Here is a 57,671-nt window from a genome sequence, read left to right on the forward strand (position 1 = left end):
GCCGTCGACGACGCGCCGACGCTGGGCGGGCTCGCCCTCGGCCAGGCGGTGACGGACAAGACGACGGTCCAGCCGTTCACCACGGCCACGATCGGGGACGTCGACAGCGCCAACGTCACGGTGACGGTGACGCTCGACACGGCGGCGAAGGGGAGCTTCACCACGCTCGCCGGGTTCACGAATGCGGGCGGGGGCGTCTACACCTTCACCGGTGCACCGGCGGCGGCACAGATCGCGCTGCGGGGGCTGGTGTTCACGCCCGCCGAGAACCGCGTCGCACCGGGCACGACGGAGACGACGACCTTCACCGTCGCCGTCGACGACGCGTCGACGACGACGCAGGGCACCGCAGGCGTGGTCTCGACCTCTGTCAACGACGCGCTCGCCGCGGGGAACTTCACCGTGCCCGTGCAGGGCGTGCTCGACACCGGCACGGTGACGCCCTTCGCCGACGTGACGATCGCCGATCCGGACACCGGCCAGCCGGTCACCGTGACCGTGACGCTGGATGCCGCCGCGAAGGGGAGCTTCGGCAATCTCGGCGGCTTCGTCCACGCCGGCAACGGCGTCTACACGCTGAATGCCGCGGACGCGGCGGCGGCGCAGGCGGCCTTGCGCGGGCTCGTCTTCGCGCCGACGGCGAACCGGGTGGCGCCGGGCCTCACCGAAACGACGACGTTCACCGTGTCCGTGTCCGACGGCGTCGCCCCGGCGGTGGTGAACGCGACGACGCGGGTGGAGGCGACGTCGGTGAACGACGCACCGACGGTCGTGGGCACCGTTCCCGGCCAGGTCGGCACGCCGAGCGAGCCGTTCGGGTTCAGGCTGCCGGCGGGCCTCTTCGCCGACCCCGACGTCGGGGACGCGGTGACCGTCACGGTGGAGGGCCTGCCCCCCGGGCTCGCCTTCGATCCGGCCACCGGCACGATCGGCGGCACGCCGACGACGCCGGGCGAGACCAGCTTCACGATCGTGGGCACCGACCGGCAGGGCGCGCGCACGACGATCGTCGTGCCGTTCTCCATCGGCACGCCGCCGGTGGTGACGGAGCCTCCGGTCCTCGTGTCCGCGCCGGAGCCGGTCCTGCCGCCGCCGCCGGCCCCGCTCCCGCCGCCGCCGGCGCCGGTTCCGTCGGTGCCGCCGGCCGCGCCGCCGGCGGAGGATTTCGGCGGCGTCGGTGGGGGGCTCCCGCCGGTCGGGCCGCCGACCGAGCCGATCGTGCTGCCGCCGGGCCTGCCCGAGCCGATCACGCCGCGGCCGAGCTTCTTCCTCGCACCGCCGGACGGCGGGCTCGGCTACGCGCCCGGCTTCGCCATCCGCGCCGAGCCGAGCGCCGGATCGTTCGTCGCCCGCTCCGGCGGCGGCGCGATCAGCTTCACGCTGCCGCCCGCGACCTTCGTGGTCGAGAACGCCGGCGTGCAGGTGCTCGTCGGCGCGACGCTGGCGGACGGCTCGCCGCTGCCGGTCTGGGTGGAGTTCGACCCGGCGACCGGCACCTTCACCATTGACGCGCCCCCCGGCTTCACCGGCGAGCTCGACGTGGTGATCACCGCGACGCTGCCCACGGGCGAGGCCGCCTCGACGACCGTCGAGATCGCGGTCGAGGCCGCGGAGGAGGCGCCTCCGGCCGGGCAGGGCCCCTCCGAGGGCGCCGTGCCGCAACAGGACGGAGCGCTCGAGCGCGACCCGGCGTTCCGGACGACAACCGCGGAGGTGCCCGGCGTCCAACCGCTCGTCGGCAAGCCGGGCTTCAGCGAGGTGGTGAAAGCCGCCAGCCGTGGCGCCTGGGCAACACGCGGCGAGCATCTTCTGGACAGCCTGATTGCGATCTTGCCTGCAGGGCAGCCTTCGGGCGACATGGCGGGAGATTCGCGCAACGGCAGGGAGGCAGCCTGAGTCGGCCATCCCGAGCGAATCGCGTAGCGTCCAGCCGGCAGCGTCGAAGTGAGGGGGATCGGCCCGGGTCGGGCCGTCCAGGGGGAAGCGCGTGCACATGGTCACCTCCCGTTCGTCCCGCGCCACGCGGAACCCGCGCCGTACCGGCGTGCTCGGTGCGGTCGGCGCGCTCGCGCTGTTCCTCGGGGGCTGCGCCATCACGCCCAACCCGCTCTCTCTCGAGGAGCAGATCGCGCAGGCCGCGCAGGACCGTGCGGTCATGTACGCGTCACAGGAGCCGATCTCCGGCCCGGTGGCGCTGGAGGAGGCGCTCGCCCGCGCCGTCAAGTACAATCTCGACCACCGCGTCGCGCTGATGCAGCGTGCGCTGGAGGACAAGGCGCTCGACGTCGCCACCGTCGACCTCCTGCCGGAGGTCGTGGGCCGCGCCGGCTACCGCACGCGCGACAACGTCCAGGCCTCGTCCTCGCGCTCGATCATCTCCGGACGCCAGTCGCTCGAGCCGTCGACGAGCACCGAGGAGGTGCTGCGCACGGCGGACCTGCAGGCCTCCTTCAGCACGCTCGACTTCGGCCTGAGCTACTATGGCGCCAAGGCGCAGGCGAACCGCATCCTCGCCGCCGAGCAGCAGCGCAGGCGCATCGTCATCGACATCGCCGACCAGGTCCGCGCCGCCTACTGGGAGGCCGTGACCGCCGAGCAGCTCCAGCCGCGCGTGGCGCAGGCCCTCGCCGAGGCGCGCCAGGCGCTCTCCTTCGCCCGCCAGGCCGAGGACGAGCGGCTGCTCCCGCCGCTCGAGACGCTGCAATTCCAGCGCGCGCTGCTCGAGATCGTCCAGCAGCTCGAGGTGGTGGAGAGCGAGCTCGCCATCGCCAAGGCGCAGCTCGCCGGGCTGATGAACCTGCCGCCGGGCACCCGCTTCACGCTCGCCCCGCCGCGCCGGGCGCTGCCGGCGCGCCTGCCCTACCGGCTCGACGACCTCGAGGCGGTGGCGATGGTCCAGCGCCCCGAGATCCAGGAGGAGCTCTACGTCGCGCGCAACGTCGTGCTCGAGACCCGCTCGGAGATCCTGCAGCTCCTGCCGGGCGCCTCGCTGTTCGGCGGCGTGAACTACGATTCGAACGACTTCCTCGTCAACAATTCCTGGGCCGACGCGGGCGTCTCCGTCACCTGGAACCTGCTGCGGCTCGTTGCCGTGCCCTCGATCCTCGCCGAGGGCGAGGCCCGCCAGGAGCTCGCCGAGACGCGCAGGCTGGCGCTGCGCATGGCGATCCTCACCCAGGTGAACCTCGCCTACCGCCGCTACCAGCGTGCGCAGCGTCTCTACGACCGCTCGGCCTCGATCGAGCGCGTCGAGCAGCGCATCGCCCAGGCGACGCGCGCCGCCGCGGAAGAGGACGCCTCGAACCTGCTCGAGCGCGTGCGTGCCCAGGCCGCATCGGTGCTCGCCACCCGCGCCCGCAACCGGGCCTTCGCCGAGGTTCAGAACGCGCTCGGATCGGTGTATGCTGCCGCCGGCATCGATCCGCTTCCCACGTCGGTGGAGGACGGCGACCTCGACACGCTCGCCGCGGCCATCGCCGCGATGGCGGCTCGGGTCGACGCCGGGCGGATCGAGCTGCCCACCGTGCCGCCGGCGCAGACCGTGCCGGTCGCGGCGAACGCGCCGGCCGCGGTCTACGCGGCCATGCCCCCGGCGCGCCCCGCGGTGGAGTGACCGGGGGAGGCATCGAGGAGGTTCGCATGCGCGTCATCCGCCGGCCGCTCGTGTCGCTCCCGCTCGCGGCGGCGCTCGGCCTCCTCGCCATCGGCTCTCTCGGCGTCCCGGGCTCCCCGGTCGCCGGGCCGGCGGCCGCGCAGGACCTCTATTCCCCGCCTCCCCTCGTCGCGCCGGACGGCTCCGCGGCCGGCGTCGCCGCGGGCGGACGGGGCGGGAGCGGTGTCGAGACCGAGATCCGCGCGCAGATCTCGCCGCGGCGCCACACCGTGCTCTCCACCGAGATCCCCGGCAAGATCGTCACGCTCGGGCTGCGGGAGGGCGAGGCCTTCGCCGAGGGCGACCTCCTCGCCGCCATCGACTGTGCCGCCCACGAGGCCCGGCGCGACCGCGCCGCCGCGCAGGAGGAGGCCGCCCGCAGGCGCCTCGAGACCGCCGGGCGACTCGACCGGCTCTCCTCAATCAGCCGCCTCGAGGTCGACGAGGCCCGCTCCGCGCTGGCCGCCGCGCAGGCCGAGACGGCGCTGGCGCAGGTCTTCGTCGCCCGCTGCGAGATCCGCGCGCCCTTCGACGGCCGCGTGGTCGAGCGGCGCGCACAGGAGCATCAATACGTCGGCGAAGGCGCCGAGCTCCTCGCCATCCTCGACGACGGGGCGCTCGAGGCGGAGATGCTCGTCCCCTCGCGCTGGCTGCGCTGGCTCGCGCCGGGCCAGCGCTTCGTGCTGGCCGTCGACGAGCTCGGCCTGACCATCGACGCCGAGGTCGCCCGGATCGGCGCGCGCGTCGATCCCGTCAGCCAGTCGGTCAAGGTCTTCGGCCGCATCCCCCAGGGTACGCCCGGCCTCGTCGCCGGCATGAGCGGCGTCGCCCGGCTCGCGCCGCCCGACGGATGAACCCGCCGCCCGATCGCCGCCTCGTCGCGCTCTCGGCGCTGCTCGAGGTCGAGAAGCGCGCCCGTGCCGCCACCAGCGCGGAAGCGCTCGGCTTCGTCCTCGTCAACGACACGCATCTCGTCGTGCCCTACCGGCAGGCCGCGCTGCTGCGCGCCGACAGCGGCCGCATCGAGGCGCTGTCGGGCCTCGCCACGCCGGACCCGGACGCCCCCTTCACCCGCCGGCTCGCCGCGCTGATGAAGCGCGTCGCCGCGCGCACCGACGCCGCCGCGGGGCCGCGCGCCGTCGACCTGCCGTCGCTCCCCGAAGAGGCGGGCGAGAAGCCGGACGCCGAGACGAAGACCTTCCTGGCGACGCATCTCCCCGCCCGGCTCGCCCTGGTTCCCCTCGCACGCGGCGGCGAGGTCCGCGCGCTGCTGCTGCTCGCCCGCGAGGAACCCTTCGGGCCGGCGGAGCTCCAGGTGCTCGGCCACCTCGCCGACGCCTATGCGCATGCCTGGGCCGCGCTCGTCGGCGCGCGCGGGCGACGCGGCCGCGTCCGCCGGCGCGGTCTCGCGGCGGCTCTCGCCGCGCTCGCCGCGCTCGCGATCCTGGCGCTGCCGGTGCGCCAGTCGGTCCTGGCGCCGGCGGAGGTCGTCGCCGAGGACGCCGCCCTCGTCACCGCCCCCGTGGACGGCGTGGTCGAGACGGTGCACGTCGACCCGAACGCGGCCGTCGCCGCGGGCGACCTCCTCGTGACGCTCGACGGGCGCGAGCTGTCCGCGCGGCTCGAGATCGCCCGCCAGGCGCTCGCCGTGGCCGAGGCCGAGCTGCGCCAGGCGCGCCAGCAGGCGGTGTTCGACGACCGCTCGCGGGCGCGCATCGCCATCCTGGAGGGGCGCCGCGAGCAGAACGCCGCCGAGGTCGCCTTCGTCGAGGAGACGCTCGCGCGCATCCGCATATCCGCCCCGCGGGACGGCATCGCGGTCTTCGACGACGCCTCCGACTGGGAGGGGCGGCCCGTCGCGCTCGGCGAGCGCATCATGCAGGTGGCGGATCCCGGCAGGCGGGCGCTCGAGATCCACCTCGCGGTCGCCGACGCGATCGTGCTCGAGCCCGGGGCCGAGGTGCGCCTCTTCCTCAACATCGACCCCGCCGACCCGCTCCCCGCCACCCTCCTGCGCGCCGGCTACCGCGCCACGCCGACGCCGGACGGCGTCATGGCCTACCGGCTGCGCGCCGGCTTCGACGCCGACGACCCGCGCCTGCGCATCGGGCTGCGGGGCACGGCGAAGCTCTACGGCGAGCGCACGATCCTCGCCCTCTACCTGCTGCGCCGGCCGATCGCCGCCGCGCGGCTGTGGCTCGGGCTGTGAGCGGGACGCTCGCTCTCGGGGGCGCGCCGCGGCCCGCAGGCGCGGCCACGCCGGCGCTCTCTCCCGCGCTTTCTCCCGCGCCCGCGCTCCCTCCGCTGCGCGAGGAGATCGTGCTGCACGAAGGTCCGCCCGGCCGCGACGGCGCGCCGACCTGGACGCTGGAGGACCCCGCCCGCGCCCGCTACTTCCGCATCGGCTGGGCGGAGGTCGAGATGCTGGCGCGCTGGGACGCGGGCGATCCGGCCGCCGTCGCCGCGTCCGTCTCGCTGGCGACGACGCTCGCCGTCGCACAAGCCGACGTCGAGGGCTTCGCGCGCTTCCTCGCCGGCGCGAACCTCGTCCAGGCGCGCGGGCCCGACGCCAACGCGCGGCTGCTCGAGCAGAAGCGCGCGGGAAAGACGGGCCCGCTGATGGCGGCCCTGAAGAACTATCTCTTCATCCGGATCCCGCTCGTGCGGCCGGACGCCTTCCTCGGCGCGACGCTGCCGCTGGCGCGCCCGTTCTTCGGCGGGGTGTTCCGCTGGCTCACGATCGGCGCGGGCGTTCTCGGCGTGGCGCTCGCGCTGCGCCAGTGGGACGCCTTCGTCACCACCTTCCTCTACCTGTTCTCCTGGCAGGGCGCGCTGGCCATCGGCGTCGCGCTCGTCGCCGCGAAGCTGCTGCACGAGCTCGGCCACGCCTACGCGGCCAAGCGCGCCGGGCTGCCCGTGCCGACCATGGGCGTCGCGCTCATGGTGCTCTACCCCGTCCTCTACACCGACACGACGGCGGGCTGGCGGCTGACGGACCGGCGCGCGCGCCTGCGGATCGGCTATGCCGGCATGGCGATCGAGCTCGCGCTCGCCTCCTGGATGACCCTCGCCTGGAGCTTCCTGCCGGACGGGCCGGTGCGCTCGGCCGCCTTCGTGCTCGCGACGACGACGTGGATCATGACGCTGGCCGTCAACCTCAACCCGTTCATGCGCTTCGACGGGTACTTCCTGCTCTCCGACCTGATCGACGCGCCGAACCTCCAGGACCGCGCCTTCCGCCATGCGCGCTGGCGCCTGCGCGAGGCGCTGTTCGGCTTCGGCGAGCCGCCGCCGGAGCCGCTGTCGCGCCGGCGCGGGCGTCTCTTCGTCGGCTATGCGGTCTGCACCTGGCTGTACCGCTTCTTCCTGTTCCTGGGCATCGCGCTCCTCGTCTACCACCTCTTCTTCAAGCTGCTCGGCATCCTGCTGATGGTCGTCGAGCTCGCCTGGTTCATCGGCCGCCCGATCGCGCTCGAGGTCGCGGAGTGGGCGAAGCGGCGGGAGGCCTACCGCCTCAACCGCCACACGGCGGCGACGGGCCTCGTCGCCGCCGGGCTCGTCGTCCTCGCGATCGTGCCGTGGTCGAGCGCGGTGCACGCGCCGGCGCTGTTCGAGGCCGAGGAGCGCGTGCAGGTCCACGTGCCCGTCGGCGCGCGGCTCGACGTCGCCGCGGTCGCGCACGGCGCGACGGTGGCGCGGGGCGACCCGCTCTTCGCCTTCGTCTCGCCGGAGATGGACTACCGCCTCGCGGAGGTCGAGCGCCGCATCGCGGTGCTGCGCTGGCGCGCGTCGGTCGAGATCGGGGCGGGGGTCGAGGGCGCGAGCCGGGAGGTGATCTTCTCCGAGCTCGAGGGCGCCGTCGCCGAGCGCGCGGCGCTGCGGCGCCTCGCCGAGCGCCTCGCGGTGGTCGCCCCGATCGAGGGGCGCATCGTCGAGCTCGCGGAGGAGGCGCGCCCGGGCACCTGGATGCCGGAGGGCGCCTGGCTGGCGACGATCGCGGCGCCGGGCTCGGGCGAGGTCGCCGCCTACCTCGGCGAGGCCGATCTCGCGCGCGTCGCGACGGGCGCGCAGGCGACCTTCCACGCAGACGCGCCGGGCCGCCCCCCCGTGCCGCTCGTCGTCGCCCGCATCTCCGAGACCGCGACGCGCCGCCTCGACGCCGCGCCCGAGCTCGCCTCCGACCACGGCGGCGGCATCGCCGCGAACCTGCGCGACGGCGCGCTCGTGCCCCACGAGGCGGTCTACCGCGTCGTTCTGCGGCCGGTCGGAGGCGGCGCGCCGGAGCTGGCGCTGCGCGGTACCGTGCGGCTCGACGGCGAGGCGGAGAGCTTCGTCGTGCGCGCCTGGCGCGCCGCGGTGGCGGTGCTGGTGCGCGAGAGCGGGTTCTGAGCCGCGCCGCGTCTCACAGCACGCCGAGCACCAGGAGCAGGACGAGCGTCAGCACGAGCGAGACGGCGATCGAGCCGAGGCAGCCGAGACGGCTCGAGAAGAAGACGAACATGGGCGACCTCCGAGCGGCTCGAACGGTCGCGGCGGCGCCCGCGTTCCCGCGGTTCCGCTCAGCCGAGCGCGTCGAGGGCGGCGAGGTCGACGTTGGCGCCGCACAGGAGCACGCCCACCCGCTCGCCCGGCGCCGCCCGATAGGCGCCCGACATCAGCGCCGCCAGCGCCGCGGCGCCGCCGGGCTCGGTGGCGATGCGGAAGTCGCGCCACAGGAGGCGCTGCGCCGCCACGATCGCCTCGTCGTCGACCAGCGCCACGTGGTCGACGGTGGCGAGCGCGATCTCGGTGACGATGCGGCCGGCGGAGCGCGCGCCGAGGGAATCTGCGGCGATCGAGTTCACCTCGACGTCGACGGGCTCTCCCGCCTCCAGCGCCGCGAACAGCGCACACGACCCGTTCGGCTCGACGCCCACCACCTTCACGCGCCCGCCGAACCAGGCGCCGATGCCGGCGACGAGCCCGCCGCCGCCCACCGCGACGAGGACCGTGTCGAGGCCGCCGGCGGCGTCCTCCTCCCACTCGAGCGCGACCGTGCCCTGGCCGGCGATGGTCGCCTCGGCGTCGTAGGCGTGGATCGAGAGCGCGCCGGTGGCGGCGATGTGCATGCCGCAGGAGAACAGCGCATCGGCGTAGCGCGGCCCGCCGATGCGCACGTCCGCGCCCATCCGGCGCACCACGTCGACCTTGGCGCGGGGCGAGATCTCCGGGACGAAGATCGTGGCCGCGTGGCCGAGCTCGCGGGCGGCATAGGCGACGGCGGCGCCGTGGTTGCCGCCGGACGCCGCCGCGACCCCGGCCTCCGGTACCTCCTCCGTCAGGAGATTGTTGAAGGCGCCGCGCGTCTTGAACGAGCCCGCGTGCTGGAGGAACTCGAGCTTGAGGGAGACCAGCCCCTCGTGCCCGAAGGCGTTCTCCAGCCGCCAGGTCGGCGTGCGGCGCACGTGGGGCGCGATGCGGCGGTGGGCGTCCTGGATGTCTCGGGGCGTGACGGGAAGCGGGCTCGCGGGGGCGGTCATCGGTGTCTCCGTGTCTGCCCCCTTCCTAGTCCGCCCCGGCGCGCCGCGCCAGGACGGGCCCGCCCGACCGGATTGGGCGAAACCGCGAGGCCCGCGCCATCAGGCCCAGATCGCGACGGCGAGCCCGTGCGCGTCGCGCTCCGGCGGATCGGGGAACGGCCGCGCGGTTCCCGCAGAAAGGCGCCGGGCCACGACGAGGCAGGCGAGCGCGTCGATCAGGTCGTCGGGACCCGCGCCGCGCGGGCGCTCGGCCGCGATCAGCGCGGGCGCGACGCCGGCGGCGCGGAGCAGCGCGCGGCGGGCGTCGAGGCCGGGCGGATGCGGGCGGCCGCGCACCTTCTTGGGCGTGTCGAGAGCCTGCTCGCCGTTCATGCGCCAGAAGGCGACCTCCGGATGGCTCTCGAACACGCGCGCCGCGTCCGCCGGCCGGGCGCGCAGGAGGACGTCGATCTCCCGCACCTTCGGGAAGAGCATGAAGCCCTGCTTGGAGACCTTGCGCGGCGGCGTCGAGGTCGCGAGCGCGGCGGCGCAGGCCTCCGCGAAGCCGTCGGCGTGGACCGCCGCGCGTGCGGGCATCGAGAACACGCTCGACTGGCGCGCGCCCAGCAGCGGTCGCACCGCCTGCTCCGCCGCCCGGCCGGGGCCGACGATGCGCTCGGGCAGGCCGATCGGCATGTCGACGGCGACGATCCGCGGCGCCTCGGGCGCGTCGAGGATCGCGGCGAGGTCCGGCGCCCCGCGCAGGCGCGGCGGCTCGGCGTCGTCGATGCGCGCGAAGGCGACGACCCAGCCGCCGCGGCAGCCGTCCGCACCGGCGATCCAGGGGGAGGAGGAGGGCGATGGAGGAGACGTCATGCGAGGACCTCGATCAGCGGCGCCGGCCGCCCGTCGTGGCCACCATAGACCCCTCCGGCCGCAGGCCACAGAAGCGGGGCGTCGTCGCGCCCGACTCCACGGCCATGCTTGGTCGGATCGTCGACAACCGCTAGGATGCCGCCATGACGTCCGAAACGACATCCGATATCCGGCAGGAGCCGCTCGCCGGCTCCGATGCCGCCGCGCCGCCGCTCGCGGAGCTCGCGACGCATGCGGTGACGAACCAGCCGCCGCCCTTCGGGCCGCGCGACCTCTTCGCCTCGGACCCGGCCTTCCGCGACGCGGCCCTGCGGGCGACGGGCGCCTGGGCCGAGCCCGCGCTCGCCGCGCTGGGCCGCGCCGCCGGCTCGGACGCGGTGCGCGAGGCGGGCGTGCTGGCGAACCGCCATCCGCCCGAGCTCGTGACCTTCGATCGCTACGGCCGGCGCCTCGACGAGGTGCGCTTCCATCCGAGCTACCACGCGCTGATGCGCCTCGCGATGGAGCACCGCATCCACGACGTCGCCTGGGCGCGGGCGGCGGCCGGCGAGGGCGGCGGGCACGCGCTGCACGCGGCGCTGCTCGCGCTGTTCACCCAGGCCGAGGCCGGCGTGATGTGCCCGATCTCGATGACCTATGCGAGCGTTCCGGCGCTGCGGCGCCAGCCGGAGGTCGCGCAGGCCTGGCTCGACCGGCTGATCGGCGGGCGCTACGACCCCGTCCTGCGCCCCGCGTCCGAGAAGGCGGGCGTGACGCTGGGCATGGCGATGACGGAGAAGCAGGGCGGCTCGGACGTGCGGGCGAACGCCACGCGGGCCGAGCCCGCGGGTGCGGGCGGGCCCAGCGCGGACTACCGGCTCACGGGGCACAAGTGGTTCTGCTCGGCGCCGATGTCGGACGCCTTCCTGACGCTCGCAGTCGCGCCCGGCGGGCTATCCTGCCTTCTCGTCCCGCGCGTCCTGCCGGACGGCACGCGCAACGCGATCCACGTGATGCGCCTCAAGGACAAGCTCGGGAACCGCTCCAACGCATCCTCCGAGATCGAGTATCACGGCGCGCACGCAGTCCTGATCGGCGCGGAGGGCGAGGGCGTGCGCACCATCATCGAGATGGTGCACGGCACCCGGCTCGACACGGTCTTCGGGTCGCTCGGGATCATGCGCGCGGCGCTGGCGCAGGCGCACCACCACGTCCGTCACCGCCGCGCCTTCCAGCGCACGCTGATCGACCAGCCGGCGATGCGGGGCGTGATCGCCGACCTGCAGCTCGACTACGAGGCCGCCGCCGCCCTCGCCTTCCGCGTCGCGCAGGCCTTCGATGCGAGCGGCGAGAGCGAGCGCGCCTTCGCCCGGCTCGGCGTCGCCCTCGCCAAGTACCAGCTCAACAAGCGGGCACCGGGCTTCGTGGCCGAGTGCCTCGAATGCCTCGGCGGCGGCGGCTACGTCGAGGAGAGCGACCTGCCGCGGCTCTACCGGGAGGCGCCGCTCAACGGCATCTGGGAGGGATCGGGCAACGTCATCGCGCTCGACGTGCTGCGCACCCTGGCCCGCGCACCCGACGCCATGGCGGCGCTGGAGACCGAGCTCGCGGCCGCGACCGGCGCGGACCGGCGCCTCGACGCGGCGATCCGCGCGCTTCCCGGGGAGCTGCGCGCCGCCGCTGACGACGAGGGCGCGGCGCGCCGCACGTGCGAGCGTATCGCCCTGACGCTGCAGGGGGCGCTCCTCGTTCGCCACGCCCCGCCCGCAACCGCGGACGCGTTCTGCGCCGCGCGGCTCGCGGGCGACGGCGGCAGGGCCTACGGCACGCTGCCGGGCGCGACGGACATCGCGGCCGTCGCGGCCCGGGTCACCGACGGCGACGCTTGATCTGACGCATTGACCCGGCCGCCCCCGGCGGGCAGCCTCCGGCGGAGAATTCCACAGGAGGTTCATGCGGATGGAGGCTCACGTCGGCATCCCCTACCTGCGCGAGGTGATCGTCTTCCTCATCGCCGCGGGCGTGATGGTGCCGCTCTTTCACCGCATGCGCGTCTCGCCCGTGCTCGGCTACCTCGTGGTCGGCGGCGTCATCGGGCCGTTCGGGCTGGGCCTCCTCGTGGCGGACTTCCCGGTGCTGCGCTGGGCCGTCATCGACGACCTCGAGGGCGTGCAGGCGCTCGCCGAGCTCGGGGTGATCTTCCTCCTCTTCGTCATCGGCCTGGAATTGTCGCTCGAGCGGCTGTGGGCGATGCGCCGGCTCGTGTTCGGGCTCGGCTCCGCGCAGATCCTGATCACCGGGACGATCATCGGCGTGATCGCCTGGGAGTTCGGCAACTCGATCCCGGCCTCCATCGTGCTCGGCGCCTGCCTGGCGCTGTCCTCGACCGCCATCGTCATGCAACTCCTGATGCAGCGGCGCCGGCTCGGCACGCCGCTCGGGCGCTCGTCCTTCTCGATCCTTCTGATGCAGGACCTCGCGGTCGTCCCGATCCTGTTCGTGGTGGGCGTGCTCGGGGCGAAGGTCGAGGGCAACCTCGGGGTCGATCTGGCGCTGGCGCTCGGCAAGGCGGCGCTGACCATCGGCGGCATCTACGCCGTCGGCCGCCTCGTGCTGCGCCCGGCCCTGCGCATCGCCGCGCAGACCCGCAGTCCCGAGATGTTCATGGCGGCGATCCTGCTCACCGTCATCGGCATCTCCGCCATCACCGGCGCCGCCGGCCTGTCGATGGCGCTCGGCGCCTTCCTCGCCGGGCTGCTGATCGCCGAGACGGAGTTCCGGCACGAGGTCGAGGTCGATATCGAGCCGTTCAAGGGGCTGATGCTGGGGCTGTTCTTCATGTCCGTGGGCATGGGGATCGACTGGCGGGTGATCGTCGAGGCGCCGTTCTGGATCTTCGCCTCCGTGGTGGGGCTCTTCGCGCTGAAGAGCCTCGTCACGGCGGGGCTGTGCGTCGCCTTCGGCCTGGGGCGCGCGACCGCGATCGAGGCGGGGCTCCTGCTCGGCCAGGGCGGCGAGTTCGCCTTCATCGTGGTGGGCCTCGCCATGAGCCTGGGCCTGATCCCGCCCGGCGTCGGGCAGTTCATGCTCATCGTCGCGGGCCTCACCATGCTGGTGACGCCGCTCGTCGCGCACGCCGCCGAGCGGCTCGCCGCGCGCATGGCGGGCGCGGACGGCACGGCCGAGCACGCGCTCGAGAGCATGGCCGAGGTCGAGGGCCACGTCGTGCTCGCCGGCTTCGGCCGCGTCGGGCGTACCCTCGTCGAGACCCTGCAGGCGGAGGCGATCCCCTTCGTCGCCATCGACGCCGACCCGAACGGTGTCGCGGCCGCGCGCAAGGAGGGGCTGCCGGTCTAGTTCGGCGACGCCTCCCGCCTCGATCTCCTCACCCGCGCCCACATCGCCGAGGCGAGCGCCGTCGTGCTCACGATGGACAACCCGAACGCGGCCGAGGCGATCGCCCGCGCCATCCGCCAGGCTTGGCCGATGATCCCGATCTATGCCCGTGCGCGCGACCGCGCGCATGCGCACCGGCTGATCGAGGCGGGCGCGACCGTCGCGGTGCCGGAAGCCTTCGAGGCGAGCCTCCAGCTCGCCGGGCGCGTGCTGGAGGGCTTCGGCGTCGGCGAGGAGGTGGTGCGCCGCCGCCTCGACCATCAGCGGGGGCTGGAGAGCCTGGAGCCGGGACGCTAGATGCCGAGGACGCATGGCATCCGCGCACTGGCCGAGCTGGCCGCCTGAGGCTCAGCGCCGGTCACGCTCCCGGGCGCGGCGGAGCGCCTCGGCGAGGGCGCCCCCTGCCGGCGCGCCGCGCTCGGCGGGAGGCTTCCCGCGCGTGTCGTCGCGCCGCTCCCCGCGCGGCGCCTCGCCCCGTCCGCCCCCGGCCTTCTGGGCCGGGCGCCGCTCCTGGCCGGGCTCGTCGGAGAGGCGCATGGAGAGGCCGATGCGCTTTCGCGGCACGTCGACCTCCATCACCTTGACCTTCACCACGTCCCCGGGCTTCGCCACGGCGCGCGGGTCCTTCACGAAGCTCGTCGACATGGCCGAGACGTGGACGAGCCCGTCCTGGTGGACCCCGATGTCGACGAAGGCGCCGAAGGCGGCGACGTTGGTGACGACGCCCTCCAGCACCATGCCGGGCCGCAGGTCGGAGATCTTCTCGACGCCCTCGGCGAAGCTCGCGGTCTTGAAGGCCGGGCGCGGGTCGCGGCCGGGCTTCTCCAGCTCGGCGATGATGTCGGAGACGGTCGGCACGCCGAAGGTCTCGTCGGTGAAGCGCCGCGGGTCGAGCGCGCGCAGCGTCTTCGTGTCGCCGATGATGCGCACGACGTCGGCCTCGGTGAACTCCAGGATGCGCCGCACGACCGGATAGGCCTCCGGGTGGACACCGGAGCGGTCGAGCGGGTCCGCGCCGTCCTGGATGCGCAGGAAGCCGGCGGCGAGCTGGAAGGTCTTGGGCCCGAGGCCGGGCACCTTCATCAGCTCCTTGCGGGTGCGGAACGGCCCGGCCTCGTCGCGGCGCGCGACGATCGCCTTGGCGACGCCCTCGCCGAGCCCGGAGACCCGCGCGAGCAGCGGCGCGGACGCCGTGTTCACCTCGACGCCGACCGCGTTCACGCAGTCCTCGACCACGGCGTCGAGGGCGCGGGAGAGGGCGTGCTCGGCGAGATCGTGCTGGTATTGTCCGACGCCGATGGACTTCGGGTCGATCTTGACGAGCTCCGCCAGCGGGTCCTGCAGGCGCCGGGCGATCGAGACCGCGCCGCGCAGCGACACGTCGAGATCGGGCAATTCCTTGGAGGCGAAGGCGGAGGCCGAATAGACGGAGGCGCCCGCCTCCGAGACCATCACCTTCGTCGCCTTGCGGTCGGTGAGCCGCGCCACGAGCTCGCCGGCGAGCTTGTCGGTCTCGCGCGAGGCGGTGCCGTTGCCGATGGCGATCAGCTCGACGTCGTGGCGGCGAACCAGCGCTTCCAAGGCGTGGAGCGCCGCGTCCCAGCGCCGCTGCGGCTCGTGCGGGTAGATCGTGTCGGTGGCGACCACCTTGCCGGTGGCATCGACCACCGCGACCTTGACGCCCGTGCGAAAGCCGGGGTCGAGCCCCATCGTCGCCCGCGCGCCGGCGGGCGCGGCGAGCAGCAGGTCGCGCAGGTTCGCCGCGAAGACGCGAATGCTCTCCTCCTCCGCCTTCGCCCAGAGCCGGGCACGGGCGTCGAGCGCGACCGAGAGGGAGATCTTGGTGCGCCAGGCGAAGCCGGCTGCGCGCCCGAGCCAGGCGTCTCCCGGGCGTCCGCGATCGGCGAGACGGAAGTGGGCGCGGATCTTGGCGGGGTAGGCGTCCTTCGCCGTGTCGGGGGCGTTCTCCGGGATCTCGGTGAGGGAGACCGAGAGCACCTCCTCCTTCTCGGCGCGGAAGATCGCCAGGATGCGGTGGGCCGGCAGGTCGGCGATCTTTCCGGAATAGCCGAAGTAGTCCGAGAACTTGGCGCCCGCCTGCTCCTTGCCCTCCCGGACGGTGGCGACGAGGCGCGCCTCGCGCCAGAAATCCTCGCGCAGGCGCCCGATCAGGTCCGCGTCCTCGGCGAACCGCTCGACCAGGATGTGGCGCGCGCCCTCGAGCGCGGCGTCGACATCGGCGACACCTTTCCCGGCGTCGACGAAGGCGCGGGCCTGGTCCTCCGGCGCGCGCTCGGGAGACGCCATCAGCGCCTCGGCCAGCGGGCCGAGCCCAGCCTCGCGGGCGATCTGCGCCTTGGTGCGGCGCTTCGTCTTGTAGGGGAGGTAGAGATCCTCGAGCCGTGCCTTGGTGTCCGCCGCGGCGATGGCGGCGGCGAGCGCGTCGGTGAGCTTGCCCTGCTCGGCGATGGCGGCGCGAATCGCGGCACGCCGATCCTCCAGCTCGCGGAGGTAGCCCAGGCGCTCCTCCAGCGTGCGCAGCTGCGCATCGTCGAGGCCGCCGGTCGCCTCCTTGCGGTAGCGCGCGACGAAGGGAACGGTCGCGCCCTCGTCGAGGAGCGTCACCGCGGCGGCGACCTGCGCGTCCGCCACGCCGAGCTCGGCGGCGATGCCGCGGATGATGGTGCGGGCGGTGTCGCCCGCGTTTGTCTTCGTCATGGCGCCTTCACCGAATCGCGTGATCGGAAAGGCGCAGGTGTAGCGCGCCCGCGGCGGCCGGCAAACCGCGCGCCGGACCGCCGCGGGCGGGCCGCGTCAGCGGCGGCGCCGCCTCAGGAAGCGGAACGCCTCGCGCAGCAGGAACGCGCGTCGGATGAAGCGGAACATGGCTCGGTCTCCCGTCTGGTGTGGTCGCGGGAGAACGCGCGCCGGGGTGCGGGGTTCGCCGGCGCGCACCGCTCACCCCTGCGCCAGCAGCGCGTCGAGCGCCTCGGGCGATCCGACGGCGATCTCGCCGCGCCAGCGGGCGAGGTCGCCGTCCGGCGCCTCGAACCGCTCGAGCGGCACCCATCCCCCGCCGGGCGGGCGATGGCGCACGGCGCCGCCGCCGGCCCGTACCAACGCGATTCCGCCCGCGACGTCCCAGACGTTGGGCGCCGCGAAGCGCGCCGCCGCCAGCAGGCCGGCGGCGACGAAGGCGCACTCGAGCGCGGCCGAGCCGGTCTTGCGCAGGTCGAAGGGCCCCGTGCCCCGCGCGCCGCCCTCGGGCGTGCCGGCGAGCCGGCGGCGCACCGCCGGGTCCGGCGCGGGGTCGAGCGGGGTCTCGTCGAAGGCGAGGGCGCCGCCCTCCCGCGCGTGGTAGACGCCGGCGCGCAGCGCGTGGCTCGTCGAGCACCACAGCGCGCCCGCCACCGGCCGCCCGGCCTCGAGCACGCCGATCGAGGCGCAGAAGAGCGGAAAGCCGTTGACGAAATTCGTCGTCCCGTCCACCGGATCGACCGCCCAGACCACGTCGCTCCCGCGGGCGCGCCGGGGCGTCAGCTCCTCGCCGAGGACCCCGTGATCGGGGAAGCGCTCGGCCAGGATGGCGTGGATCAGCGTCTCGACCCCGTGGTCGACCTCGGAGACCGGATCGAGGAAGGCGCCTTCGGCCTGCGTCTTGTAGCGCACGTCGCGCCGCCCGCCGAGGGCCGAGACGATCTCGGCGCCGGCGAGCCGGGCGAGCACGATGGCGCCGCGCTCGTAGGCGACGTGGGGATCGGTTGCGTCCGTCATGGCGCGTTCTCCGGCGGTGATCGAGGCACGAGAATGCGAACGGAGTCGGTCCGCACGGCGAGCGTCATCGGCGCCGTGCCGGTTTCGCGAACGGCGAACGTGTCGTCGGCGCGCCAGGGCGTGCCCTCCGGCGCCCACACCCGCAGCCGCGCGGCGTGGCGGATCGCGACGGGCGCGGGCCCCTCGGGATCGGCGAGCCAGGCGCGGAAGGCGTCGCGGCGTTCCGGCGCGAGCGCGACGACGGCGAGCGTCTCCCCGCCGGCCGCGCGCGGGCACAGCGTCAGCGCGGGCCCGACGCGGCCGCAGACGAGGGCGGCGAGGAAGAGGACATCGTGCGTCTCCTGCGCGCCGTCGTCGAGGGCGAGGCGGATGCGCACCGGCGGTGCGGTCGCGAGCGTGCGGGCCAGCACCGCGCGCCCGTGCGCGATCTTCGGCGGCCCGTCGAGCCCCGATTCGCCCGCGGCACGCAGTCCCGCGGCCAGCGCGCCGAGGTCGAGCCCCTCGACGAGGGTGCTCTCGACGGGCGGGCTTTCGGCGGGGGCGCTTTCGGCGTCGCCGTCCACGAGGCGTGCCGTGCGCCAGGCGCGGGGGCGTGCGTCGTGGAGCGCCGCCCCGAGCGCGTCCGGCCCGATCGGGAGGCCGAGCGCATGGGCGACGTTGTTGCCGGTGCCGAGGGGGACGATCGCGAGCGGCGGGGCGTCGGGGCCGAGCGCGCGCATCACCCGCGCGACCGTGCCGTCCCCGCCCGCGGCGACGACGAGATCGCCGGGCGCGCCCGAGGCGGGCTCGGCGAGGGCCTCCTCCACGTCGTCCTCCTTGGTCGAGACGACCCGCGTCTCGAACCCGGCGGCGACGAGCGTCGCGGCGAGCCTCGCGGCAGGAACCGGGTCCGCCCCGGCGGTGGGGTTGTAGACGAGCGTGGCGCGCGGCATGGGCGGGCGACGCGCAGGCGCGTATCGGGGTTCCACCGCGCGGATCCGCGGCATTCGTGCGATCGCCGCAACGGGGCGGAAAGAAGGGCCGGCGTAGGCTCGCGTCATGATCTCCGCGCTCGCCATTTCCCGCACCGGCCTCGACGCCGCCTCGCTGCGCCTCGAGGCGAGCGCATCGAACGTCGCGAACCTGCGCACGACGGGGGCGCTGCCCGCCGAGCCCGGCGGCCGCGCGGGGTCCTACACGCCCGTCGACGTGGTGCAGACCTCGCTCGACGGCGCCGGCGTCTCCGCGCGCCTGGCCGAGCGCCGGCCGGCCTTCGTCACCGCCTACGAGCCCGGCTCGCCGGACGCGGACGCGCGGGGCTTCGTCGCGGCGCCCAACGTGGACATCGTGGGCGAGGTGACGAACCAGATCATGGCCGCCGCCGCCTTCGAGGCCAATGCCGCCGCCATGCGCGCGGCGCGCGACATGACCGAGACGCTGTTCGACATCGAGGCGTGACGCGGGGTGCATGGACCCGACCGGTCGGCCCGGGTATCCTGCCGTTCGAAAGCGTGAACGAGCGATGGGGGGCGTCGCCATGGGTCCGGCTCGTGGCTGGGCAGGAAAGGCCGAGGCGCGACCGCGGCGGCGCTTCGACGCGGCACGGCGGGCGGGGCTCGTCGTCGTCGCCTGGCTCGCGCCGTTCCTCGCCTCGCCGGCCAGCGCACAGGGCGCGTCCGCCGCGCTCGAGTCCCGCGAGGTCTGCCCCTACGCGGTGGACGGCGAGTGCGACGAGCCCGGCATCGGCACCGGCGTCTGTCCCGCGGGGAGCGACGCATGGGACTGCCGGCGCCAGGGTCCGCTCGCGGCGAACGCCTGCTACCACGCGCGCGACGGGCAGTGCGACGAGCCGGGCACCGGCACGGGGCTGTGCCCGCCCGGCACCGACACCAAGGACTGCCGCGGGCGCCCGAGCCCGGCCTTCTCCGGCCGGGACGACCGCGTTTTCGTCGACACCCTGCGCGCTCCGTGGAGCAGCATCGGGCGGCTCGAGACCGAGACGGGCCATTGCTCGGGCGTGCTCGTTGCGCCGCACATCGTGCTCACGGCGGCGCATTGCTTCTTCGACGAGGAGAACTCCAACGTGCGCGAGCGCGCGCTCGTCTTCGTCGCCGGTCTCGACGGCCCGCGGGAGGTCGCGCGCAGCGCCGTCGTGCGGGAGATCCTGCCCGACGGGTTCGACAACGCCCGCCACGCCGAGACGAGCGCCATCGACGGGCTCGACTGGGCCTTCGTGGTGCTGGCGGACCCGATCGGCGACATCGCCGGCTTCATGCGCGTCGACCCCGGCTCGGCGCAGGACCTGGCGCGCCGCTTCGACGAGGGCCTGCTCGCGGCCTTGAGCCAGGCCGGCTACAGCGCCGACAGCCAATCCCGCCTCACCGCCCACGAGGGCTGCGCCGTGCTCAGGCTGTTCGAGGACGGTACGTTCTTCCACGATTGCGATGCAATCGACGGCGATTCCGGCTCGCCGCTTTTCGTCCCCGAGGGGGACGGCTTCGTCGTCGTCGGCATCATGTCGGCGAGCTACCCCGACGGGGACGGGCAGAACGAGATGGCGGTGAGCGCCCATCGCTTCTACGACGCGTGGCGAGATCTGCTCAAGGAGGTCCGCTGACCGGCGCCCGATGGCCGCCACCCTGCCGCGCGCGGAGCCGCCGCAGACGCGCATCGTCCCGGCCGCGGGGACGCGCGCCGGCCTGTCTCGCAGTCCCACGCTCTTGCATCCCCAAAGCAATCCCTATATGGGCGGCAGACGTTCCCCGCCCCATCGCGCGTGTCATAACGCGGTCATGGCCTCGCCGGCATACCGGCGCGCCCGGAAGGCGGCTCCCATTCGGAAGAGACCATGCAGCTGCGCAACATCGCGATCATCGCCCACGTCGACCATGGCAAGACCACGCTCGTCGACAAGCTCCTCTCGCAGTCGGGGGCGTTCCGCGAGAACCAGCGCGTCGCCGAGCGCGTGATGGATTCGAACGACCTCGAGAAGGAGCGCGGCATCACCATCCTCGCCAAGGCGACCTCGGTCGTCTGGAAGGACGTGCGCATCAACATCGTCGATACGCCCGGCCACGCCGATTTCGGCGGCGAGGTGGAACGCATCCTCTCCATGGTGGACGGCGCCATCGTGCTCGTCGACGCCGCCGAGGGGCCGATGCCGCAGACGAAGTTCGTGGTCTCGAAGGCGCTGAAGATCGGCTTGAAGCCGATCGTGGCCATCAACAAGATCGACCGGCCGGACGCGCGTCACCAGGAGGTGATCAACGAGGTCTTCGACCTCTTCGCCGCGCTCGACGCCACCGACGAGCAGCTCGACTTCCCGATCCTCTACGGCTCGGGCCGCGACGGCTGGATGGCGGCCGCCCCCGAGGGGCCGAAGGACCAGGGCCTCGCGCCGCTGTTCGACCTCGTGCTCGAGCACGTGCCGCCGGCGGACACCGATCCGGGCCCGTTCCGCATGCTCGGCACCCTGCTCGAGGCCAACCCCTTCCTGGGTCGTATCGTCACGGGGCGCATCGCGTCGGGCGTCGTCAAGCCGAACCAGACGATCAAGGTGCTCGACCGCAAGGGCAACGTCGTCGAGCAGGGCCGCGTCTCGAAGATCCTCGCCTTCCGCGGCATCGAGCGCCAGCCGATCGACCAGGGGGAGGCGGGCGACATCGTCTCCATCGCCGGCCTGTCGAAGGGCTCGGTGGCGGACACGTTCTGCGACCTCTCCGTCGAGGAGCCGATCCAGGCCCAGCCGATCGACCCGCCGACCGTCACCATGTCCTTCATCGTCAACGACTCGCCGCTCGCCGGCACCGAGGGCGACAAGGTCACGAGCCGGATGATCCGCGACCGCCTGATGAAGGAGGCCGAGGGCAACGTCACGCTCAAGATCGAGGAGAGCGCCGACAAGGACTCGTTCTACGTCTCGGGCCGCGGCGAGCTCCAGCTCGCGATCCTGATCGAGACCATGCGCCGCGAGGGCTTCGAGCTCGCCGTGTCGCGCCCGCGGGTCGTCTTCATGAAGGACGAGGCCACCGGCGAGACGCTCGAGCCGGTCGAGGAGGTCGTCATCGACGTCGACGAGGAGCACGCCGGCGTCGTCGTGCAGAAGATGTCCGAGCGCAAGGGCGACATGGTCGAGATGAAGCCGTCGGGCGGCAACCGCCAGCGGCTCGTCTTCCACGCGCCGACCCGCGGCCTGATCGGCTACCAGTCGGAGCTGCTCACCGACACCCGCGGCACGGCGATCATGAACCGCCTGTTCAAGGCCTACGAGCCCTACAAGGGCGAGCTGCCCGGGCGCGTCAACGGCGTGCTCATCTCCAACGAGATGGGCGAGGCGGTGGCCTACGCCATGTGGAACCTGGAGGATCGCGGCCCGATGGTGATCGAGCCCGGCGCCAAGGTCTACCAGGGCATGATCATCGGCATCCACACCCGCGACAACGACCTCGAGGTCAACGTCCTCAAGGGCAAGAAGCTCTCGAACGTGCGCTCGACCGGCAAGGACGAGGCGGTGCGCCTCACCCCGCCGATCCGCATGACGCTCGAGCGCTCGCTGGCCTGGATCCAGGACGACGAGCTCGTCGAGGTGACGCCCAAGAACATCCGCCTGCGCAAGGCGATCCTCGACCCCAACGAGCGCAAGCGCGCGGGCAAGCAGAAGGAAGCGCTCGCGGGGTGAGAGCCCGGCGCGCGACGACGGCCTCGGGCGCGCTCGTTCGAGGCCGCAAGCGCCGCCCGACAGGGCCGCGTCGGCGATCAGCGCATGCCGTCGATGCGGCTCGGCGCAGCCCGTTCGGAGACGCGGCTCTCGAAGACGTCTTCTCCGAGGCGGGGGAAGCTCGTGTCCGCCGTGAACGGGCGAAGGTGCGCGAGCTCCTCCAGGAGACGAGGGCCATCGACGAAGGCGTGGTGCCGTTCCGTTCTCTCGTCCTGCGTGATCGCGGAGACGGTGAACGGAGGTACCCGGTCGGGGAAATGCTTCAGCATGACGTCTGCGAGATTTCGTCCGAACCGGTTCAGGTCGTGATCCCGATAGAGGAGCACGAAGATCGGCGCCTCATCGTACTCCGTGTGAATCTCGCCGACGATTTCCTGCGCATCCTCCGCGCAGGCTCGGCGCGCATCGACGAGAAAGTGTTCGAGCCGTTCGAAGCTTAGCTTCATGATCGCATCCTCGGTCTCGGCCTCGCGGGGGTCGGGTAGGTCGCCCACCTCCAAGCACCCATAGCCGGATCGCATCCGGCTTCCCGGGCCTCGTCGATTTGCTGGCGGAGCCGTGCCTGACGCCCACGGAACTGCCTCTGATGGCCTTGCCAGCTATTGGATCCCGTTGGCCTCGTGCGAAAAAGGTCCAGCTTGTCGGCTCTCAACTCCTCGTGCCGACGTTTCAGCTCGTCGATCGATGATTTGATACGCTCATTGTGTTCTTCGCAAGGGTTGGGTTCCTCGGCCATCGGCGGACCGCCTGCTATGTCGGTGAGCAGACGTTAGTAGCAATCTATGTCTGCTGCAACCGATCGACACGTTCATCCCGCTCGCGGCGGGGGAAACAGCCGTCTCCCGGTCCTTCTTCTCCGGCATTCCAGCCTCGACGCATCAGCCTCCGCTTGCTGCGGCTTCAGTCGGACGGCGTGGTTTGCACCTCGGCCGGCTGTTCCGCGCGTGACGACGTCATCCCATTCTGCTCCTCACCAGCCGTCTCCCCGCCCGGCAGGAACGCGTCGATCGCCGCCATCACCGGCGTGCGGATCGCGTCCACCTCGGTGAGCAGCTCGTGGCGGGCGCCGGGGACGACGATGGCGTTGCCGGTCTTCAGCCGCGCCGCGAAGCGCTCGACGGCCGGGGTCGAGACGAGGCGGTCGGCGCCCGCGGCCAGGACGAGGGTCGGGATGCGGATCTCGAGCGCCGCACGCGGCTCCCGGAGCCGGCGCATCAGGGCGAAGGCGCCCCGCGCCCAGCCGATCGTGGGGTCGCCGATCGCCCCATCCTTGAGGGCTGCGGCTGCGTCGGCGTTGCGGGCGTAGCGCAGCCGGTCGGACGTGAGCAGGTTCCCGGCGAAGGGCTTCGTCGACACCGAGGTCTCGCCTCCGCCGGGCACGAAGGAGCCGCCGAGCCCCATCAGCCAGAACAGCGTCGCCCCCGCCTCGGCGAGGCGCGGACGGCGCACCTGGGCGAGCGCGATCATCGGCGAGAGCGCGACGATGCGCTCCGCCGGCAGCCGCCCGCGCCGCGCGAGGTCGAGCGCGATCGCCGCGCCCATGGAATGGGCGAGCACGGCGTGCGGGCGCGGGCAGTCGCGCGCGAGCACCTGCGCGGCGACGGCCTCGACGTCCCGGGCGTAGAGGCCGAAGCGCCCGACATGGCCCTTGCGCGGGTCCGCCAGCATCCGCTCCGAGCCGCCCTGGCCGCGCCAGTCGAAGGCGACGACGCAGAAGCCGCGGGCGAGCAGGTCCTCGATCGTCTCGAAATACTTCTCGATGAACTCGGCGCGTCCCTGGAAGATCGCGACGGTTCCGCGCGGGCTTTGCGTCCGGGCGGGCCAGCGCGCGACGCGCAAGGGGGCGCCGTCGCGCGCGACGATCCGCCCGACGACGGCGCCGGCGGGCACGGGATTGGCGGCGGTGGGGACGAGCTTCATGGCGCGCGACCCTACGCCATCCCGGCGCGGGAGGGGAGGGGGATCCGGGCCGAGGCCTTCAGCCGGCGAGCAGCGGGAAGGTGACGCCGAGCGCCCAGGCGAAGGCGACCGCGTTGGCCACGCCCGCCGGCACCGGGTGGAGCGTCGCGTGCCAGGCCCAGCGGCTGAGGAGGCCGTAGACGAGGAGGAAGGCCGCGATCACCGGCACGATGATCACGAGGAAGAACAGGCGCTCGAAGTCGAGCCCTACGGCCAGCGCCAGCGAGAGCACGAAGGCGAGCTTCGCCGCCGGGTAGCCGAGGCGTGCGGCGCCGGCTCCGCGGGTCGCCCACTCGTCGGCGAGGAAGAAGGGCAGCGTGCCCGCGAGCATGACCGCGACGAGGGGGAGCCGGTCCGCGCCCGGCCAGAAGCTCGTCACGTAGGTGTCGAGCGGCCAGACGATCGCGACGAAGCCGTAGGCGACCGTGCCCGCGACGGCCAGAGCGAGCCGGCCCCGACGGGCGCAGGGGGACGCCGCGCTCCAGCCGCGCCGGCGTGCGAGGGCGAGGCAGGCGGCCGTGATCAGCCCGTAGACCAGGAAATGCGCGGCGAGGTAGTCCGCGACCAGAACCGGCAGGACGGACGTCGGCAGGTAGCCCTCGGGCACGAGGCGCAGCACGAGCGGCGTCGCGATCGCCGGAACGAGGAGGACGACCCACAGCCGCCGCCACGGCAGGCCGGCGCCGGCGGGCTCGGGAGACACCCGCGGCAGGAGCCGCGAGAGCGGCCGCGCCGCGAGCACCGCGCCGGCGAGCAGGAGCAGGATCAGCGGCCCGCGGCGATCGACGAAGGGCGGCTCGGCGCGCGCGATCCCGAAGCTCGCGTCGAGCCAGGCGACGGTCTCCGCCAGCGTCTCGCGCGCGTAGAGCACGCCGACGTGCTCGACGCCGTCGGCGAAGACCGCCCGCCGCGCCGTGCCGGACGCGGGATCGCCGTAGGTGACGCCCTCCTGCGCGGCGCCGTCTTGCGCGAGCCCGACCGCGCGCAGCGCCTCCTCGCGCAGGCCGGCCTCGAGCCCGCCCACGACGACGAGGAGGTTCTCCGGTGCGTCCGCCGTCACCGCCGGCGAGAACATCGAGACGGCGACCACGGCCGCGACCCCCGGCAGCTCCGCCGCCGCGCGCACGACGATGTCGGAGGCCATGGAATGGCCGAGGAGGGCGAGGCGCCCGTCGCCGAGGATGCGCGCCGCCTCGGCGACCGCCACCGTCTCGGCGACGAGCCTGCGCGTCGCGCCGTCCTCCTCCACGATCGAGCCGGCGAGGGGGCGCGGATTGCGGCCGTGGCCGGCGAAGTCGAAGGAGACCGCGACGTAGCCGTTGCGGGCGAGCGTCACCGCGAAGGCCTGCATCAGCTGGCGCGAGCCGGCGAAGCCGTGCGCGATCACCACCGCCGGGCCGGGCGGCTCGCCGGCGGGCCGGTAGACGCTCGCCGGGATGTGGCCGATCGCCACGCGCTCCACCGCGAGCGGCCGCGTCGCCGCCTCCAGCCGCCACAGGGCGAGGCCGATCGCCAGCGCCGCGAGGAGGGCGAGCGCCCCGTCGACCAGGATGCGTGACCGTCCACCCGTCATGCGCCGCCGTTCTCCTCCTCCTGCGGTCCGGTCGCGAGCCTCGCAGGCCGCGCTTCCCCGCGCAACGCCTCGCGTCTCGCGGGTGTACGTGTTCGAACGCGCAATCAGCGATCAATTCACGCCGACTTATGCACTCGTTTACCGGTGCCTCGTAGTCTTCGCGACGCCGCTTTCGCGCTGGGGTCGTGAAGCGCCCGATCGGAGCCCGCGATGACGCCGTCCTCCCTGCCATCCCTCCCCGACGCCGCGGGTCCGCTCGCCGGCGGGGCGCGTGCGGGCGAGGGCGGGCGGGTGGCCAACGCGGCGCACCCGCAGGCGCGCCGGCTCCTGCCCGCCGTCCTCAGCCTCGTAGGCATCCTCGTCGCGGTGGGCGCGCTGCTTCTCTTCGCCCGAGCGGATGCGCTGCGGGGGGCGGAGGAGCGGGCGACGGGCGCGATGGCCGGGGTGGTCGACGCCATCGGCCTCCAGGCGGCGCTCGCCAAGGACGTGGCGCTGCGCGCCGCGGCGCTGCCCGCGGTCGAGGACCGGGGCGCGGCGCTCGGCGCGCTGGCCCGCGCGCTCGCCGTCCAGGCGGAGGCGCTCGCGGTGCTCAGGGTGCGGCTCGAGGCCATGCCCGACCGGGACGCGCTGGACCCCGCCTTCGCCGAGTTCGTCTTCCTCGTCGAGCGCGTCGAGGCGACGGCGGGCGCGGTCGCGCGCGGGGAGGTCGCGCTCGCACCGCTCGTCGAGACCACCGACGCGATCCTCGCCGCCACCGTCGCCCTCGCGACCGAGGTCGGCGCCGCGACGCAGGGCGAGCAGGTGCGGGGCCATGCCGAGCAGGCGATGCTCGAAGCCGCCGCCGCCGCGCTGCTGGGCTGCCTCATCCTGTTCGGGCTGTTCCCGGCCCTGTTCGTGCTCCACCGCCAGAACCGCGAGCTGCGCAGCGCCTCCTCCGAGCTCGAGGCCGCCGCCGAGGAGCTCACCGTCATGTCGCGCATGGTGCAGGTCGCGCCCTGGCACATCGAGTGCTCGTCGGGCGACGTGCGCTGGTCTCCACGCCTGCGCGACGTGCTGCGCATTCCCGACGACGTGCCCGAGACCCTCGCGGGTACCCTCGCGCTGTTCGAGCCGGCCTCCGCCGCGCGGCTCGAGGCGCTCGTCGCGCGGACACGCGAGACGGGGGAGGGCTGGGACGTCGAGCTGACGACGATCGCCGAGACCGGCGGGCGCCGCATGCGCTGCTTCGGCCAGGCGATCCGCGAGGACGGGCGCGGCGACGGGCCGGTCGCGGCGATCGCCTCCGCGGTGCAGGACGTCACCGATGGAGCGCTCGCCCGGGAACGCTACGAGGCGGCCCAGCAGCGCCTCGCCATCGCCACCGAGGGCGCCAACATCGGCCTCTGGGACTGGGCGCCCGGTGGCGACGAGAACTGGTACAACGATTCCTGGTGGACGATGCTCGGCTACGAGCCCGGCGGGGTGCCGGATGCGGCGGCGGCCTGGGGCACGCTCGTGCATCCCGACGACAGGGCCCACGCCCGCGAGCGCTTCGAGCTGCACATGCGCGGCGAGGCCCCCGACTACCGCGCCGAGTTCCGCATGCGCGCGGCCGACGGGGGCTGGCGCTGGATCCTCGCCGTCGGCCGGGTCGTCGCGCGTGCGCCGGACGGCGCGCCCGCGCGCCTCTCGGGGCTGCACCTCGACATCACCGAGCGGCGCGAGGCGGAAGCGGCGCTCGCGGAGAGCGAGGAGCGCTTCCGCTCGCTGACCGCGATGGGCTCGGACTGGTTCTGGGAGCAGGACGCGGACTTGCGATTCACGCATTTCTCGCAGGAGATCAACGGCTTCTGGAAGGACCGCGCGGAGCTGATCGGCAAGAGCCGGCGCGAGCTGCCGATCGTGCTCGAGAACACGACCTGGGAGGAGCACCTCGCCGTGCTCGCCCGCCGCGAGCCCTTCCGCGACCTCGAGTACAGGGTCGAGGACGGCGCGGTGACACGCTGGTTCCGCGTGAGCGGCGACCCGGTCTTCGGCCCGGACGGCGAGTTCCGCGGCTATCGCGGGGTCGGCACGGACGTCAGCGAACGGCGCCTGGCGATGGCCCAGCTCGTCGATGCGAGCGGGGAGGCCTCGGAGCGGGCGCGCGAGCTCCAGCTCACCCTCGCCCACATGATCCAGGGCCTGACGATGTACGACGCGGCGGGCCGGCTCGTGATCTGGAACGACCGCTACCTCGAGCTGATGGAGCTCGCTCCCGGCTCGCTGCGCTACGGCATGCATCTCACCGAGGTGCTGGAGCTGCGCCGCGCGGCGGGCTCCTTCGGCGGCGACATCGCCCGCGCGGTGCCCGCCTTCCTGGAGCGCGTCGCGGCGGGCGAGGAGACCCGGGCCACCGTGCGCACCCGCGGCGGCCGCCTGATCGCCCAGAGCAACGCGCCGATCCCCGGTGGCGGCTGGGTCACCACGCACGAGGACGTGACCGAGCGCGAGCAGGTGGCCGCGCGCATCAGCCACGCCGCCCACCACGACGTGCTCACCGGGCTCGCCAACCGGGCCTCGCTCAAGGCGCACATCGACGAGACGCTGCACGCGCCATGCGCCTCGCCCTTCGGCGTGCTGCTGATCGATCTCGATCGCTTCAAGGCGGTCAACGACACGTTCGGGCACGCGATCGGCGACGCGCTCCTCGTCGAGGTGGCCGAGCGCATGCACGCCCACGTGCGCCAGGAGGACGTCGTGGCACGGCTCGGCGGGGACGAGTTCGCGGTGCTCGCCCGCGGCAGGGGACGGGAGCAGGGCGACGAGCGCGAGGCCTGCGAGGCGCTGGCGCGCCGCCTGCTCGAGACGCTGATCGAGCCCTTCTCGATCGATGGCCGGCAGATCGTCATCGGCGCGAGCATCGGCGTCGCGCTCGCCCCCGCGCACGGCCGCGAGGTCGACGAGCTCCTGCGCAATGCGGACACCGCGCTCTACCGGGTCAAGGCCGACGGCCGCAACGGCTGGCGCATCTTCGACGGGGATCTCGACGCCGCCGCTCGGGCGCGGCGCGAGCTCACCCGGGACCTGCGCGAGGCGATGGGCCGCGACCAGCTCTCGCTCCACTTCCAGCCGATCGTCGACATCGCGAGCCGGGAGGCGGTGGGCGTCGAGACGCTGCTGCGCTGGCACCATCCCGAGCGCGGCATGGTCTCGCCCGCCGTCTTCATCCCGCTCCTCGAGGAGACCGGGCTGATCACGCCCGTCGGCGACTGGGTCATCCACCAGGCGTGCCGGGAGGCGCGGGCGCTGCCGGAGCACGTCAGCCTCGCCGTCAACGTCTCCCCGGCGCAGCTGCGCAACCGCGGGCTCCTCGACGTCGTCCTCTCCGCGCTGGAGGAGACGGGGCTCGCCCCCGAGCGGCTGGAGCTCGAGGTGACGGAGACCGTCCTCCTCGACGACGACCAGGCGCTCCTCGCCGACCTGCGGCGGGTCAAGGCGCTCGGCGTGCGCATCTCGCTCGACGATTTCGGCACCGGCTACTCGTCCCTGAGCTATCTGCGGATGTTCCCCTTCGACAAGATCAAGATCGACAAGTCCTTCGTGAACGACTTCGTCGAGCGCGAGGACTGCGCCGCGATCGTCTGCTCCATCATCGCGCTCGCGCGCAGCCTCGACATGGTCTGCACGGCGGAGGGAGTCGAGACCGAGACCCAGGCGACCATGCTGCGCGCGGCGGGCTGCGACCTGGCGCAGGGCTACCTGTTCTCGCGGCCGATGCCGCTCGCCGAGCTCGATCTCGGCCCCGCCGCCGTGGAGGCTGCCGAGGACGCCGCGCCCGCCCCGCGCCGGATCGCCTGAGCCGCGACAGCGGGTCCCGCCCCGTCGGACGCCTTCGGCCGCGGACGCCCCTCGCCAGGAGCGACCGAATCGGCGATAGCAGGAAGGAACGGGACGCGAACGGCGAGGGTCGGGGTGACGGTGGCGGCACGGGCGAGCGATGTCGAGCGAGGGACCGGGCGGGACACCGAGCGGGACACCGGGCGGGTGCGCGGGAGCGTGCGCGTGGCCGAGACGGCGCTCGGGCGGCTCGCGCTCGTGCTCGACCGGGACGGCGTCGCCTGGCTGCCGGACCACCGCACGCTGCTCGTCGCCGACCTGCACCTCGAGAAGGGGTCCTCGCGTGCCCGTCGCGGCTTCCTGCTGCCGCCGTACGACACGCGCGAGACGCTGTCGCGCCTCGCCGCCCGCGTCGCGGCGCACGACCCGGCGCGCGTGATCGCGCTCGGCGACAGCTTCCACGACCGCGATGGGCCCGCCCGCCTCGACGCCGACGCCCGCGCGGCGCTCGCGGCGCTCCAGGCGGGGCGCGACTGGCTCTGGCTCACCGGCAACCACGATCCCGCGCTGCCCGCCACGCTCGGCGGAGAGGTGGCGGACGCGATCGTGCTCGACGGCGTCGCGCTGCGCCACGAGCCGCGGGGCGAGGACGCGGCCGAGGCCGAGATCTGCGGCCATCTCCATCCCGTCGCCAAGGTGCGGCTGCGCGGCCGCGCCGTGCGGTCGCGCTGCTTCGTGCACGACGCGACGCGGCTCGTGATGCCGGCCTTCGGCGCCTATGCGGGCGGCCTCAACGTCTGCGACGCCGCCTTCGCGCCGCTCTTCCCCGGGGGCTTCACCGCGCACGTCGCCGGGCGCGAGCGGCTCTACGCTGTCCCCTCGCGGGCCTTGTGCGGGGACTGAGGCTTTCCCCGCGCGATGCGTGGCGAGGCCAGGACGGCGGCCTGCGGCACGCGCCGCGCCCCGGCGAGCGCGTGCAGCTCGCGCGCCGGGACCGGGCGCCCGAAGAGGTAGCCCTGCCCGTCCCGGACCCCGACACCCAGGAGCACGGCGACCTGCTCGGCGCGCTCGACCCCTTCCGCCACCAGCGTCATGTCGAACTCGCGGGCGATGCGCACCAGCATCTCGACGACCGCGCGCATGCGCGCGTCGGTATCGATCCGATCGACGAAGAGCTTGTCGATCTTGAGCGTGCTCGCGCCCAGGCCCTCGATCATGGCGAGGCCGTTGTGGCCCGTGCCGGCGTCGTCGATCGCGACACCGACACCCGCGCGCCTCAAGCGCGCCACCGCCTCGCGGGCGGCTTCGGCCTCCAGGCACTCCCCGCGCTCCGTCACCTCGACCACGACCTGCGCCGGCGCCAGCCCGGCGCGCTGCACTTCCGCGAGGAAGAGGTCGGTGAAGGCGTCGGCCGCGAGCCGGTCCGGCGGCACGTTGAACCCGACCTTGAAATCCGGTCGCACCGCCAGGAGCGGCGCGAGATCGGCCGCGGCGCGGCGCAGCAGCGCGACGAGCAGCGCGTCCGAGCGGCCGGACGTCTCGACGAGCGGGATGAAGCGGGCCGGCGGAACGATCGTGCCGTCCGGCTCGATCCAGCGGGCGAGGACCTCGCAGCCGACGATCCGGCCGGACGCCATGGAAACGATCGGCTGGGCGAACGGGACGATCGCGCCCTCGGCGAGCGCCTGGTCGAATGCGCGCATGGGTGAGGGAGGCGGCAGCACGGCCCGTGCGAAGAGGATCGCGAACAGCGCCGCGAAAAGCGCGCCGGCGAGTTGCACCGTCCCCGGCAGCTCGCCGTATCCGCGCCCCAGCGCCGTCGTCGGGATCCGGGCGGAGACGTGCAGCGGATAGCGCTCGGATCGCGCCTCGAACGCGGCGGTCGCGACCGCGCCGTACTCCCCGGCGAGGGCCGGGCCGACATGCGCCACCGGCACGCCCGGCCCGATCCCGAGCGTCAGCGAGGCGTGGCTCCGCAGGGCCGGCGGCAGCATGTCGAAGAGGAGCGTGTCCACGCTCATCAGGCCGACGAGGCTCTGCGCGCCGACACGCCACTCGATGCCGAGCCCGGTCAAGGTGTCGACGTCGACGCGCAGCAGCGCGAAGTCCGGACTGCGCGCGGGGTGGCGCGTGGCGTCGGCAACGGCCTCGAACGGCTCCAGGCCCACGTCGGAGAACCCGGAGCAGCGTGCGCCGGGCGCCGAGAGCACGACGTCGGTGAGGCTTCCGACCGAGAAGGCGGCGCGCTGGATCTCGCGGACGGTCTGCGCGTCGCAGTCGGCATGGCCGGACACGAGCAGGTCGCTCAGGGCGATGACCACGCGATCGATCGCGATCTCGCTCCGCGTGACGACCTGGTCGACGATCGCCTGAACCTGCCTGCGCTCGGACGCCTCGGTCATGAAGGACGCGCCCCAGGCGATCGCGGCAATCGTCGCCGCATAGCCGAGCGCGGCGACGAGCAGGAAGACGAGGCGACGGCGCATGCGGGGCGAGCTCCCAGCTCTCGCACCGTTCTGGCACACATATGTTAAGGACGAGTGTGCGCCCTCACGCCGCGAGGCGCTGCGCCTCGTCTTTCGCCTCCCCGAGGTCGCGCACGAAATCGGCGTAGCCCTTCGCCCTGGCGTCCTCGTCCGGCAGGCGCAGCAGGTAGGACGGGTGGACGGTGACGAAACCCGGCAGCACGCGCCCGTCCACCTCGAACCGGGCCGGACCGCGCGATCGCATCAGCGGCATCGCCTTGCCCACGAGCGCGGTCAGCGCGGTCGCGCCGAGCGCGACGGTGAGGCGCGGGCGCACCAGCGCGAGCTCCTCCAACAGCCACCAGCGATAATGCTTGATCTCGCCCAGCGAGGGCTTCTGGTGGATGCGCCGCTTGCCGCGCTCCAGAAACTTGAAGTGCTTGACCGCATTCGTGACGTAGCACGCGTCACGGTCGATCCCGACCTCGCCGAGCGCCTTCGCCAGGAGCTGGCCGGACGGGCCGACGAAGGGGCGGCCCTCCACGTCCTCGATGTCGCCGGGCTGCTCGCCGACGAGGGCGATCTGCGGCTCGACCGGCCCCTCGCCGATCACGGCCCTGCGGGAGAAGCCCTGTGGGGGCTCGTAGGCGCGGATCATCTCCGCGAGCGCGTCCAGCGTGCGGGGGCGCTCGCGGGCGTGCATGGCGTCCAGCGCCGCGCGGGGCTCGCGTTTCGTCGGCATGGTGGGCTCCCTGTCCAGCATGGTCCCAACGCGCGAGGCGGCGCCTCGGACGAGATCGGGGATGATCTCGGCCTCGGGCAGGTTCTTCCAGTACTTCTTCGGCATCTCCGTGCGCATCGCGGTGGGGTTGAGCCGCGCGGGGTTGAAGGTCGCGCCGTAATAGTCGCGCCAGCCCGCCTCGAAGCCGTCCTGTGCGGGCGCGTCCTCCCGCCGGCCGGGCGAGCCGAAGGTCAGCTGCGCGCGGTCCCAATGGATCGTGCCGTCGGGCGTGTGGATCGACCAGAGCATCGCGCCGAAACGGTCGCGGAAGAAAGGGCCGACCGCGCGCAGGATGTGGTGCTCGGGCTCGAACCAGGCGGCGAAGCGCTCGGGCTCCGCGCCCTCCACCCGCCGGAAGCGCACGAAGGCGTGCATCTTGTGGATGTCGCGCCCGACGTTGCGCCTCATGATGTGCAGCCGGTGCATCAGCGGGTCGGAGACGATCTCCGGCAGCTTCCGCTCGCCCTGCGCCACGCGCCAGATCAAGGCGTAGAGCAGCGCCCAGCGCTCCGGGTCGCGATGCATGGCGACGTCCTTGACGATCGGCGGCACCGTTTTGGGCAGCGACAGCGGGGCCGCGTCGGCGATCTCGGCCTCGGGCAGTAGGCTCGCGCCGCCCTCCTCGAACACGACCGCCTCCGGCGGAATGCCGTACGCCACCAGCGCGCGGGCGGCGCGGCGGAAGCCGTCGACGTCGGCGCCGGGCTCGAGCGTGACGCGGCGCATCAGAACAGCGTGAGCTGCTCGGGCCTCGGCCGGACGAGCGTCGTGCGCAGGTCGAGCCGGTCGAGCAGCGCGCCGGGCGTGTGGTCGGCGGTGACGAGGAAGGCGCGCGAGCGCTTCACCGAGCCGGCGAGCCGGGCCACGTCGTCGAGCCCGAGGCGCCGGTGGCGGCGGGCGACCAGGATCTTGTCCACCGCCTTGACCCCGAGGCCGGGGACCCGCAGCAGCATCTCCCGGTCGGCGCCGTTGACGTCGACGGGGAAGCGCTCGCGGTGCTTCAGCGCCCAGGCGAGCTTCGGGTCGATCTCGAGGTCGAGCATGCCCGCGCTCGCCCCCGCCGCGATCTCGTCGACGTCGAAACCGTAGAAGCGCAGCAGCCAGTCCGCCTGGTAGAGCCTGTTCTCGCGTTGCAGGGGCGGGGACTTCAGGGGCAGCAGCCGGCTGGAGTCCGGGATCGGCGAGAAGGCGGAATAGTAGACCCGCCGCAGGCCGTAGCCGGAATAGAGCGCGGTGGAGGTGCGCAGCACGTCGGTGTCGGTGGCGGCGTCGGCGCCGACGATCATCTGGGTCGACTGGCCGGCGGGCGAGAAACGCGGGGCCTTGCGGGTGACCTTCCGCTCGGCCTTCGCCTCGGCGATGCGCTCCGTCATGCGGCCCATGGCGCCGCGGATGGTGGCGTCGTCCTTCTCCGGCGCGAGCGCCTGGAGGCTCTCGCGCTGCGGCAGCTCGATGTTGATCGAGAGCCGGTCGGCGTAGAGCCCCGCCTCCTCGATCAGGAACGGGCTCGCCTCCGGGATGGTCTTCAGGTGGATGTAGCCGCGAAAGCCGTGCACCTCCCGCAGCGTCTTCGCCACGCGCACCATCTGCTCCATCGTGTAGTCGGCGTTCTTGACGATCCCCGACGAGAGGAACAGCCCCTCGATGTAGTTGCGCTTGTAGAAGTTCAGCGTCAGGTCGACGATCTCCTGCACGGTGAACCGCGCCCGCTCGACGTTCGACGAGCGGCGGTTGACGCAGTAGACGCAATCGTACAGGCACCAATTGGTGAGCAGGATCTTCAGCAGGCTGACGCAGCGCCCGTCCGGCGTATAGGCGTGGCAGATGCCGCTGCCCCCCGTCGACCCGAGCCCGTCCGTGCGCGACGTGCGCTTCGGAGCGCTCGAGGAGGCGCAGGAGGCATCGTACTTGGCGGCGTCGGCGAGGACGCGCAGCTTGCGGGACAGGGTGGGCTCCATGCGCCGGAGGATGGCGCGAGTTCCCGTTTCGTTCAAGGGGATGGGATGTCGCGGGCGCCGTCCACAGGGCGCAGCGCCCGAAGCTCTCGACACCCGGGCCGCGAGAACGGATAAGCAATGGGCGGCGGACCGGGACACGGAGAGCGACGGGCGATGGCGATCGTGAAGGACCCGGGATTCGTGCACCTCCACGTGCACTCGTCCTACTCCCTCCTCGAAGGCGCGCTGCAGATCGGCGCGCTCGCCAAGCTCGCGCTGGCCGACCGCCAGCCGGCGCTGGCGCTGACCGACACCAACAACCTCTTCGGCGCGCTCGAATTCTCCGAGAAGCTGTCGGGCTCGGGCATCCAGCCGATCGCGGGCGTGCAGCTCACCACCTGCTTCGAGACGCCCGATCCCGCCCAGCGCCACGGCCCTGCGGCGGTGGCGGCGGGGCTCGCGAACCTCGTCCTGCTGGCGCAGAGCGAGGAGGGCTGGCGCAACCTGATGCGGCTCGTCACGCGCGGCTATTTCGACGTGGCGCTGGGCGCGAGCCCGCAGGTTTCGCTCGAGGCCCTGGCCGAGCACGCGCAGGGCGTGATCGCGCTCACCGGCGGTCTCGGCGGGCCGCTCGACCGCGCCTATGCCACGGGGCGGCCAGAGCTCGCGGCGGCGCGGCTCTCGGCGCTGGAGAGCGTCTACGGCGACCGGCTCTACGTCGAGATCCAGCGCCACGGCCTGGAGGAGGAGCGCGCGGTGGAGGGTGCGCTCGTCGCGCTCGCCGACGCGCGCGGCCTGCCGCTGGTGGCGACGAACGAGCCCTTCTTCGCGCGCGAGGACGATTACGAGGCGCACGACGCCCTTCTCGCGGTGGCCGAAGGCCAGGTCGTCGCCAACACCGATCGCCGCCGGCTCTCGCCGGAGCACCGTTTCAAGACCCGCGCCGAGATGGCCGCGCTCTTCGCCGACATGCCCGACGCGCTCGCCAACACCGTCGAGGTGGCGATGCGCTGCGCGTGGCGGGTGACGACGCAGAAGCCCATCCTGCCGCGGTTCACGGCGGACACGGAAGGCGTCGACGGCGAGGAGGCGGAGGGGCTCGAGCTCGAGCGCCAGGCGAAGGACGGGCTCGCCGCGCGGCTCGCCGCCCACGGCACCGCGCCGGGCACGACGCGGGAGGAGTACGAGAGCCGGCTCGACTTCGAGCTGTCGATCATCCGGCGCATGAAGTTCCCCGGCTACTTCCTCATCGTCGCCGACTTCATCAAGTGGGCCAAGGACCACGACATCCCCGTGGGGCCGGGCCGCGGCTCGGGCGCGGGCTCGCTGGTGGCCTGGTCGCTCACCATCACCGACATCGACCCGCTGCGCTTCGGTCTCCTGTTCGAGCGCTTCCTCAATCCCGAGCGCGTCTCGATGCCGGACTTCGACATCGACTTCTGCGTCGAGGGCCGAGAGGACGTGATCCGCTACGTGCAGGAGCGCTACGGCGAGGCGCAGGTCGCACAGATCATCACCTTCGGCACGCTGCTCGCCCGCGGCGTGCTGCGCGACGCCGGCCGCGCGCTCGCCATGCCGTTCGGCCAGGTGGACAAGCTCTGCAAGCTCGTGCCGCAGAACCCGGCCAAGCCCGTCACGCTCGAGCAGGCCATCGCCGACGAGCCCAAGCTGCAGCAGGCGGCGCAGGAGGAGGAGGTCGTCGAGCGGCTGCTCGCCATCGCCCAGAAGCTCGAGGGACTCCACCGCCACGCCTCGACCCACGCCGCCGGTGTCGTCATCGGCGACCGCCCGCTCCAGGAGCTGGTGCCGCTCTACCGAGACCCGAAGACCGGCATGCGGGTCACGCAGTACAACATGAAGTGGGTCGAGCAGGCGGGCCTGGTGAAGTTCGACTTCCTCGGCCTGAAGACGCTCACGGTGCTGCGCAACGCCGTCGACCTCCTGAAGGAGCGCGCCGTCGAGGTCGATCTCTCGAACCTGCCCCTCGACGACGCCCGCACCTACGAGATGCTCGGCCGCGGCGAGACGGTGGGCGTGTTCCAGGTGGAATCGGCGGGCATGCGCAAGGCGCTCGTCGAGATGCGCGCCGACCGGATCGAGGACCTGATCGCGCTCGTCGCGCTCTACCGTCCGGGCCCGATGGCCAATATCCCGGTCTATTGCGAGCGCAAGCTCGGCCGCGGCGAGGCCGAGGAGAAGTGGTACCCGCACCCGAAGCTCGCGCCGATCCTGCGCGAGACCTTCGGGATCATCGTGTACCAGGAGCAGGTGATGGAGGTGGCCAAGCTGCTGGCCGGCTACTCGCTCGGCGACGCCGACCTGCTGCGCCGCGCCATGGGCAAGAAGATCAAGGCGGAGATGGACAAGCAGCGCGTCCGCTTCGTCGACGGCTGCAAGGCGGGGGGCATCGACGAGGCCAAGGCCGACGAGATCTTCGACCTGCTCGCCAAGTTCGCCGACTACGGCTTCAACAAGTCCCACGCCGCCGCCTATGCGGTGGTCTCCTACCAGACGGCCTATCTCAAGGCGAACCATCCGGTCGAGTTCCTCGCCGCCTCGATGAACCTCGACATCGACAACACCGACAAGCTCTCCGAATTCCGCCGCGAGGCGCAGCGGCTCGGCATCAAGGTCGAGGCGCCCTCGATCAACCGGTCGCAGGTGCGCTTCTCGGTGGCGGACGGCGCAATCCGCTACGCGCTCGCCGCGGTGAAGGGCGTCGGCCGGCAGGCGATGGAGGCGATCGTCGCCGCGCGCAGGGAGACGCCGTTCTCGGACCTCGCCGACTTCGCGCGCCGCCTGCCGCCCAAGGCGGTCAACAAGCGCATCCTCGAGAACCTCGTCTCGGCCGGCGCCTTCGACGACCTCGAGCCCGACCGTGCCCGCGCCTTCGCGGCGATCGAGCCGATGCTGTCCCTCGCCGCCCAGGCGGCGGAGGCGGAGACGACCGGCATCGTCGACATGTTCGGCGGCCTCGCCTCCGCCGACGTCTCGCTGCGCGTGCCCGAGCACGAGCCCTGGACGGCGTCGGACCGGCTGCAGCGCGAATACGACGCGGTGGGCTTCTTCCTCTCGGGCCATCCGCTGGACGAGTACGCGGAGCTGCTGGGCAAGCTGCGCGTCCAGCGCTGGAGCGAGTTCGTGCGCTCCGTACGCGCCGGCGCCAGCGTCGGGCGCCTCGCGGCCACCGTGCTCGACCGGCAGGAGCGGCGAACCAAGTCCGGCTCGAAGATGGGCATCCTGCAGCTCTCGGACCAGTCCGGGCACTTCGAGGCCATCGTCTTCTCCGAGGGCCTGCAGCGCTTCCGCGACCAGCTCGAGCCCGGCTCGGCGGTCGTGCTCGTCGTGCAGGCGGGCGTCGAGGGCGAGGACGTGCGCGCGCGCATCAACGCGGTGGAGCCGCTCGACGAGGCCATCGCCAAGCACCAGAAGGGCATGCGCATCTACCTGCGCGACGAGCGCCCGGTGCGCTCCGTGCAGGAGCGCCTGAAGGCCCGGGGCGAGGGCGAGGTCTCCCTCGTGCTGATCCTCGGCGAGGGCGAGCAGGAGGTGGAGGTGAAGCTGCCGGGCAAGTACCTGGCCACCCCGCAGATCGCGGGGGCGCTGCGGGCCGTGCCGGGGGTGGAGCACGTGGAGATCAGCTGAGCCCGCCCATGCACCTCGCCTCCCTCCTCCTCGCGCCGGGCCCCGACTTCCTCACCCGCGCCGTCCCCGAGGCCGCCCTCGTCTTCGGCGGGCTCGCGGGGGACGTGCATCACGGGCTCTCGCGCAAGGCCGATGCGCGCACGCCCTGGCACAAGCGGGGGACCGAGATCGCGAACACGCGGCAGGTGTCGCTCGTGTCGCTGGAGGAGCTCGCGCTCGTGGCCGAGGGGCTCGGCGTCGCCGAAGTGGACCCCGCCCATCTGGGCGCGAACCTCGTCCTCGCCGGGGCGCCGGAGCTGACGGCGACGCCGCCGGGCACGCGCCTCCTCTTCCCGTCCGGCGCGACGTTGTTCGTCACCGAGGCCAACCCGCCCTGCCGCCAGCCGGGCCGGAAGCTCGCGGCGGCGCACGGGCGGGCGGACACCTCGCGGGCGGACACCTCGCGGGCGGACCTGGAATTCGCCTTCGTCCAGGCGGCGAGGGGCCGGCGCGGGCTCGTCGCCCTCGTCGAGCGCGAGGGGACGATCCGGGCGGACGATGCGCTGCGGGTGCTGCCGCCGACGCGGGGCTGATACCGCGACGAGCGCCGCGCTTGCATTCCCGCCCCCGAGCCCGTATATGCGCGCCCATCCCACACGCGGAGCCATGTCGTGCCCCGAGGCACGACGCACCCGGTGCCGGCTGACCAAGCCGGAACGCGGCCCCGCGGAGGCAGAACCGGAGAGTACAGACAGATGGCCCTTCCCGACACCTCCATGCGCCAGCTCCTCGAGGCCGGCGCGCATTTCGGTCACCAGTCGCACCGCTGGAACCCGAAGATGCTGCCGTTCATCTTCGGCACGCGCAACAACATCCACATCATCGACCTCGCCCAGACGGTGCCGATGTTCTACCGCGCCCTGCAGGCGGTGAGCGACACGGTCTCCCGCGGCGGTCGCGTGCTCCTGGTGGGCACCAAGCGCCAGGCCCAGGACGCGGTGGCGGACGCCGCCAAGCGCTCGGCCCAGTACTACGTCAACTCCCGCTGGCTCGGCGGCATGCTGACGAACTGGAAGACCATCTCGGGCTCGATCACGCGCCTGCGCAAGGTCGACGAGATCCTCGACGGCGGGGCCCAGGGCCTCACCAAGAAGGAGCGCCTGATGCTCGCCCGCGAGAAGGAGAAGCTCGAGCGGGCGCTCGGCGGCATCAAGGACATGGGCGGCGTGCCCGACCTGATCTTCGTGATCGACACCAACAAGGAGCAGCTGGCGGTGAAGGAGGCGACGCGCCTCGGCATCCCGGTCGCGGCCATCGTCGACACGAACTGCGATCCCGACGGGATCACCTACCCGATCCCGGCGAACGACGACGCCGGCCGCGCGATCGCGCTCTACTGCGACCTGATCGCCCGCGCCGCCCTCGACGGCATCTCCCGCTCGCAGGGTGATCTGGGCATCGACATCGGCGCCTCCGAGGCCCCGATGATCGAGGAATTGCCCGCCGCCGCCGCCGGCCCGGCCGAGGCGCCGGTCGACGTCACCGCCGAGCAGACGGACAAGTTCGAGCGTCTGGCCGCCCCGCGCGGCGCGCCCGACGACCTCTCGAAGCTCACCGGCGTCGGCCCGGAGCTCGAGCAGACCCTCAACGACGGCGGCGTCTTCCACTACTGGCAGATCGCGGCGCTGACGGACGAGGAGGCGGCCGCGCTGGACGCCGACCTGAAGCTCAACGGCAAGATCGCGCAGAACGGCTGGGTGGCGCAGGCGCGCGCCATGCTCGAGGCCGCCGCGGCGTAATCCACCCGAGCGTCATCGCCGCGTCGCATTCCTGCGATGTCGGTGGGAACGCGCCCGTGACGACATCAGCCCGGCGTGCCGACCAGCGGACCGCCGGGCTCCTTTCATGACGGAGACCCGAGATCATGGCGAACATCACCGCGGCGATGGTGAAGGACCTGCGCGAGAAGACCGGCGCGGGCATGATGGACTGCAAGAACGCGCTGGGCGAGACCAACGGCGACATCGAGGCCGCGGTCGACTGGCTGCGCAAGAAGGGCCTCGCCAAGGCCGCCAAGAAGGCGGGGCGCGTCGCGGCGGAGGGCCTCGTCGCCGTCGAGCTGCGTGACGGCAAGAACGCCGGCATGGTCGAGGTGAACTCCGAGACCGACTTCGTCGCCCGCAACGAGCAGTTCCAGGCCTTCGTCTCCCAGGCCGCGAAGCTCGTCCTCGACACCGACGGCACCGTCGACGACCTCACCGCCGCCTCCTACCCGGGCGCGACCGGCACGGTCGGCGAGAAGCTCCAGGAGCTGATCGCCACGATCGGCGAGAACATGACCGTGCGCCGCACGGCCAAGGTCAGCGTCGGCGAAGGCGTCGTCGCGTCCTACGTCCACGGTGCGGTCGCCGAGGGTCTCGGCAAGATCGGCGTCGTCGTGGCGCTCGAGTCCGCCGGCTCGAACACGGACGAGCTCGCGACGCTCGGCCGCCAGATCGCCATGCACGTCGCCGCCACCAACCCCGCCGCGGTCGACGCGTCCGGCGTCGATGCGGCGACGGTCGAGCGCGAGTCGGCGATCCTGCGCGACAAGAACGCCGGCAAGCCCGACCACGTCCTGCAGAAGATCGTCGAGAGCGGCCTGAAGTCCTACTACAAGGAGGTCACCCTCCTCGAGCAGTCCTTCGTGCACGACCCCTCGAAGAGCGTCGCCCAGGTGCTCAAGGAGGCCGAGTCGAAGGTCGGCGGGCCGATCAAGATCGGTGGCTTCGTCCGCTACGCGCTCGGCGAGGGCATCGAGAAGGAAGAGAGCGACTTCGCGGCCGAGGTCGCCGCCCAGGCCGGCGTCAAGGCCTGATCGAACGAGCGGCGGCGCTCCCGGGCGCCGCCGCTTTCGCGTGCGCTCGGCGCATGCGGGGACGACGGGGCGCGCGGCCCGCGCGTCCCGAGGCAATCGTGGCTCGGATGGAGACGGCGGCGTGTCGATGCCCTACAAGCGCGTCCTGGTGAAGCTCTCCGGCGAGGCGCTGCAGGCGCCCGACGGGTACTGGCTCGAGGCGCAGACCCTCGCGTCGCTCGCCGGCGACATCGCCCGCGCCAGCGACGCCGGCTTCCAGATCGCGCTCGTGATCGGCGGCGGCAACATCATCCGCGGCGCGCGCATGTCGGCGGCGGGCTGGATCGACCGGGCGACCGCCGATTCGATGGGCATGCTCGCCACCGTGATGAACTCGCTCGCGCTCGAGACCGCGCTCAACGCCGCCGGCGTGCCGGCGCGCACCATGTCGGCGGTGTCGATGCCGACGATCTGCGAGACCTACGCCCGCCAGCCCGCGCTCCACCATCTCGACAAGGGCCAGGTCGTGGTGCTGGCCGGCGGCACCGGCAACCCGTTCTTCACCACCGACACCTCGGCCGTGCTGCGCGCCGCGGAGCTGCGCTGCGACGCGGTGCTCAAGGCCACGCAGGTCGACGGCGTCTACTCCGCCGACCCCAAGCGCGACCCGAGCGCGAAGCGCTACGAGCGGCTCACCCACGACGAGGCGATCGCCGCCGACCTCAAGGTGATGGACACGGCCGCCTTCGCGCTCGCCCGCGAGCAGCGCCTGCCGATCGTCGTCGGCAGCGTGCATCCGCCCTCCTCGGTGGCTGCGATCCTGGAAGGCAGCGCACCCGCGACGGTCGTCGCCCCTTGATGCGGCGCCGCCATCGGCGTAAGCCGGGTCGGAATTGGCATTGAGGCGAGAGACCGATGAGCGACGATTTCGACATCAACGACGTTCGGCGGCGGATGCAGGGTGCGGTGGCGTCCCTGAAGCACGACCTGTCCGGCCTGCGCACGGGCCGTGCCTCCGCGAGCCTCGTCGAGCCGATCACCGTCGATGCCTACGGCGCCGCGATGCCGATGAACCAGGTGGCCACGATCTCGGTGCCCGAGCCGCGCCTGCTGTCGGTGCAGGTCTGGGACCGTGGCATGGTCGGCGCGGTGGAGAAGGCGATCCGCGAGTCGGATCTCGGGCTCAACCCGCAGACGGAGGGCCAGGTCATCCGGCTGCGCATCCCCGAGATGAACGAGCAGCGCCGCAAGGAGATGGTCAAGGTCGCGCACAAGTACGCGGAGGAGGCCCGCGTCGCCATCCGCCACGTGCGCCGCGACGGTCTCGACACCCTGAAGAAGCTCGAGAAGGACGGCCTTCTCTCCCAGGACGACGAGAAGCGCCACGCGACCGACGTGCAGAAGGTCACCGACGAGCACGTCGCCGAGGTGGACTCGGTCGTCGCCGCCAAGGAGAAGGAGATCATGCAGGTCTGAGCCGACCCGCATGAGCCCTCCCGCCTCGAGGAACCCGCAGACCATGAGCCAAGGGCGCGATTTGGGGCGCGATTTCGAGCGCGACAGCGGCGCCGCCGCACCGGAGCCGGCGCATGCCCGCTGACGGCGCCGCACAGGCGGCGCTCGCCGCCCGCCCGCCCGCCGAGGCGGCCGACCCGCGCCACGGGGCGGCCGCGGTGCCGCGCCACGTCGCCATCATCATGGACGGCAACGGCCGCTGGGCCGCGCGGCGCGGCCTGCCGCGGGTGGAGGGACATCGCCGCGGCGTCGAGGCGGTGCGCCGTGCAGTCGAGCTCGCGGGCGAGGCGGGCGTGCGCTACCTGACGCTCTATTCCTTCTCCGCCGAGAACTGGACGCGCCCGGCCCAGGAGGTCGCGGACCTCATGGGCCTGCTCAAGCACTTCGTGCGCAAGGACCTCGGCACGCTCCACCGCAACGGCGTGCGCGTGCGCGTCATCGGCGAGCGCGCGGGGCTGCCCGCCGACATCGTCGGCGTGCTGGAGGAGGCCGAGACGCTCACGCGCGCCAACACCGGCCTCACCCTCGTCGTCGCCTTCAACTACGGCGGCCGCCAGGAGATCGCGCGCGCCGCGCGGACGCTCGCCGAGGAGGTCGCCGCCGGGCGGCTCGCGCCGCAGGACGTCACCGTGGAGCGGCTGTCGGCGGCGCTGGACACGCGCGACATCCCCGATCCCGATCTCGTGCTGCGCACCTCCGGCGAGCAGCGCATCTCGAACTTCCTGCCCTGGCAGAGCGCCTATTCCGAGCTCGTCTTCCTGCCCGACCTGTGGCCGGACTTCGGGCGCGAGGCCTTCGCGAAGGCGCTGGCGGAGTACGCTTGCCGCGAGCGCCGCTTCGGCGGCCTCGGTGCCGGGACGCTCTGACATGCCCGCTCCCGGCCCGCGCGGCGACGGGCGCGGCTTCCTGCGCTCCGAGACCGGCATCAGGTTCCTGTCGGCGCTCGTGCTGGTGGCGCTGGCGCTGGGCAGCGCGTGGATCGGAGGGCCGATCCTCGCCGCGTTCTGGCTGCTGGCCGCCGGCGCCGCCGTCATCGAATGGCGCCAGGTCGGCAAGCTCGAGCGCCCGCTGCCGATGCGGCTCGCGCTGCTCGGCGGCACCCTCGCGCTCTCGATCGTGGCGGTGATCGCGCCGTCCGGGACGATCGTCCTCCTCGTCGCGGCCCTCGCGGTCGCCGCGGTCGCCGCCGCCGGCCGGACCCCGCGGGATCGTCTGTGGGGCCTCGTCGGGCTCGCGGTGACCGGCACGCTCGCCACCGCCCCCGTGATCGTGCGCGAGCACCCGGCGCTCGGCCTCACCGGCCTGCTGTGGATCTTCGCCGTCGTCTGGGGCACCGACATCGCCGCCTACTTCACCGGGCGCGCGCTCGGCGGGCCGAAGCTCGCGCCGCGGATCAGCCCGGGCAAGACCTGGTCGGGTTTCGTCGGCGGGCTCGTCGTCGGCACGCTCGCGGGCGCGCTCGTCGTCGCAGTGGGCGAGGCGCTCGGCTGGGAGCGGCCGCTCGGCTGGCCGGCGATCGTCGTCCTCTCCGCGGTCGCGTCGGTGATCGGCCAGGTGGGCGACCTCGCCGAATCGAAGCTCAAGCGCCACTTCAACGTCAAGGATTCGAGCAAGCTGATCCCCGGCCACGGCGGCGTGCTCGATCGCATCGACGCCTTCGTCGCGGTGTGCGCCTTCGTCCTGCTCGGCCTCGTGCTCGCGGCTCTCGTCGGCTGAGCCGCCGCGCGGGTGACAGGCGCCGCGCTATGCCTCATAAGGTGTCCGCAACGCGGGAGGGTCCATGCCGAACGACGACGAGGCGCCGACGGGCGCGCCGCGCCGCATCACGATCCTGGGCGCCACGGGCTCGGTCGGCCGCTCCACGGCGGACGTGGTGCGCGCGCACGCCGATCGCTTCGTGGTCGAGGCGGTGGTCGGCGGCCGGGACGCGGGGGCGCTCGCCGATCTCGCGGTGGCGCTCGGCGCGCGCTTCGCCGCGGTGGCGGACGAGGCGGCCGGCCCGGCGCTGAGCGAGGCGCTCGCGGGCACCGGCATCGCCTGCGGCGCCGGCGAGGCGGCGGTGATGGAGGCCGCGACCCGCGAGGCGGACGTGGTGCTCGCCGCCATCTCCGGCGCGGCCGGGCTCGCGCCGACGGTCGCCGCGATGCGGCCGGGGGTCACCATCGCGCTCGCCAACAAGGAATGCCTCGTCTCTGCGGGCGTCGCCTTCATGGCGCAGGCGCGCCGGCTCGGGGTGACGTTGCGCGCGGTCGATTCCGAGCACAATGCCCTCGAGCAGGCGCTCGGCGCCGGGCGTCCCGAGGACGTGACGGCCCTCACGCTGACCGCGTCGGGCGGCCCCTTCCGCACCTGGGAGCGCGAGCGGCTCGCCCGCGCGACGCCGAAGGAGGCGCTGAAGCACCCGACCTGGTCGATGGGCGCCAAGATCACCATCGATTCGGCGAGCCTGATGAACAAGGGCCTCGAGCTGATCGAGGCGCACCACCTGTTCTCCATGCCCGCCGAGCGGCTCGAGGTGCTGGTGCATCCGCAATCCATCGTGCACGGCCTCGTGCACTGGCGCGACGGCTCGATCACGGCGGGGCTCGCGGCGCCCGACATGCGCATCCCCATCGTCAACGCGCTCTCCGTCGACGGCGCCCGGCTCGACCTCGACGTGGCGCGGGTCGATTTCGCGGCGCTCGGCGGCTTCACCTTCGAGCGCGCCGACACCGAGCGCTTCCGTTGCCTCGCGCTGGCGCAGGCGGCGATGGCGCAGGGCGGCGGGGCGCCGACGGTGCTGAACGCTGCCAACGAGATCGCGGTCGCGGCCTTCTGCGCGGGGCGCATCGGCTTCTTCGGCATCGCCGACACGGTGGAGGCCGCGCTGGACGCCATGAGCGCCGCGCGCCTGCCGGCGCCCGGCAGCGTCGCGGACGCGTTAACGCTGGATGCGGAAACCCGCGCGCGGACGCGGGAAATCTTGCAAGATCGGGCATCGCGCCCGATCTCTTGACGATCATGGGGCAGGCGCACGGCGGGGTTCCCGCCGCGCAGCACGGGAACACGCCGCCGGAGCGCGGCCGGAGGAGAGCGAGATGGACTTCCTGAGCGCGATCGGCGGCGGCGCCGTCGACATCCTCTTCGGCTATCTCGTCCCGTTCGTCTTCGTGCTCGCCATCGTCGTGTTCGTCCACGAGATGGGCCACTTCCTCGTCGGCCGCTGGTGCGGCGTCGGCGTGCAGGCCTTCTCGATCGGCTTCGGTCCGGAGCTCATCGGATGGAACGATCGGCAGGGCACGCGCTGGAAGGTCTGCGCGATCCCGCTCGGCGGCTATGTCAAGTTCTTCGGCGACGCCGGCGCCGCGTCGACGCCCGACAATGCGGGCCTCTCGCAGATGAGCGAGGCCGACAGGGCGAAGAGCTTTCACCACAAGCCTGTGGCGCAGCGGGCGGCGATCGTCGCCGCGGGGCCGATCGCGAACTTCATCCTCGCCATCCTCGTCTTCGCCGCCGTGTTCTGGGCGAACGGCCGCACGGTGCTCGCGCCGCAGGTCGACGTCGTGCTCGAGAACAGCGCCGCCGAGCGCGCGGGCTTCCAGCCCGGCGACCTGATCGTGGAGATCGACGGGCGCTCGATCGTCAGCTTCAACGAGATGCAGCGGCTCGTCTCGTCCTCCGCCGAGGACCGGCTCTCGATCGTGGTCGACCGCGACGGCGCGCTCGTGACGCTCGAGGCGACGCCGGAGCGCCGGATCGCCGAGACCGCCTTCGGCGCCCAGCGCATCGGGATGCTCGGAATCCAGGCGGCGAACTCGCCCGACGCGATCCGCCACATCGAGTACGGGCCGATCGAGGCGCTCGGGCTCGGCGCCTACGAGAGCTGGTTCGTGGTCGAGCGCACGTTCGACTATCTCGGCCAGCTGATCACCGGACGCGAGAGCGCCGACCAGCTGTCGGGCCCGATCCGCATCGCCAAGGTCTCGGGCGACGTCGCGGAGGCCGGCGGGATCGTCTCGCTGATCACGCTGATGGCGGTCCTCTCCGTCTCGATCGGGCTCATCAACCTCTTCCCCGTGCCGATGCTCGACGGCGGCCACCTGATGTTCTACGCGGTCGAGGCGGCGCGCGGGCGGCCGCTGAGCGAGAACGCCCAGGAGATCGGCTTCCGCATCGGCTTCGCGCTGGTCATCTTCCTGATGCTCTTCGCCACGTGGAACGATATCGTTCACCTTATCAACCCGTTGACCGCCGAGGGGACGTGACACGAACGCCACGCCGGGGCAAAATTCCGCTCGGGTGGACGACACGGCGGTTGCTTGACCGCACGACTCGGTTAGAAGCGGGATTTGACCAGAACGGTCGGGGGGCGTTCCAGAGCCTGCCGGTCCGGGTGGCAACCCGTGGCAATCAAGAACGAGACGGGCTTATACATGTCGATGACAGTGGAACGCCGGCGTAAAGCGGCGAAGCGGACGTCCGTCGCACTCGCGGCGCTGATGGCGACCTTCACCGTGAGCGAGGCGGTGGCGCAGCAGGTCGTCGTGCGCGGCAACAGCCGCGTCGCCGACGAGACCATCCGCGCATACGTCACCGGCGTGAGCGCCGAGGAGGCCCGGCGCAACCTCGTCGCCACCGGCTTCTTCTCCGACGTGCGCGTCAGCCGCCAGGGCGGCCAGCTCGTCGTCACCGTCGTCGAGAACCAGATCATCAACCGGGTCGCCTTCGAGGGGAACCGGCGCCTGCAGAGCGAGGCGCTCCTCCCCGAGCTGCAGACCCGCGCCCGCCAGCCCTACAACCCCGCCACCGTCGCCGCGGACGTCGCGCGCCTGCAGGAGATCTACCGGCGCACCGGCCGCGGGCTGGCGACCGTGACGTCGCGGATCGTCGACCTGCCGGACGGGCGGATCGACGTCGTCTTCACGGTCGACGAGGGCACCAAGACCGGCATCCGCGAGATCAGCTTCACCGGCAACGAGGTCTTCTCCGACGGCCGCCTGCGCGACGTCATGACCTCGACCGAGTCGAACATCCTGTCGTTCCTCAAGACGACGGACGTCTACGATCCCGACCGTCTCGCCGCCGACCTCGAGCTGATCCGCCGCTACTACCTCCGCAAGGGCTACGCCGACTTCCGCGTCGTGGGCACGAACGTGCAGTTCGACCCGCAGCGCGAGGGCTACGTCATCGAGATCGCCGTCGAGGAAGGCCAGCAGTACCGCGTCGGCGCCGTCGCGGTCGACTCGCGCATCCCCGATGTCGCGACCGAGGAGCTGCGCCGGCGGGTGCTCACCCGCGAGGGGCAGGTCTACGACGCCACCGCGGTCGAGCGCACGCTCGTCGACCTGACGACCGAGGTCGCGCGCCGCGGCTACGCCTTCGCGCAGGTCCGCCCCGCGGGCGAGCGCGACCCGGCGGCGGGCGTCGTCAACATCACCTACATCGTCGAGGAGGGTCCGCGGGTCTACATCGAGCGGATCAACATCCGCGGCAACACCCGCACCCGCGACTACGTCATCCGGCGCGAGCTCGACCTCGGCGAAGGCGACCCCTACAACAAGGTGCTGATCGACCGGGCCGAGCGGCGGCTGAACGCGCTCGGCTTCTTCGAGCGCGTGCGCATCTCCAACGAGCCGAGCCAGTCGCCCGACCGCGTGGTGCTCAACATCGACGTCGAGGACAAGCCGACCGGCTCGTTCTCCGTCGCCGGTGGCTACTCCACGACGGACGGCTTCATCGGCGAGGTGTCGCTGGCGGAGGCGAACTTCCTCGGCCGCGGCCAGGCGGTCCGCATCGCCGGTTCCTGGGGCGAGCGCACGCAGGGCTTCGACTTCTCGTTCACCGAGCCGTACTTCCTCGGCTACCGCGTGGCCGCTGGCGTCGACCTGTTCTCGCGGTTCTCGGAGGCGTCCGACACCGGCCGCTACGATACGCGCACCACCGGCGGTACCCTGCGCTTCGGCGTCCCGATCACCGAGCAGTTCTCGGTCACGGCCCGCTACTCGATCTACCAGCAGGACATCGACGTCCCGGTGGCGTTCCGCGACAACAACGCCGCCAACGGCGAGGCGTCGCTGGCGATCAAGGAGGCCGCCGGCGAGACCCTGACCTCGCTCGTCGGGCTGACCTTCACCTACAACTCGCTCGACAACCCGCGGAACCCGCGTGAGGGCATCTTCGCCGAGATCCGGCCGGAGATCGCCGGGCTCGGCGGCGACTCGGAGTTCTTCCGCGTCACCGCGGATGCGCGCTACTATCAAGAGCTGTTCGAGGACGTGGTCGGCATCGCCCGCGTCCAGGGTGGCCACATCTCGGCGCTGGGCTCCGAGGACCTGCGCATCCTCGACCACTTCTTCCTCGGCTCGTCGCTCGTGCGCGGCTTCAAGTCCTCGGGCATCGGCCCGCGCGACATCTCGACGGGCGACGTCGCGAACGCGATCGGCGGCACGACCTACCTCGGCGGGTCGCTCGAGGTGCAGTTCCCGCTGCCGCTCCTGCCGCGCGACTTCGGCTTCCGCGGCGCGGTCTTCGCGGACGCCGGAACCCTGTACGACTACGAGGGCCGCACGGTCTTCTCCGGCGGGCAGACGATCCGCGTGCAGGAGAACGACGAGATCCGCTCCTCGATCGGCGCGAGCCTGCTGTGGGCCTCGCCGCTCGGGCCGCTGCGGTTCGACTACGCCTACGTCCTCTCCAAGGCCGACGCGGACCAGACGCAGTCCTTCCGCTTCTCGGGCGGGACGAGCTTCTGAGGCGGCTCGCCGGCCGCGGCAGCGGGCCGGCGGGGACGACCCGAATTCGGGCGCGCGGGGGATGGAGCCCTCCGCGCGCCCGTTCGTTTCAGGCATGCGCCGCGCGGTCCCCGGCCTCTCGTCCGCGACCGCGCCGCGCGCCGTGACCGCGCCGCGCGCCGAGGACGCGCCGCGCACCGAGGACGCCGGGCGCGCCGGCTTACCCAGGAGACCGCCTTGCCGGAGCCCGTGTTCTTCCCGACAGCCGGCGCGATCACGCTGGGCGAGATCGCCGATCTCGCGGGGGCGACGCTGCCCGCCGGCGCCGACCCGCAGGCCGCGATCGAGGAGGCGGTGCCCCTCGATCGTGCCGGGCCGCAGAGCCTCGCCTACATGGACAACCCGTCCTACGCCGAGGCGCTCGCGGCGACGGCGGCCGGCGTCGTGCTGGTCTCGAGGCGCTTCGCCGAGCGGGTGCCCGCGGGCTCCCTCGCCCTCGTCTGCGCCGAGCCCTACCGCGCCTTCGCCGCCGCGCTGGCACGGCTCCATCCGAGCGCGGTGCGGCCGGGCTCGTGCTTCGGTGCGCTCGGCGTCTCCCACGGCGCCCTCGTGCATCCGACCGCGCGCATCGAGCACGGCGCGACGATCGACCCCGGTGCCGTCGTCGGCCCGCACGCCGAGATCGGCAAGGGAACGGTCGTGTGCGCCAACGCGGTGGTCGGCCCGCATTGCCGGATCGGCCGCGACAGCGCGATCTCCGCCGGCGTGACGCTCGCGAATGCCCTCGTCGGCAATCGCGTCATCCTGCACCCAGGCGTGCGCATCGGGCAGGACGGCTTCGGCTTCGCCATGGGCGCGCGCGGCCACGCCAAGGTCCCGCAGATCGGGCGGGTGATCGTCCAGGACGACGTCGAGATCGGAGCCAACACCACGATCGACCGCGGCTCGGGCCGCGATACCGTGATCGGCGAGGGCACCAAGATCGACAACCTCGTCCAGATCGGCCACAACGTCGTCATCGGCCGGCACTGCGTCATCGTCTCCCAGGTCGGCATCTCCGGCTCGGCCACGCTCGGGGATTTCGTCGTTCTCGGCGGTCAGGTCGGCGTGATCGGCCACGTGACGATCGGGGACGGTGCCCAGATCGCCGCGACGTCGAACGTCAACGGCGACGTCCCGGCCGGCGCCCGCTGGGGCGGCACGCCGGCCAAGCCCGTGCGCGAGTGGTTCCGCGAGATCAACGCCGTCAAAACGCTTGCATCGCGGCGCGTTTTTGCCAAAGACGACGGCGACTGACGGGCGCACCGAGCACGAGGGGAGGCGACAGCATGAGCGAGACGACCGGCGAGGGTGGGCCGACGAGCCTGGAGGCCGTCGACATCGTCGAGATCCTGGAGCTCCTGCCGCACCGCTATCCCTTCCTGCTCGTCGATCGCATCCGCGACATCGACGGCGACCGCAGCTGCGTCGGCATCAAGAACGTCACCTTCAACGAGCCGCAGTTCACGGGCCACTTCCCGACGCGGCCGATCTTCCCGGGCGTGATGATCTGCGAGGGCATGGCGCAGACGGCGGGCGCCATCTGCGTGCTCAGCCAGCGCGCGGAGAAGAAGAAGCCCGAGCAGGTGTTCTTCATGACCATGGACAAGGTCAAGTTCCGCAAGCCCGTCCAGCCCGGCGACGTGCTCGAGTACCACATGACCAAGCTCAACCAGCGCCGGGCCATGTGGTGGTACCGCGGCGAGGCCTTCGTCGACGGCACGCTCGTCGCCGAGGCGGAGCTGTCGGCGATGCTGGTGCTCTCTTGAGCGCGACGATCCACCCGACCGCGATCGTCGAGGACGGCGCCACGCTCGGCGCGGGCGTCGCGATCGGCCCCTTCTGCCGCGTCGGCGCCGACGCGACGCTCGGCGAGGGCGTCGTGCTCGAGAGCCACGTCGTCGTCGAGGGCCACACCACGATCGGCGCCCGCACGCGCATCCATCCCTTCGCCTGCCTCGGCGGCCCGCCGCAGGACTACAAGTACGACGGCAGCCCCACGCGGCTCGTCGTCGGCGCCGACTGCACGATCCGCGAGGCGGTGACGATGCACCGCGGCACCCCGCACGGCGGCGGCGAGACGCGCGTGGGGGACCGCTGCTTCATCCTGGCCTACGCCCACGTCGCCCACGACAACCGGATCGGCGACAACGTCGTCCTGACCAACACCGCCATGCTCGGCGGCCACGTGACGATCGGCGACTTCGCCATCGTCGGCGGCGGGGCGGGCATCCACCAATTCGTGCGCATCGGCGCCTACGCCTTCGTCGGCGGGCTCGCCGCGGTGGAGCACGACGTCATCCCCTACGGCATGGCGATCGGCAACCGCGCCGATCTCGCCGGGCTCAACCTCGTGGGCCTCAAGCGCCGCGGCGTCCCGCGCGAGGCGATCCACGCGCTGCGTCACGCCTACCGCGCGCTGTTCGAGGGCGCGGGCACGCTCGCGGAGCGGGTCGACGCGGTCGAGGCGCAGTACGGCGCGACGCCGCAGGTGCGCGAGATTCTCGACTTCGTGCGGAGCGCCGGCCGCCGGTCGATCATGACCCCGGGCGCGGGCGCCTGACCATGGACGGGGAGGGGCCGGTCGTCGTCGTCGCGGGTGCCGGCGCGCTGCCCGCCCTCCTGATCGGCGCCCTCGACGCGGCGGCGCGCCCGCGCCGGGTGATCGCCCTGAAGGGCTTCGCCGACGCGGCGACCGGTCGGCGCGCGGATCGCACGATGAGCCTCCTCGACGTCTCCGGCATCCTCGCCCAGCTCGCCGCCTGGCGGCCCGCCGCGGTGACGCTGGCCGGCGGCGTGACGCGCCCGTCCCCGGCCGCGCTGGCGAGCGGCGTCGCCGCCTGGCGCAACCGGCGCGAGCTCGCCGAGCTGTTCGCGCGGGGCGACGACCACCTGCTGCGCGGGGTCGTGGCCCTGCTCGAGGAGCAGGGCCACCGGGTCGTCGGCGCCCACGAGATCGCGCCCGACCTCCTCGCGCCCGCCGGCGTCCTCGGCACCGTCCATCCCGACGCCGAGGCGCGGCGCGCCATCGAAACCGGGTTTTCCTGCCTCGCGGCGCTCTCGCCCTTCGACGTCGGCCAAGCCTGCGTCGCGGTGGCGGCGCGCGTCGTCGCCGTCGAGGGGGCGGAGGGGACGGACCGCATGCTCGCGCGGGTCGGCGGCGGCGCGGCGGGACGGCTCGCGGGCCTCCTCCCGGCGCTGCGGCGGGCGACGCCGGCGGCCGGCGTCCTCGTCAAGTCGGCGAAGGCGGGGCAGGACCACCGGGTCGACCTCGCGGCGAGCGGCCCGCGCACGGTGCGCAACGCCGCCCGCGCCGGGCTCGCCGGCATCGCTCTCGGCGCCGGCGCCACGCTGACGATCGAGCGCGACGCCATGATCGCGGAGGCGGACCGGGCGGGGCTCTTCCTGGTCGGCGTCGACCCGGGCGCCGCCCGCCCGGGGGAGGTGCCGGCATGACGGACGCGCCGCTCGTCTACCTCGTCGCCGGGGAGGAATCCGGGGATGCGCTCGGCGCCGGCCTGATGCGCGCCCTTCGCGCCCGCGTGCCCGGCGCGCGCTTCGTCGGGGTCGGCGGGGCGCGCATGGCGGCGGAGGGGCTCGACAGCCTGTTTCCCATGGCGGAAATGTCGGTGATGGGCATCCTGCCGGTGATCGCCCGGCTGCCGTCGCTGCTGCGACGGATCGACGAGACCGCGAAGGCGGTCGTCGCGGCGCGGCCCGACGTCCTCGTCCTGATCGACAGCCCGGACTTCACGCATCGGGTCGCCCGGCGCGCCCGCAAGCGGCTGCCGGGGCTCACCGTGGTCAACTACGTCTCGCCCACGGTCTGGGCCTGGCGGCCGGGGCGGGCGAAGGCGATGCGGGCCTATGTCGACCACGTGCTCGCCCTCAAGCCCTTCGAGCCCGCCGCGCACGCGCGCCTGGGGGGCCCGCCCTGCACCTACGTGGGCCATCCGCTGATCGAGCACACGCAGGCCCTGCGCCCGGGCCCCGGCGAGCGGCGGCCGATCGGCGAGGGGCCGCTCGAGCTCCTCGTGCTCCCCGGCAGCCGCCGCTCCGAGGTCTCGCGCCTGCTGGCGCCCTTCGGCGCGGCGATCGCCCGGCTCGAGGCGACGCTCGGCCGCGACGTGTCCCTGACGCTTCCCGCCGTCGATCACGTCCTGCCGCTGATCGAGGCGGGCGTGCGCGACTGGCCGCGGGCGCCCACGATCGTGCGCGGGGAGGCGGCCAAGCGCGCCGCCTTCCGCCGCGCGCACGTGGCGCTGGCCGCGTCGGGCACCGTGACCCTCGAGCTCGCGCTCTCCGGCGTGCCGATGGTCGTCGCCTACAAGGTCTCGAAGCTCGAGGAGCAGCTCAGATGGCTGCTCACGGTCGACACGATCGTGCTCGCCAACCTCGTCCTCGGCGAGAAGGCGTTTCCGGAGCTGGTCCAGGACGCGTGCCGTGGCGAGACCCTCGCCGACGCCCTCGCGCCCCTGTGCGTCGACGGCCCGGCGCGATGCGCCCAGCTCGAGGCCATGGCCCGCATCGACGCCGCCATGGACCTCGGCGGCGAGACGCCGAGCGAGGCGGCGGCGCGGGTGATGCTGGAGACGATGGCGGGCTGAGCGCGGGCGAGGCGCCGCGCGAGCGGCGCCGTCGCGGACGTACCCGTTGACGATCGCGCCGGCACGTGTCGCTATGCGCGCTTCCGCAACGTTCCCCCCGCGACACACGCCGATGACCGTACGCGACCGCCTGGAGAGCATCCTCTCGCGCCTCGACGCCCGTGCCGGCGACGAGCGCGTGTACACCCGCCTCTACCCGGAGGCGGCCCGCGCCGCCGCGGACGCCGCCGATGCGCGGCGGCGCGTCGGGATCTCGCTCGGGCCGCTCGACGGGGCGGTCGTCTCGATCAAGGACCTGTTCGACGTGGCCGGCGAGCCGACGAGCGCGGGCTCCGCCATCCTGCGGAACTCCGAGCCGGCGCGGGCGGATGCGCCGGCCGTCGCCCGGCTGCGCCGGGCCGGTGCGGTGATCCTCGGCAAGACCAACATGTCCGAGTTCGCCTTCTCCGGCATCGGCATCAACCCGCATTGGGGCACGCCGGGCAACGCCGCCGATCCCGCGCGCGTGCCGGGAGGCTCCTCCTCGGGCGCCGGCGTGAGCGTCGCGGAAGGCACCTGCGACATCGCCATCGGCACCGACACGGGCGGCTCCGTGCGCATCCCGGCGTCGCTGAACGGCGTCGTCGGCTTCAAGCCGACGAGCCGGCGCGTGCCGACGGCGGGCGCCTACCCGCTCTCCCGCTCGCTCGATTCGATCGGCCCGCTGGCGCGCACCGTCGCGGAGTGCGCGGCCGCGGACGCCGTGATGGCCGGTGCCGAGCCGCAGGCGCTCGCGCCGATGCCGGTGGCGGGCCTGCGCATCGGCGTGCCGCGCGGGCTCCTGTTCGGGCAGGTCGAGGACGTCGTCGCGCACGCGTTCGAAGCCGTGCTCGAGCGGCTCGTCGCCGCCGGCGCGCGGATCGTCGAGCACGAGATCGACGACCTCCTCGACGCCATGGCCGAGGCCGCGACGAAGGCGGGCGCGCCGCTCGTCGCGATCGAGGCGGCCGGCGTGCACGCCCAGATGCACGAGGCCCTCGCCTCCGCCTACGATCGCAACGTGCTCGCCCGCATTCGCCTGGGTGCCGGCGTGAGCGCGGCCGCATACCAGGTCTACCTCGAGACGCGCCGCGCGCTGATCGACGCGATGGACCGGCGGCTCGCGCCCCTCGACGTGCTCGCGCTGCCCGCGACGGCGACCACGGCGCCGGAGATCGCGGCGCTCGAGGCCGACGACGACGCCTTCCGGCAGGCGAACCTCCTGATGCTGCGCAACACGAGCTTCGGCAACCTGTTCGATCTCACCGGGATCAGCCTGCCGATGCCGAACCTGCCGCGCCCCGCCGGGCTCATGCTCATGGCCTGCGGCGGTCGGGATCACGCACTGCTCGCCGCCGCCGCCGGGGTGGAGCGGAGCCTCGGCTGAGGCCGCTCAGCGGCCGGTGAAGAGCAGGGGGCAGAGCGCGGCCACCTCGGGCGCCACGGGCACCCCGCAGGCCCGCGCCAGGAACCAGGCGCCGCACAGGTTCGAGGTGAGGAGCGGGATGCCTCGGTGCATGGTGCGCATGCGCAGCGTGTGCAGCGTGCGTGCGCCGGTGCCCGAGATCAGGATCGCGTCGCAGCCGTGCGGATCGAGCGCGTCGTGGGCCGCGAGCACCTCGTCGTCGGTCATCTCGTAGGCCTTGAACGTGTCCGCCACGGCGTGCGTGTGCGCCACCTGGAAGCCCGCGTCCCGCCAATAGCCGACCGCCTCCGCCGTGAGCCAGCCGGGATAGGGCGAGACGAGCCCCAGCGACCGTGCGCCGATCGCCCGCAGCGCAGCGGAGATGGCGAGGCTCGCCGTCGCGACCTCCGCCCCCGCGCGCTCCGACAGGGTGCGGCAGAGCTCGGCGTCGCCCTTCGGGCCGAGGCGGTACGAGGCTCCCGTCAGGGCGACAAACACCGCGCCCGGAGCGAGGTCGCCGAAGGCGGTGACGGCGCTCGTGTAGTGATCGCGGTAGACCTCGTTGCGCTCGGACAGCGAGCGCCCCGCCTGGTAGGGCAGGCGCGCGATATAATAGTCGATCGCCGCCGGCAGGAGCACGCGCATCTCCGGCTCGACCGCCGGGTTGGCGGGAGGGACCACGATCCCGGCCCGGGAGCGCGACGTCTGCGGCCTGGTTGCGCTCATCCGGCAGTTCCCCACGCGGGCTCGAGACGCAGTGCCGCCCGCCGATCACACGAGATTATGCCGTGGGCGCACGGACTGTCAACACAATGGCTTCCGTAACGAGAGTGGCCACATCCGCCAGCCCGCCGGTGCCGACGCTGGCGAGAGCGCTGCATGCATAGGAAAAAGCGTTTGCCTTTAGGGCGCTCCTGTTCCGTCCGGAGTTCGCTCGCCGCTCGGGCATGCCGAGGCCTGCACCGACCGCTGCAAAAATACTGTTGACAGGTTGACGCAGTCATATGACGTTTGCTCCAGCGCCCACACGAACCGCCGAGACTTCGGCCGCGGAGGCCTCGAGCCGCCGTCGACAAGAAGAGCGGGCGCGACGTTCCAGAGCGGGAGGAGAGAATGACCTTGCGAGAGCGGGTGGGCGGATGCTTGGGCTCCGCCGTGTTGACCGCCGTGCTGACCTTCGCGGCCGTGCCGGGCGCCTTTGCCCAGGCGACCACCTTCGAGAACCAGACGATCGATCTGTATGTCGCCGGATCGGGCGCGCTCGAGCTGCATTCGCGCCTGATCGCGCCGTACCTGCAGAAGCACCTGCCCGGCAATCCGGACATCGTCGTGCGCTCGATGCCCGGCGCGGGCGGGATGGTGCTGGCGAACTGGCTCTACAACGTGGCGCCGCGCGACGGCACCGCGATCGCGAACTTCCTGCCGTACTTCGCGATCAGCCAGGCGGTCGGCGTGCCCGAGGTCCAGTACGACGCCGCGCGGTTCGCCTATCTCGGCAGCCTCGCGCCGATCAACAGCGTGCTCGCCACGTGGAACGAGACCACGCAGGCGCGCAGCTTCGAGGAGATCCGCGACGAGCCGGTCAAGCTTGGAGCGACGTCGCGGTCGTCCATCACCTATATCGGGCCCACCTTCACCAACCGGTTCCTCGGCACCGACTTCCAGATCGTGATGGGCTACCAGGGCACGGCGCCGATCATGCAGGCGATGGAGAGCGGCGAGCTCAACGGGCGCGTCGCCGACTACGAGGGGATCGTCGGCCCCTATCCGCACTGGATCGAGCAGGACCTCGTCACCATCCACTTCCACACGGGGCTCGATCCGGACGCCTCCCTGCCGGGCGTGCCGCGGCTGCTCGATCTCGCCACCTCGGACGACGAACGCGAGATCCTGCGCTTCCTCGCCAACGGCTCGGCGCTCGGCCGCGTCTTCGTGGCGCCGCCGGAACTCCCCGACGAGGTGGTGGCGACGCTCGAGGCGGCGTTCGCGGCCGCCGCGAACGACCCCGCCTACCGCGCCGAGATGGCGGAGCGCGGCATGCAGGTGGCCCCCAAGCGCGGCGCCGAGATCGAGGCGATCGTCTCGGCGACGCTCGAGGCGCCCGATCGGGTCATCGAGTCGATCACGGACATCTTTCGTCCGGAGTGACGGCGCGCCGTCCTGCGCCGCCCGTGTGCCCGCCGGGATCCGGCGGGCACCCGAGCGCGCCTGCCTGGTGTCTCGCGGAGGAACTCATGAGTGAAGCGGTGGTGAAGACGAGCGACGTCGTGGTCGTCGGCGCGGGTCCCGTCGGCCTGGTGCTCGCCTATCTGCTCGGCCGGCGCGGGCTGAGCGTGACCGTGCTCGAGCGCAACGAGGCGATCGTCACGGAGCTGCGGGCGAGCACGTTCCATCCTCCGACCCTCGACCTGCTCGAGGGTGTCGGCATCTCGCTCGTCGAGCAGGGTCTCGTCTCGCCGACCTGGCAGGTGCGCGACCACGCGAGCGGCGACGCCGCCGTCTTCGACATGGCGATCCTGGGCGACGAGACCGG

The 57,671-nt window shown here is 73.1% G+C and carries 42 protein-coding genes and 1 pseudogene (1 of these 43 running past the window's edge); 31 read left to right on the plus strand and 12 right to left on the minus strand.

Annotated features, from left to right (window positions below):
• The 5 genes from G407_RS27140 to G407_RS0111060 all read left to right on the plus strand — a co-directional run.
• On the plus strand, nucleotides 1-1,896 hold a 1,896-nt coding region (locus tag G407_RS27140), incomplete at its 5' end, for a putative Ig domain-containing protein (RefSeq protein WP_043539570.1).
• A gap of 97 nt (nucleotides 1,897-1,993) precedes the next feature.
• Nucleotides 1,994-3,613, plus strand: coding sequence for a TolC family protein (locus tag G407_RS27145; RefSeq protein ID WP_052341242.1), 1,620 nt, complete (start codon nucleotides 1,994-1,996; stop codon nucleotides 3,611-3,613).
• Between the two features lie 26 nt (nucleotides 3,614-3,639).
• Nucleotides 3,640-4,506: an efflux RND transporter periplasmic adaptor subunit gene (locus G407_RS0111050; protein WP_052341243.1), complete on the plus strand. Its 867-nt coding sequence runs from the start codon at nucleotides 3,640-3,642 to the stop codon at nucleotides 4,504-4,506.
• Nucleotides 4,503-5,861, plus strand: a complete 1,359-nt coding sequence (locus G407_RS0111055; RefSeq protein ID WP_029030846.1) for an efflux RND transporter periplasmic adaptor subunit — start codon at nucleotides 4,503-4,505, stop codon at nucleotides 5,859-5,861. The genes G407_RS0111050 and G407_RS0111055 overlap by 4 nt, the downstream gene beginning before the upstream one ends.
• A gap of 110 nt (nucleotides 5,862-5,971) precedes the next feature.
• Nucleotides 5,972-8,041, plus strand: coding sequence for an HlyD family efflux transporter periplasmic adaptor subunit (locus tag G407_RS0111060; RefSeq protein ID WP_210163105.1), 2,070 nt, complete (start codon nucleotides 5,972-5,974; stop codon nucleotides 8,039-8,041).
• Nucleotides 8,042-8,211: 170 nt separating this feature from the next.
• On the opposite strand, the gene G407_RS0111070 is transcribed toward G407_RS0111060, so the two are convergent.
• Together G407_RS0111070 and G407_RS0111075 are read right to left on the minus strand one after the other, a co-directional pair.
• Nucleotides 8,212-9,171 carry a threonine/serine dehydratase gene (locus G407_RS0111070; protein WP_043539572.1) on the minus strand — a complete coding sequence of 320 codons (960 nt, stop codon included), beginning with the start codon at nucleotides 9,169-9,171 and terminating at the stop codon, nucleotides 8,212-8,214.
• A 99-nt stretch (nucleotides 9,172-9,270) separates the two neighbouring features.
• The gene (locus G407_RS0111075; protein WP_029030849.1) at nucleotides 9,271-10,026 is read right to left on the minus strand and encodes a DUF429 domain-containing protein; all 756 of its coding nucleotides are present in this window, start codon (nucleotides 10,024-10,026) and stop codon (nucleotides 9,271-9,273) included.
• Between the two features lie 143 nt (nucleotides 10,027-10,169).
• On the opposite strand from G407_RS0111075, the gene G407_RS0111080 reads away from it, so the two are divergent.
• On the plus strand, nucleotides 10,170-11,894 hold the full coding sequence (locus G407_RS0111080) for an isovaleryl-CoA dehydrogenase (RefSeq protein WP_084327466.1): 1,725 nt from the start codon (nucleotides 10,170-10,172) through the stop codon (nucleotides 11,892-11,894).
• A gap of 70 nt (nucleotides 11,895-11,964) precedes the next feature.
• Nucleotides 11,965-13,698 (plus strand): annotated as a pseudogene (locus tag G407_RS27150) (monovalent cation:proton antiporter-2 (CPA2) family protein).
• A gap of 51 nt (nucleotides 13,699-13,749) precedes the next feature.
• Here the strand turns inward: G407_RS27150 and G407_RS0111090 are convergent.
• From G407_RS0111090 to G407_RS0111100, 3 genes are all read right to left on the minus strand, one after another.
• Complete coding sequence (locus tag G407_RS0111090) at nucleotides 13,750-16,119, minus strand: Tex family protein (protein WP_029030851.1); 2,370 nt, start codon at nucleotides 16,117-16,119, stop codon at nucleotides 13,750-13,752.
• A gap of 240 nt (nucleotides 16,120-16,359) precedes the next feature.
• Nucleotides 16,360-17,175: an inositol monophosphatase family protein gene (locus tag G407_RS27155; protein WP_043539574.1), complete on the minus strand. Its 816-nt coding sequence runs from the start codon at nucleotides 17,173-17,175 to the stop codon at nucleotides 16,360-16,362.
• Nucleotides 17,172-18,107 carry a diacylglycerol/lipid kinase family protein gene (locus tag G407_RS0111100; RefSeq protein WP_029030852.1) on the minus strand — a complete coding sequence of 312 codons (936 nt, stop codon included), beginning with the start codon at nucleotides 18,105-18,107 and terminating at the stop codon, nucleotides 17,172-17,174. The genes G407_RS27155 and G407_RS0111100 overlap by 4 nt, the downstream gene beginning before the upstream one ends.
• Nucleotides 18,108-18,213: 106 nt before the next feature.
• Here G407_RS0111100 and G407_RS0111105 point away from each other — a divergent pair, with 106 nt between their 5' ends.
• From G407_RS0111105 to typA, 3 genes are all read left to right on the plus strand, one after another.
• Entirely contained in the window at nucleotides 18,214-18,612 is a 399-nt protein-coding gene (locus tag G407_RS0111105) for a flagellar basal body rod protein FlgC (RefSeq protein ID WP_029030853.1), read from the plus strand.
• A 79-nt stretch (nucleotides 18,613-18,691) separates the two neighbouring features.
• A complete protein-coding gene (locus G407_RS0111110) occupies nucleotides 18,692-19,771 on the plus strand; it encodes a trypsin-like serine peptidase (RefSeq protein ID WP_156917557.1) in 1,080 nt (359 codons plus the stop codon).
• Nucleotides 19,772-20,002: 231 nt separating this feature from the next.
• Nucleotides 20,003-21,832 (plus strand): translational GTPase TypA, encoded by a 1,830-nt coding sequence (typA, locus tag G407_RS0111115; protein WP_029030855.1) that lies wholly within the window; start codon nucleotides 20,003-20,005, stop codon nucleotides 21,830-21,832.
• Nucleotides 21,833-21,909: 77 nt separating this feature from the next.
• Here the strand turns inward: typA and G407_RS0111120 are convergent, their stop codons facing one another.
• The 3 genes from G407_RS0111120 to G407_RS0111130 form a co-directional block, all read right to left on the minus strand.
• Nucleotides 21,910-22,371 carry a hypothetical protein gene (locus tag G407_RS0111120; protein ID WP_156917558.1) on the minus strand — a complete coding sequence of 154 codons (462 nt, stop codon included), beginning with the start codon at nucleotides 22,369-22,371 and terminating at the stop codon, nucleotides 21,910-21,912.
• 400 nt (nucleotides 22,372-22,771) lie between these two features.
• Nucleotides 22,772-23,791, minus strand: coding sequence for an alpha/beta fold hydrolase (locus tag G407_RS27160; RefSeq protein WP_084327469.1), 1,020 nt, complete (start codon nucleotides 23,789-23,791; stop codon nucleotides 22,772-22,774).
• 58 nt (nucleotides 23,792-23,849) lie between these two features.
• Nucleotides 23,850-25,403, minus strand: a complete 1,554-nt coding sequence (locus G407_RS0111130) for an alpha/beta hydrolase (protein ID WP_029030857.1) — start codon at nucleotides 25,401-25,403, stop codon at nucleotides 23,850-23,852.
• Nucleotides 25,404-25,613: 210 nt separating this feature from the next.
• Here G407_RS0111130 and G407_RS30410 point away from each other — a divergent pair, with 210 nt between their 5' ends.
• Nucleotides 25,614-29,222, plus strand: a complete 3,609-nt coding sequence (locus G407_RS30410) for a sensor domain-containing protein (RefSeq protein WP_052341245.1) — start codon at nucleotides 25,614-25,616, stop codon at nucleotides 29,220-29,222.
• 204 nt (nucleotides 29,223-29,426) lie between these two features.
• Nucleotides 29,427-30,104 (plus strand): ligase-associated DNA damage response endonuclease PdeM, encoded by a 678-nt coding sequence (gene pdeM / locus G407_RS0111140; RefSeq protein ID WP_245259076.1) that lies wholly within the window; start codon nucleotides 29,427-29,429, stop codon nucleotides 30,102-30,104.
• Here pdeM and G407_RS30415 read toward each other — a convergent pair.
• The 3 genes from G407_RS30415 to G407_RS0111165 all read right to left on the minus strand — a co-directional run bounded on the left by G407_RS30415 (nucleotide 30,068) and on the right by G407_RS0111165 (nucleotide 34,405).
• The gene (locus G407_RS30415) at nucleotides 30,068-31,687 is read right to left on the minus strand and encodes an EAL domain-containing protein (protein ID WP_052341246.1); all 1,620 of its coding nucleotides are present in this window, start codon (nucleotides 31,685-31,687) and stop codon (nucleotides 30,068-30,070) included. The genes pdeM and G407_RS30415 overlap by 37 nt on opposite strands.
• 64 nt (nucleotides 31,688-31,751) lie before the next feature.
• Nucleotides 31,752-33,173 (minus strand): UdgX family uracil-DNA binding protein, encoded by a 1,422-nt coding sequence (locus tag G407_RS27175; protein ID WP_043539576.1) that lies wholly within the window; start codon nucleotides 33,171-33,173, stop codon nucleotides 31,752-31,754.
• Nucleotides 33,173-34,405 carry a putative DNA modification/repair radical SAM protein gene (locus G407_RS0111165; RefSeq protein WP_029030860.1) on the minus strand — a complete coding sequence of 411 codons (1,233 nt, stop codon included), beginning with the start codon at nucleotides 34,403-34,405 and terminating at the stop codon, nucleotides 33,173-33,175. Before G407_RS0111165 ends, G407_RS27175 begins: the two co-directional genes overlap by 1 nt.
• A gap of 153 nt (nucleotides 34,406-34,558) precedes the next feature.
• On the opposite strand from G407_RS0111165, the gene dnaE reads away from it, so the two are divergent.
• The 17 genes from dnaE to G407_RS0111250 all read left to right on the plus strand — a co-directional run bounded on the left by dnaE (nucleotide 34,559) and on the right by G407_RS0111250 (nucleotide 55,120).
• A complete protein-coding gene (gene dnaE / locus G407_RS0111170) occupies nucleotides 34,559-38,029 on the plus strand; it encodes a DNA polymerase III subunit alpha (RefSeq protein ID WP_029030861.1) in 3,471 nt (1,156 codons plus the stop codon).
• 8 nt (nucleotides 38,030-38,037) lie between these two features.
• Nucleotides 38,038-38,601 carry an MOSC domain-containing protein gene (locus tag G407_RS0111175; protein WP_043539577.1) on the plus strand — a complete coding sequence of 188 codons (564 nt, stop codon included), beginning with the start codon at nucleotides 38,038-38,040 and terminating at the stop codon, nucleotides 38,599-38,601.
• Nucleotides 38,602-38,763: 162 nt separating this feature from the next.
• Nucleotides 38,764-39,807 carry a 30S ribosomal protein S2 gene (locus G407_RS0111180; protein WP_029030862.1) on the plus strand — a complete coding sequence of 348 codons (1,044 nt, stop codon included), beginning with the start codon at nucleotides 38,764-38,766 and terminating at the stop codon, nucleotides 39,805-39,807.
• A 125-nt stretch (nucleotides 39,808-39,932) separates the two neighbouring features.
• Nucleotides 39,933-40,865 (plus strand): translation elongation factor Ts, encoded by a 933-nt coding sequence (gene tsf, locus G407_RS0111185; RefSeq protein ID WP_029030863.1) that lies wholly within the window; start codon nucleotides 39,933-39,935, stop codon nucleotides 40,863-40,865.
• A gap of 127 nt (nucleotides 40,866-40,992) precedes the next feature.
• Nucleotides 40,993-41,703: a UMP kinase gene (gene pyrH / locus G407_RS0111190; RefSeq protein ID WP_043539605.1), complete on the plus strand. Its 711-nt coding sequence runs from the start codon at nucleotides 40,993-40,995 to the stop codon at nucleotides 41,701-41,703.
• Nucleotides 41,704-41,759: 56 nt separating this feature from the next.
• Nucleotides 41,760-42,320, plus strand: coding sequence for a ribosome recycling factor (gene frr / locus G407_RS0111195; protein WP_029030865.1), 561 nt, complete (start codon nucleotides 41,760-41,762; stop codon nucleotides 42,318-42,320).
• A gap of 221 nt (nucleotides 42,321-42,541) precedes the next feature.
• On the plus strand, nucleotides 42,542-43,225 hold the full coding sequence (locus G407_RS0111200) for an isoprenyl transferase (protein WP_052341275.1): 684 nt from the start codon (nucleotides 42,542-42,544) through the stop codon (nucleotides 43,223-43,225).
• A gap of 1 nt (nucleotide 43,226) precedes the next feature.
• Complete coding sequence (locus G407_RS0111205) at nucleotides 43,227-44,075, plus strand: phosphatidate cytidylyltransferase (RefSeq protein ID WP_043539578.1); 849 nt, start codon at nucleotides 43,227-43,229, stop codon at nucleotides 44,073-44,075.
• Nucleotides 44,076-44,139: 64 nt separating this feature from the next.
• Nucleotides 44,140-45,354: a 1-deoxy-D-xylulose-5-phosphate reductoisomerase gene (dxr, locus tag G407_RS0111210; RefSeq protein ID WP_052341247.1), complete on the plus strand. Its 1,215-nt coding sequence runs from the start codon at nucleotides 44,140-44,142 to the stop codon at nucleotides 45,352-45,354.
• 82 nt (nucleotides 45,355-45,436) lie between these two features.
• Complete coding sequence (gene rseP, locus G407_RS0111215; protein ID WP_029030869.1) at nucleotides 45,437-46,603, plus strand: RIP metalloprotease RseP; 1,167 nt, start codon at nucleotides 45,437-45,439, stop codon at nucleotides 46,601-46,603.
• 168 nt (nucleotides 46,604-46,771) lie between these two features.
• Nucleotides 46,772-49,090, plus strand: a complete 2,319-nt coding sequence (gene bamA, locus G407_RS0111220; RefSeq protein ID WP_043539580.1) for an outer membrane protein assembly factor BamA — start codon at nucleotides 46,772-46,774, stop codon at nucleotides 49,088-49,090.
• 216 nt (nucleotides 49,091-49,306) lie between these two features.
• Nucleotides 49,307-50,365 carry a UDP-3-O-(3-hydroxymyristoyl)glucosamine N-acyltransferase gene (gene lpxD, locus G407_RS0111225; protein WP_029030871.1) on the plus strand — a complete coding sequence of 353 codons (1,059 nt, stop codon included), beginning with the start codon at nucleotides 49,307-49,309 and terminating at the stop codon, nucleotides 50,363-50,365.
• 32 nt (nucleotides 50,366-50,397) lie between these two features.
• Entirely contained in the window at nucleotides 50,398-50,877 is a 480-nt protein-coding gene (gene fabZ / locus G407_RS0111230) for a 3-hydroxyacyl-ACP dehydratase FabZ (protein WP_029030872.1), read from the plus strand.
• A complete protein-coding gene (lpxA, locus tag G407_RS0111235) occupies nucleotides 50,874-51,671 on the plus strand; it encodes an acyl-ACP--UDP-N-acetylglucosamine O-acyltransferase (RefSeq protein WP_029030873.1) in 798 nt (265 codons plus the stop codon). The genes fabZ and lpxA overlap by 4 nt, the downstream gene beginning before the upstream one ends.
• 2 nt (nucleotides 51,672-51,673) lie before the next feature.
• Entirely contained in the window at nucleotides 51,674-52,564 is an 891-nt protein-coding gene (locus tag G407_RS0111240; protein WP_029030874.1) for an LpxI family protein, read from the plus strand.
• On the plus strand, nucleotides 52,561-53,715 hold the full coding sequence (gene lpxB / locus G407_RS0111245) for a lipid-A-disaccharide synthase (protein ID WP_029030875.1): 1,155 nt from the start codon (nucleotides 52,561-52,563) through the stop codon (nucleotides 53,713-53,715). The genes G407_RS0111240 and lpxB overlap by 4 nt, the downstream gene beginning before the upstream one ends.
• Before the next feature lie 112 nt (nucleotides 53,716-53,827).
• Nucleotides 53,828-55,120 (plus strand): amidase, encoded by a 1,293-nt coding sequence (locus G407_RS0111250; RefSeq protein WP_029030876.1) that lies wholly within the window; start codon nucleotides 53,828-53,830, stop codon nucleotides 55,118-55,120.
• 6 nt (nucleotides 55,121-55,126) lie between these two features.
• Here G407_RS0111250 and G407_RS30420 read toward each other — a convergent pair whose 3' ends face one another.
• Nucleotides 55,127-55,864, minus strand: a complete 738-nt coding sequence (locus G407_RS30420) for a maleate cis-trans isomerase family protein (RefSeq protein ID WP_156917559.1) — start codon at nucleotides 55,862-55,864, stop codon at nucleotides 55,127-55,129.
• A 387-nt stretch (nucleotides 55,865-56,251) separates the two neighbouring features.
• Here G407_RS30420 and G407_RS0111260 point away from each other — a divergent pair, with 387 nt between their 5' ends.
• Nucleotides 56,252-57,286, plus strand: a complete 1,035-nt coding sequence (locus tag G407_RS0111260; protein ID WP_084327471.1) for a tripartite tricarboxylate transporter substrate-binding protein — start codon at nucleotides 56,252-56,254, stop codon at nucleotides 57,284-57,286.
• Between the two features lie 86 nt (nucleotides 57,287-57,372).
• Nucleotides 57,373-57,671 carry the 5' end (the start) of an FAD-dependent oxidoreductase gene (locus G407_RS0111265; protein WP_029030878.1) on the plus strand. 910 nt of this gene lie beyond the right edge of the window, so the window shows 299 of its 1,209 coding nt (coding positions 1-299); the start codon lies at nucleotides 57,373-57,375; its stop codon lies off the right edge, out of view.

This window comes from Salinarimonas rosea DSM 21201 (genome assembly GCF_000429045.1).
Classification (GTDB): Bacteria; Pseudomonadota; Alphaproteobacteria; order Rhizobiales; family Beijerinckiaceae; genus Salinarimonas; species Salinarimonas rosea.

Excerpts from the sequence above, each read along its gene's own strand:
- G407_RS27145 (WP_052341242.1), top strand. The coding sequence starts at position 1,994 with ATGGTCACCTCCCGTTCGTCCCGCGCCACGCGGAACCCGCGCCGTACC.
- G407_RS0111050 (WP_052341243.1), top strand. The coding sequence starts at position 3,640 with ATGCGCGTCATCCGCCGGCCGCTCGTGTCGCTCCCGCTCGCGGCGGCG.
- G407_RS0111055 (WP_029030846.1), top strand. The coding sequence starts at position 4,503 with ATGAACCCGCCGCCCGATCGCCGCCTCGTCGCGCTCTCGGCGCTGCTC.
- G407_RS0111070 (WP_043539572.1), bottom strand. The coding sequence starts at position 9,171 with ATGACCGCCCCCGCGAGCCCGCTTCCCGTCACGCCCCGAGACATCCAG.
- G407_RS0111075 (WP_029030849.1), bottom strand. The coding sequence starts at position 10,026 with ATGACGTCTCCTCCATCGCCCTCCTCCTCCCCCTGGATCGCCGGTGCG.
- G407_RS0111080 (WP_084327466.1), top strand. The coding sequence starts at position 10,170 with ATGACGTCCGAAACGACATCCGATATCCGGCAGGAGCCGCTCGCCGGC.
- G407_RS0111090 (WP_029030851.1), bottom strand. The coding sequence starts at position 16,119 with ATGACGAAGACAAACGCGGGCGACACCGCCCGCACCATCATCCGCGGC.
- G407_RS27155 (WP_043539574.1), bottom strand. The coding sequence starts at position 17,175 with ATGACGGACGCAACCGATCCCCACGTCGCCTACGAGCGCGGCGCCATC.
- G407_RS0111100 (WP_029030852.1), bottom strand. The coding sequence starts at position 18,107 with ATGCCGCGCGCCACGCTCGTCTACAACCCCACCGCCGGGGCGGACCCG.
- G407_RS0111105 (WP_029030853.1), top strand. The coding sequence starts at position 18,214 with ATGATCTCCGCGCTCGCCATTTCCCGCACCGGCCTCGACGCCGCCTCG.
- G407_RS0111110 (WP_156917557.1), top strand. The coding sequence starts at position 18,692 with ATGGGTCCGGCTCGTGGCTGGGCAGGAAAGGCCGAGGCGCGACCGCGG.
- typA (WP_029030855.1), top strand. The coding sequence starts at position 20,003 with ATGCAGCTGCGCAACATCGCGATCATCGCCCACGTCGACCATGGCAAG.
- G407_RS27160 (WP_084327469.1), bottom strand. The coding sequence starts at position 23,791 with ATGAAGCTCGTCCCCACCGCCGCCAATCCCGTGCCCGCCGGCGCCGTC.
- G407_RS0111130 (WP_029030857.1), bottom strand. The coding sequence starts at position 25,403 with ATGACGGGTGGACGGTCACGCATCCTGGTCGACGGGGCGCTCGCCCTC.
- G407_RS30410 (WP_052341245.1), top strand. The coding sequence starts at position 25,614 with ATGACGCCGTCCTCCCTGCCATCCCTCCCCGACGCCGCGGGTCCGCTC.
- G407_RS30415 (WP_052341246.1), bottom strand. The coding sequence starts at position 31,687 with ATGCGCCGTCGCCTCGTCTTCCTGCTCGTCGCCGCGCTCGGCTATGCG.
- G407_RS27175 (WP_043539576.1), bottom strand. The coding sequence starts at position 33,173 with ATGCGCCGCGTCACGCTCGAGCCCGGCGCCGACGTCGACGGCTTCCGC.
- G407_RS0111165 (WP_029030860.1), bottom strand. The coding sequence starts at position 34,405 with ATGGAGCCCACCCTGTCCCGCAAGCTGCGCGTCCTCGCCGACGCCGCC.
- dnaE (WP_029030861.1), top strand. The coding sequence starts at position 34,559 with ATGGCGATCGTGAAGGACCCGGGATTCGTGCACCTCCACGTGCACTCG.
- G407_RS0111175 (WP_043539577.1), top strand. The coding sequence starts at position 38,038 with ATGCACCTCGCCTCCCTCCTCCTCGCGCCGGGCCCCGACTTCCTCACC.
- G407_RS0111180 (WP_029030862.1), top strand. The coding sequence starts at position 38,764 with ATGGCCCTTCCCGACACCTCCATGCGCCAGCTCCTCGAGGCCGGCGCG.
- tsf (WP_029030863.1), top strand. The coding sequence starts at position 39,933 with ATGGCGAACATCACCGCGGCGATGGTGAAGGACCTGCGCGAGAAGACC.
- pyrH (WP_043539605.1), top strand. The coding sequence starts at position 40,993 with ATGCCCTACAAGCGCGTCCTGGTGAAGCTCTCCGGCGAGGCGCTGCAG.
- frr (WP_029030865.1), top strand. The coding sequence starts at position 41,760 with ATGAGCGACGATTTCGACATCAACGACGTTCGGCGGCGGATGCAGGGT.
- G407_RS0111200 (WP_052341275.1), top strand. The coding sequence starts at position 42,542 with ATGGACGGCAACGGCCGCTGGGCCGCGCGGCGCGGCCTGCCGCGGGTG.
- G407_RS0111205 (WP_043539578.1), top strand. The coding sequence starts at position 43,227 with ATGCCCGCTCCCGGCCCGCGCGGCGACGGGCGCGGCTTCCTGCGCTCC.
- dxr (WP_052341247.1), top strand. The coding sequence starts at position 44,140 with ATGCCGAACGACGACGAGGCGCCGACGGGCGCGCCGCGCCGCATCACG.
- rseP (WP_029030869.1), top strand. The coding sequence starts at position 45,437 with ATGGACTTCCTGAGCGCGATCGGCGGCGGCGCCGTCGACATCCTCTTC.
- bamA (WP_043539580.1), top strand. The coding sequence starts at position 46,772 with ATGTCGATGACAGTGGAACGCCGGCGTAAAGCGGCGAAGCGGACGTCC.
- fabZ (WP_029030872.1), top strand. The coding sequence starts at position 50,398 with ATGAGCGAGACGACCGGCGAGGGTGGGCCGACGAGCCTGGAGGCCGTC.
- G407_RS0111240 (WP_029030874.1), top strand. The coding sequence starts at position 51,674 with ATGGACGGGGAGGGGCCGGTCGTCGTCGTCGCGGGTGCCGGCGCGCTG.
- lpxB (WP_029030875.1), top strand. The coding sequence starts at position 52,561 with ATGACGGACGCGCCGCTCGTCTACCTCGTCGCCGGGGAGGAATCCGGG.
- G407_RS0111250 (WP_029030876.1), top strand. The coding sequence starts at position 53,828 with ATGACCGTACGCGACCGCCTGGAGAGCATCCTCTCGCGCCTCGACGCC.
- G407_RS30420 (WP_156917559.1), bottom strand. The coding sequence starts at position 55,864 with ATGAGCGCAACCAGGCCGCAGACGTCGCGCTCCCGGGCCGGGATCGTG.
- G407_RS0111260 (WP_084327471.1), top strand. The coding sequence starts at position 56,252 with ATGACCTTGCGAGAGCGGGTGGGCGGATGCTTGGGCTCCGCCGTGTTG.